The following is a 55,930-nucleotide window of genomic DNA, read 5'->3' as shown; positions in this document are numbered from 1 at the left end:
CTGATGGACACGAAGGCCCAGGGCGCCAACGGCATCTCAGGCGATGATCCGGCTGCCATCGAGCGCCGTTATGGCCCGGCTTTCGACGCGCGCCTGCAGCGCTTCAAGGCCATCCGACGGTTTGCCGTTCGTCCCACGTTCCAAGCCCTGGGCGATGTCGCCTATCGGGCCGACCGTGGCGTGCTGGAAGGATTCATCCCGATGCCTCAGGTGTCCGCGGCGGGACAAAGCGTCACCGGCAAGGGCTTTGTGCCGTGGGTTCACCGCACCTCCACGGGGGTGTCCAGCCCACCCAACGCCGGCCGCTTCCACCTGCTCATCCGAATGGGCGCCCAAGAGGCCGCCAACTTGGCGCGACAAGGTCGCAGCTACCGAGACGATCTGGTGATGTTCTCCGTCAACCGGGTCTGGGTGGAGGGCACGGTGCCGAAGATGGACGTGACGATAGAGAGGGTTCGGCTCGGATACCGCGACGAAACCATCGACGTTGATTTAACCCATACGCAAGGAGCTCCGGCATGAAAGCAACCCTCGTTTCCCTCGCCCTGATCACCGCAGGGTTGGCCGCCTGCAGCAGCAAGGCGGATTTGCCCACCGTTGAACAAGTTGCCCAAGCTTACGAGGCGCATGCCAATGCCAACCTCTCTAGCGAAATGGGCCAACGAATCGAGGTTCGGGGTTGGAAGGACCTCACCGCGGAGTGCACGTCCAGTGGTCCCCAGCGGGCCACGTGCGTGACCGGTGGAACGCTGGACGTGGTCGGGTTCCAGGGAGGGCAGCAGTTGAAGCCCGATCCCGTCCCCGTGCCGTCGGCTTACGACTTCATCTTTGAGAAGCAACCCACAGGCTGGGTGCCGGTCGGAGCCCAGAAGAAAGGCTGACCTTGCCAACGCGCGGAATCGCGCTATGCATTGAGGAACACCAGTTCAAGGAGGCCCCATGTCTTACAACGCTCACCACACCCCGGCCGGTCACATGCAGTGGGGCTTGCTGGCACCGGCCACCGTCATCCTTGGGGGCGCGGGCCTGCTGTTTCTTGCGGGGGCCCAAGAGATCGGCCAGAACGTGGGCTACGGCTGGCAGGCCGGGTTGGCTGCTGCTGGTGGGGCGGCCGTGCTGCTCCTGTTGTCCATGCTTTACGTGTTGAACTGGCGAGCGGCCCGTGTGCGCGCGGCTAGGGCCAGCGGGCTCCCGGTTTCGCCGCGCAAAGGTGGCTTTGGAAAGGGCGCCCTGGTGGGCTTGCTCTTCGTCGTTGCCCTGCAGCTGGTCAGCGTTGCCGTGGGCCTGCTCTACCCGGGCCTGGAAGAGGGCGAGCGAAACTTCTTCACCTCCGTGCCCCCGATGGCTCTGACGGCGCTCATGCCCGTGGCGCTGATCGTGGGTGGCATCGCAGGCAAGCTCTGGCGCTCCACCAGCCTGTAAGATCAGTCCATGTCCTTTGGGGCCCCCGCGAGGGGGCCTTTTTTTGTGCCAGGAAAAGCCCACTGCCACCGCCGTCGCTTCGCGCCGGCTTCTGTAAAAGCGGTGGTGGGAAAAGAGCGGATGACGCCTTCGGCGCGAGAAGTGATGTTAGGAATAACTGCGGCCTTAGTTCCGCAGTTTTTGCTTTTAGTCAAGATTCTGTCCACCGAAACCGTGGACAAATTTTCATGGTGATCTACCTTGGATACATGGGAAGGCAATCGTGCCAACCGACAAACAAGGACCTCGCCATGAACCACACGATGCTTATCACAAACGACACCATCACCGTCAAGGAAGCCCACGAAGCTGCGCATGCCGCTGCCAGCACTTTGTTTGACCAGTTGTCTGGGTATACCTATTCGACCGGCGCGGCGGGCTATCCCGCGTTCCAGTCTTCCGCTGAGGACGCATTGCTGGCTTTCCTGCTGAACCGCAATTCGGCAGAGCTGGGATGCGAAGACGACGAGCTGTTGGCTGACCAAACCGTCTCCGTCAACGTGGAGCGCCAAGAGGACGGGCAGCTCCTTTATGAGGTGGTGTTCGACATGGAAGGGTCGGATTACGGCACCAATTGCAAGGTCAAGGACCTGGCGACGCTGGACGAATGGTTCGATGAAGAATGGATCGGCGTGGAGTGCGCGGAGTAAGGCGTGCTGACAAAAACTGATCGCGTAAGAACAATTCATGTCCTTTGAGGCCCCGCGAGGGGCCTTTTTGTGCAAAAAACCAACCGCCGGTCGCTTCGCGCAGGTTTCTGGAAAGCGGCGATGGAAGAATGGTATGTGACGCCTTCGGCTCGAGAAGTGATGTTAGGAATAACTGCGGCTTTAGTCCCGCAGTTTTTACTTTTAGCCAAGATTTTGTCCGCTACAGCCGTGGACAAATTTACAGGGCGATCTACCTTGAATTTGTGGATAGGCAATCGCGCCTTCCGAAGACCATCAAGGAAATCGACATGAAAATTCATCACCTCGTCAGCGACGGAAACCAAGCGGTCGCCATCACGCAATCGGCATCGAGTGGCGGTGGCTACGCGCACCCGGTGAAGCTCTCCGCCATTCGCTTCAACGTGAAAGACGCCGAAGCGGTGCTCCAAGAACTCAACAAGTCTGGCCATCGCAGCGAGAAGTCGTTTGAAGTGATCGAGCGCTGGGACGCTGACGCTCGCAACCAGGGACCAAAGTCGAAGTTCGGTCGAACCCTTGCCGCCCTTGTGGACGAAGCGAGGGATCACCTGGAGGGGCAGGTGATCTACGAAGCCAAAGGCATGGAAGAGGGCACCGTGCGTGCGATCAACGCCGCGGCGAAGCAAGCCAGGCTTTCGCAGGTCCTTCCTGCCGCAGGCGGTCCGAGCATGGTCATCGGTGGGCAGGTCTGGAACCCACGGCAAGAGGCGCAGAGCCAAGCTCCAGCTCCGGCGGCTGACCTAGAGGCTCCCCGTCAGCGCGTGCGCCTGTAACCGCCGATCACCCACCAGTCAAAACCAGGAGATTCGACATGAACGTTCAAATTGCGGAAGCCATGAACAATGCCAAAGACGACGCGGACCGCTACGGAATCCTTGCAGGGTTCGCCTCCTGCAACCGGGCCCTGCTTGAGAAGGGGGCCGCGCAAGAACTGGTGGACGCCCTGTATTTCGCTGGCGCTGCGATCAACCGTTGGCGTGCCATCGCGGTGGTCCGAGAGGCGGCCGCCAAGCCGTTGGACGCGGCGTCCTAAGCCGGAGCGCGACGTGCTTCAACCTGTCCCTTCCCCAAAACTTGTCACCCTTCCGTCCTCCCGGGGCTACTCCCGTGATTTGGAGCGCTTGCAGGCGGCCGCCGCGCGCGCGCAGGTCACCCGAAACGAAGCCGTGCGCCAAGTGCTCGCCATGTATGCCGCCCACCCTTACGCACTGAGCAAGCGTCGGCTGGGTGGGGAGAGGGACGTGCGCCTGGCCTACCTTCCGCTGCAGCGCAGCGTCTTGGAGGCGGTGGAGCAGGGCGCGGTGAACGCGGGGATTTCCACCGCAGAAGCGGTGCGCCAGATCATCCGGGACTACGTCCAAGGACATCTGCTTCGGAACCAGGTTCGGGGCAGCCGCCATGGGTGACCGCCGCCCACCACCGCCAGGAAGTCCGAGCGCTGAGCTGATTCACGCGTGCGTCGATGGAAGTCTTTTCCGCGCTCTACAGGCCCTGCGGCAGGGCGCCAACCCCAACGCGTGGCGCCTCAACGAAGGTCCTGCGCTCCATTCCGCACTTGCCTGGCCCCGCATCGTCGAAGCCCTCCTGCAAGCTGGTGCGCACCCTCAAGAGAGGAACCACTGGTGCGAGCGCCCGCTGGAAAAGCTGGCGGCGGACTACCAGTTGAGCGACGACGCCGACGAGCGCAGCCGACTTGAGCAGACGGCGTTGCTGCTGTTGCGGCTGGGCGGCAACCCTCACCGGGGCAGTCCGTTCTGGAACACGCCATCGCTGAAGGCGGCGATGCCGCACGTGGTGGCCACGGTGGAAGCCGAACAACGCGCGGTCCACCTGGAGCAGGCATGGGCAGCCCGGGGAAGTGTCAGTGCAAAGCGGGCAAGGCTGTAGAGCCAACCGCTCAACGCCGCCACCGGTCGCTTCGCGCCGGTTTCTGTAGAAGCGGCGGTGGAAAAGAGTAGGTGACGCCTTCGGCGCGATAAGTGATGTTAGGAAAGACTGCGGCCTTGACACCGCAGTTTTTACTTTTAGTCAATATTTTGTCCACTACAACCGTGGACAAATTTCCATGGTGATCTACCTTGGGATCAGGAAGAATGCAACGCTCTTCCCACCGACTGGAACCGCCGACATGACCCTTTCTCTTCTCGCCATCGCTGCCCCCATCGCCCTTCCTTTCAGCCTTTGGTTGGCCCAGCGCCTTGAACGCTGCATCGATCGTGCCCTTTGGGCGCACTGAGGGAAACGCCATGACCACGCGTGCCGCCCGCCACCGCTATTACGCATACGAGCGCCGCGATGGTTCTGTGTGTTACCTGCCAAAACTGTTGCACGAGGGGATTCAGCGCTACCCGCGAACGATCGCGCACTACCACCTGGTGCAGTGGTTGGGGGTGTCCAAGTTGCTCAGCAAAGACGAATACAAGCAAATGGCGTGGCTGGGTTCACAGCGGGGCACGCTCTGGCGTGGCTGGGTTCACAGCGAAGTACGCTCCGAAACACCCATGATTCAACGCGTGCTGGTCTCACCGGCTGACACCCTGGCAGGGCAAAATGGTTTCATGACCCACGCTGCCGCTCCATCCACCCTTCAAGCCCCGGCCTACGGCCTGCTGCTCGCTCAGACCGAGTGCCATTTCTGCCACGCTCCGACCCCCACCGCCGCGGTCTGGGTTCCGACGTTCGAGGAGCACGACGACGAGGGCGTAGTGGACCAGGGGGACGGTGCCTTGTTGCGCTACATCGAGCGTTTGGACGAGAACACTGCCGCTTTCGTGGCGGGCCACGCGCCCTGGCTTCGCTTCGCCACTACTCGAACGTCAGGGCAAACCTACTTGGCCCACCATTGCACCACCTGCGGGGCCCTTCAAGGGGACCACTTCGTGTTTTCGCCGGATGGTCCCTACTGGCCCCAAGACGATGTCCAACTTGCGTCTCTTCGCTTCATCCGAGGTTTGGGCCCGCTCACCGCTCAAGCATCGGCAGGACAGAGCGCGTGGATGGACCGGGTCCCTGTGACCTGCACCCAGGCCTGACGGCATTCCCAAGTTCAACCCTGAATCGGTGTGCCGAACGCGGCACGCTCTCAAAGCTTTGTGCGCTGCGCGCGGCCCCATCGCCCAGCTTCTCCGGTCAAGGGACATTCCAGGGCCCGTGTCCTCGCTGCGCTGCGGGCCGTGCCAGCCCTTCCATTTCCTCCCTTGACCGTGCCTGTCGGTGGGGCAGTGGGTTCCCCATTCCAGGACATCCCGACCGGATGCCCTGGGCGGGCCATCACTGACAAGAGGAACTGCGCATGTTCGAACCTTCTGATCTCATCCATTCCTACACCCGGGCTCAGGCAATCGAGGACGGCGTCCTGGTGGACGTGTCCGACGTGGCCAAAGAAGCCGGTTTCAAGTTGCCCGTGGCCATCATCCGGAAGGGGCTCCAGGAGCAAGGCGTGCTGGACAGAGAGGAATTCACCTTCCGCTCGATCGTGAAAGGGCAGTGGGAGGACCTGACGCTCTCACGCCGCGACCGTGTGATGTTCACGGCGACCAACAACGACTTGGGTGTCATCAACGGCACCGAGGGCACGGTGGAGAGCATTCGGAAGGACAAGTCCGGTGGCTACGACCTGGTGGTGCGCATCGACTCCTCGAACCCGAAAGAGGACGGGCGCATTTTGGAGTTCAACACCAGCGAGCACAACGCCTTGGCCCACCGGTATGCAATGACCGTCCACAAGGCGCAAGGGCAGGGGAAATCCGAGGTTTACCACTTGGCCACGAACATGGGCATGCTCGACCAGCAGTCGGCCTTGGTGGCGTTCACCCGCCTCACCAAGGGCAGCTACCGCATGTATACGACGGACGACGTGATGGAGCGCATGGCCGAACGCTTGGGCACCGAGCGACACAAAGAAATGGCGCTGAGCGTCGGCTTGTCCGAGACCCAGGCTGCTCCGGTGCGCAACCTGGTCCAGGACGTGGAAGAGCTGTTGGCAGGATTGAAACCGCAAACCCAGGTGCCAGTGGAGAAGCAACGAGGCGCGATGCTCACTCGGTGATGCAGCGGACCAGCAGCAACGCGCTGTCAGTTTCCTATGTCATGCAGGTGGTCAATCAGTTCGCCGTTCGATCCTCGAGTGTAGAAAGAGAAATCTCCATCAAAGAGCTTCACGATGGACTTTAGGCAAGACTTCATGTGGGCGTTAGACATGGTGGGCCGCCCGCCATTATCTTCCTTGGCGTCCATCTCCTTGAATGCCAAGTGGTAGAAGGATGCCCATATGGCGGCGGCATCGGTCATGAGTATTTTATTGCGTGGGCCAAGCAGCGATAGCACTCCCTCGTTTCCAACTAACACTTCCGCCGAAAGGTCATGAACAACTTCGCAAGAGGACATAAAGAGTCTGGTGTTAGACGGGACTCCATCCAGAAGTGTCGCTAGTCGCACGTATGAGACACGATCCCTGTTGGTAGTTACGATCCCCTTTTTGCTCCCATGGGCAGAAATGTGTAGGTAGCGGCATTTAGAAGCCCTGAATTGCTTAATCGCGTCTTTGAATCCGGATGCTGTTCGGACGTAACTGTATTCAGGACTCCTTCCATAGAGACGAAGGACATGGGATAGAAATGCCCCCTCCATCCTGCCCATGCCTTCGTCTTCAGGGTGAAGCGTTTCGATGATGTAAACGTTTGGGACCGTGGCCATGTGAAATCATAAGATGGTTTACACCTTTTTCCCTGATCAGTCTCGCGTATGTCAATAGGCGTTTTGATCGCTAGACCATCGCGCATCGAGCCAAGCCCATACCAAGCGCCCCTACCGCGATCCACGGCCACCACCCCATGCGTTCGGAGGGGGCTTTCACCGGTGTTCCCAGCTGCCACCGCCGTTGGTGGGCCAGCCATCGCACGTGCGGCGTTGCCCGCCGGTGCGGGTTGACCACGATCCCCGGTGGCTTGGCGTAGATGCGCCACCCCTCTCGGGAGGCCTTCACCCGCCACGCCTGCTCATACGCTTCGGCTTCCGCCCTGGTGGCGGTCACCACTTCCAGCGCATGGAACCGGAAGGGACGGTGCCAGCCGCCTTTGGGGGAGCGGTGCTGCTTCTCCCGCTGCTGCGGGTTCGAGCTTTGGCCGACGTAGCATCCCCCGTCGTCGAACAACAGGGCGTAAAGGGTGCGGGGCAGGGCGTGATACTTCTCGCTGCGTCCCAGGTTGTGGCGATGGCTCATGGTCTCTCCGTGAGTAAAACGACCCACTCACGAATAGATCAGAATTTGAAGTTGGCAAGCCTGCTGCGAAGGGCGTGAGAGGCCACACGTCGCTTGCGTGTAATCTCTTCGCAGTTCATGGCGAGCATGGGGCGGGCGAGTGACCTTTAAGTTCCCGGTTGGACCTTCCAAGGGGCGTTGCAACATATGCGGGCAGGAAACCGACCTGACCGAAAACCACGTGCCGCCCAAGGCGTGGGCTCAAGGCATCGCTCTGAGGGTGTCTAGCGTCGCCGATGCAATCAGTGGAGAGAAGAAGCCGCGGTCCCACAAGATGCCCAATGGTGTTTGCTTCAGGAGCATCTGCAGGACCTGCAACGGCTCGGTGCTTTCTCGATACGACAAGGCGCTTGTATCGATGAGCCGGCAGGTGACGGAGATCTTGCGTGATCGAAGCAAGGTCACCTACTACCAGAGCATCCGCATCCAGCCGCAGCTTGTGGCAAGGGGAGTTCTGGGCCACATGTCATCGGTGGGCTTGAATCGCTACGACGAACGCCACAGCCAGCACCTGTTCGATGACCGGTCAGATCTTCTACGCCAGGTTCGGCTTCACTACTGGGTGTATCCCTACAGCGGTCGAACGGTTCTTCGCGACTTCGGGCTGGGCATCTTGGGCGGGAAAGGCAGTTCGGCGATCTATGTCCTGAAGGCCTATCCGCTGGCCTTTGCAATGGTCTGGAACAGGGACTTTCAGTTCGAGGACTGGCAGCCGCAGAGCTTTGACCCGTTCGCCGCGTTCGAGCCAGACCAAGAGGCGAACCTCCCGCTGGAGTTCGTGGGCCTGCCAGGACAGGTTTGGCCAGAGCACGTCCAGGGGAACACGTTCGCGCTCCTTCATTCCGATGGTGCGTTCTTGGCAACGGAGAAAGGACGGGGCTAGGTTTGGCCGGTTTCGGCTCTTCCGGAGCGGATGGGCTGGGGATAGCAGCAGCGTTCCAAAGAAAAAGCCCGGGCTGGGCCCGGGCTTTTCATATCGGTCAACGGGGAGCGTGGCTCAACGCGCGTTCACCGGGTGTGCGGTGGGCAGCTGGCTAGCCGCTACCGCAATGGTCGTCTGATACACCACTTCGTGTGCCACGCCGATAGCGACACCAAGCGGATGCTTCTTCAAGCGATAAATCGTGCTCTTAAAGCGTTCAATTGTCTTTCTTACAACATTCTTCTTTTTCATTTTTGGTTCCTTGTAATTGTTTTTATCAACACATTTGACTTCTTCCTTTGCCTTTAGGTTAACCACCCATCGTCTGAGGGCTTTCAGAGCGATGGCAAACGACGTTACGACCATTGCGACAACCCAGGACTCGCACCCGGAACTGTCCACAAATTCGGATGAGGCGATTATACGGCGAAAGAGGAAGCTTTTCAACGAAAACAATTGTATTTGAATTGTTTTTGTGCTTGGAGTTCGCGAACAAGGGCCCCGAAGGGCCCTTGCCGAGATACGATCACCTCCTTTCGCCGCTGACATTCTTTGATTCGTTACCAGCCAATGGCCCAGGCTGCGCCCACGGCCGTGTCCTGCCCGCTGCGGGAAACGCCGATCGAGAAAGCCGATGGGGATCCGCGTGGGGTGGTCACGTCACGGGTGTAGCCGATGGAAATGGCGGCTTGGCCGCTGCAGCCACCGACGCCCACGGCCAGGCGGTTTCGGTTCTCTCCGTGGATAGCTGACGTCGAGGTGGCCATCTGGGCGTTGGCTTGGGCCATGGCGCACACACCGCTCACCCGTTTGTCGAGCTGGCGGAAACGGCGGTCCGTCAGGTTCCAGCGGTCGTCTTGCTCCCGCTGGTAATCCCACAATTGGCCACCGTTGATCGCGTCCGTGGACCCTGGAGCGATCGCCCCTGCAGCCACCCCGGTTACCCGCTGGTTGCCGGCGTTGATCCCAGATCGGGTGACCGATGGGCCGCCTTGGACAGTGAAGCCGTCGCTGTTGTGGATGGCCTTGGCCACTTGGACCGAGCCCTGCTCGGAAAGCTCAATGGTGTCTTTCAAGGCAACGGTTTGGGTGCCGTCCCCGTTGTCCGTGACCTCGATGTTGGCCCCGGCCACCGCAGAGCTGCCACCGCCATCCTTGCCGTCCTCTCCATCTTGTCCAGCCGGACCTTGGGGGCCTGCTGGCCCTGGTGTTCCGCTTTGTCCGTCCGATCCTGCCGGGCCTGGCTCGCCTTTATCTCCCTTCAGCGACGCCAACCATTCGCGCTCATTGCCCTGGTAGCCATTGTTCACGGCCACTTGGTAGGCACTGGCACCATCGGAGCCTGCTGGACCTTGGCCGCCGCCGGGGTTGTTCTCAATGGTGTGAAGTCGTCCGTCGATGTCGTAGAGCGCGTCAGCAACCGTGTGGTAAGTGTTGCCGCTCTGCATAACATACGTCGGAGCGATGAATTGTCCATTGACGTAACGTGCACCGGCCCCCAGTGCACCAGCCATAGGATTTAATTGCCCGACTGTCGCAGCGTCTGTGTCGTAGAGGCCGTCGGCCACGTTGGACACACGGCGCTTAAGCGTAGCGTTACCCACGGAGACGGTGTTGGCTTCGCGGCCGCAGTCGCTGGTAGCGCCGAGGGCTACGCAGCCATCAGCGTCGGCGTTGGTGAAGGCTCCCAGCGCGGTTGTCGCGGTCTTGGCCCCCAAATGATTGGAATTGAGAGCTCGGCCGCCATCGCCCACTACCACAGTGCCTGCGCCAGTAGCTCGAATGTTCTTGCCCACGCCAACCCCTCCTTCATTGCTATTGGAGGGGTTGCCGTTGACTTGGCTGTTGCTGCCAATGATGGTTGCGTTGTCTCCGTTGCTGTTGTGGCCAACGACGACCGTGCCGCTCACCGCGCCAGCAGGCGCGAACGCGTCGTTTCCAATAACAATGACGCCGCCGGCGAGGGCTCGAACCCGAGTTCCGAAGCCAATCGAACCAGTTCCAACGACACTGTCCGCTCCCACTGCGATGCAGTCGCCGAATGCTGCATTGGGACTTCCAGCGAGGGAGCCCTTTCCCACTGCGACGCAATTGTTGTAGGCGGTCGAGTCGTCACCGACGGAGGTGCCTTCAGAGTCTGTGGCAGTGGCGTTGTTGCCAACTTGGGTTTGAGCATTTGCTAAACCCGCTACAAGGACTGCCAACCAAGCGCAGTGGATGAGGGAGCGTTTCATAGGGTGGCCTCCTGGCTCTGAATTGAGTGAGTGTGTGCACTCACGAATAGATCAGATCCTGGAATGCGCAAGCCCCCCCCCAACGAAACTTCCCGGCGCAACGGCAGGAGGACCGTTGAGCCGGGAAGCGGTGGGGCCGACTTTTCCCCACCCCTGTTCTTCTACGTCAGGGAAAAGATTCCGCAAGCCCCCTTGCGCGTTTTCGATTCTCCGCTTGCATGGATGTATCGCTCATGTGAGTAAGGAGGCCTACTCATGTTTCAACGCTTGTTGCTCGCGCTCGCATTGGTCAGCGCCCCCATCTTGGTCCACGCTCACGTGCCAGCCACCGATTCCGTTGAGGTCCACGGGAAGAAGCCAGGGTTTTTCAAACGCCTGTTCCACCGCCACAAGGACGCCCCGCAGTGGGACGGTGTCCAGCCCGAGCTTCGCTCTACACTGGAACGGATCGCTTTGCAAATGAAGGGCGAGGGCTACGACCTGCGCCTGATGGAGGGTTACCGCTCTGAACAGCGCCAGGCTGCGTTGCTCGCCAGCCAGAAGGGCGTGACCCAAGTAGGGCCTGGCAGCAGCTGCCACAACCACGGCTGGGCGGCGGATATGGTCATCTACAAGCGCGGGCGCCCTTCTTGGGACCTGAGGGACGAGCAGGTGCGGCAGGGCTACCAGCGCTTCGGTGAGCTGGCCCAGCAGGCGGGTTTGAGGTGGGGTGGCGCTTGGAAGAGATTCCAGGACATGCCCCACGTCGAGATGCGCAGCGAGTGCCTGGTGGCGATCCGGTCCTACCGCGCCGGCCAGCCCATGTTGGTGGCCGAGGTGGTGCCCGAACCGGTGGTCCCCTTGGCGCCGATGTGGCCCGGGCTGATGCCGCTGGCGATCACGCCGGCCACGCCCTGCGAGGGCTGGATGTGCGCCCGGCGGTGGGACTGGAGCCTGTCCGTGGCGAGCGCCCCGATGGGGGGATTGGTGGGCGTGCAAAGCACGCGGTCGGAAGCGTCGTTTCAGTGCCCGGCAAGCGACGTTTTTTGGCCGTCATAGCGCATGAGTGGCTTCCTCCGCTCATGGCTCCGAGGCTGCCGCAGTCGGCATTAGGGGCTGCGCAAAAAGTCTTTCAATAGGGGGTTGCGTAGGTCGCCAAAGGGTAGCCAAATCCACGAACGATCCGATGAGGCTCTGGCAATCTGTTGTAAATCAATAAATTGATTCTGCCAAAGAGTCGCACGCCGCTACTGCTTCATCAGCGGCGTGTGTTCGGCGGACTTGTCTTTGGACATGGGACTCGTGGATCAGGGGCGTCCGCTCGCGCCGGAGGGCTGCGGGGCGGAGCCGGTACAGGGTCGTCCATGGTAACGGCTAGGGACCCGGGGCGCCTCGATTCTCAGGGGGATTGGGGCGGTCCGTACGAACAAGTGCCGTGGCAGACGCGGCCCGTTGGCACGTCGGCGGCGGCGCGCAGGACCGTTGTGCGCATCGTTGTCGCGGCCGGCCTCAGGCCGGCAGCAGCGCAATGTCCGGGTGGCCGGCGAAGATGTCCATCACGGTCTGGAAGTAGGTCTGCCCATCGCCGCGTTGCAGGGCGTCCAGCTGGCGGCCGATGGCTTCGGCATTGAACGTATCCGGTTGCCGCAGCTTGTCCTGCAGCCACGCACGCGTGGCCTCCACTCCCAGTGCATCGCGGCTGCAGTCGATATCGCGCCAGACCACCGTGGCCGTTCTGTGCCCGGCGAGTGCGCCATAACCGCCGTACAGCAGATCGTCCAATGCATCGAGGCTGGGCCCGAGCTGCCAGTTTTCGCCAGCCATGAATACCCGGTTGATTTCCGCGTAGAAACTGGGGATATCAACGATGGCGGTGCCGTTGATCTGCAGGAATACGGTCATCTGCAGACTAAAGCGTTGCGCTGCCAGAGAACGCGCGGCTTATTCATCTGCGTGATGCATTTCCAGCCTGCCTTCATCGGAAAATGGGAGGAGAATAAGGAAGGGGCTCTGCTTGAACGCATTTATGTTAATGAGGCATTGTTTAAGTAAATGTACTTAAAGTTTCCCCGGGTCGTGCCGCCACCGATATAGGGCCACGATCAAGGGAATTGAGATGCTCGCCTTACGCAACCTCCGTGTGGGATCCCGGCTTTCTGCCGGCTTCGGTCTGCTGTTGCTGTTCATCCTGGCCATCGTCGGCCTGGTGTTGTACGGAAACCATCTGAAGTCCGCCCAGTTCGAGAAAGTGGTGGGCGTGAACATGGTCAAGATGCGGTTGTTGAACGACATGCTCGATACCAACAACGCGGTGCTGATGCATCGTCGCCTGATGGTGATCAAGCGTGGCGAGGAGTTCGACAAGGATTACCAGCGGGCGCAGGAACTGAGCCGCACCTACGACGGCATCTGGGACAAATACATCACGATTCCCCGCGATGCCACCGGCGATACGCTGGTGGCGCAGATCGCGGCGGCACGCAAGGCCACCGACGCCTCCACCCGGCAACTGCACGAGCGGATGAAGGCGGGCGACTATGACGGTGCGGCCACCGAGTTGCTGGCCGAGCACGGTCTGGCCACGGCCTGGAATGGAGCGATTTCCAGCCTGCTGCGGCACCAGGAAGCCCTGACCGAACGCAGCCGTGAGGAGTACCGCGCCACGGAAGCGTGGACGGGAACACTGTGCATTGCGTTCGGTGTGCTCAGCCTGATTCTCGGTGCACTGGCCGCGTGGGCGATCACCCGCAGCCTGACCCGGCCCCTGGCCGGCGCGGTGAAGCTGGCCGATGGCATCGCCAACGGTCGCCTGGACAATGTCATCGATGCCTCGGGCAATGATGAGGTAACCCAGTTGCTGAAATCCATGCAGCGCATGCAGGGGCAGTTGCAGGCGGTGATGGCGGCGCAGGGCGAGATGGCGCGGCAGCATGATGACGGCAGCCTGAGTTACCGCATGGATGAGAGCACCTTCCCCGGCGACTACGGGCGGATGGTGCATGACACCAACGCACTGGTGGGTTCGCACGTGCAGGTGCAGAACCGCCTGATCGAAGTGATGAAGCACTACGCACGCGGCGACCTGTCGGTGGACATGGATCGCCTGCCGGGCGAGAAGGCGGCCATCACCCAGGCCATGGATGAGACCAAGTCCAGCCTGTCGGCCATCAACGGCGAGATCCGCCGGCTGGCGACAGCCGCTGCCGCCGGCGACTTCAGCCTGCGTGGCGACGAAGCCCGCTTCGAGCACGATTTCGGCGAGATGGTGACCGGCTTGAACCGGTTGATGCAGACCACCGATGAGAACCTGGTGCAGGTATCAAGCCTGCTGCAGGCGATCTCGCGCGGCGATCTGACCGTACGCATGCAGGGCGATTTCCACGGTGTGTTCGCCCGCATGCGCGACGACTGCAATGCCACCGTCGAGCAGCTCACCCAGATCGTCGGCCGTATCCAGGCCAGTGCATCCAGCATCAATCTGGCGGCGGGGGAGATTGCTTCCGGCAATACCGATCTGTCGCGGCGTACCGAGCAGCAGGCGGCCAACCTGGAAGAGACCGCAGCGTCGATGGAGGAGCTGACCTCGACGGTGAAGCAGAACGCCGAACATGCGCGCCAAGCCAACCAGTTGGCCATCGGTGCACATGGGGTGGCCTCGCAGGGTGGCGAGGTGGTTGGCCAGGTGGTGACCACCATGAGTGCCATCGAGGCTTCGTCGAAGAAGATCGCCGAGATCATCAGCGTGATTGATGGCATCGCTTTCCAGACCAACATCCTGGCGCTCAACGCCGCCGTGGAAGCGGCGCGTGCGGGCGAGCAGGGCAGGGGCTTCGCCGTGGTGGCCAGCGAGGTACGCACGCTGGCGCAGCGCTCGGCTGGTGCAGCCAAGGAGATCAAGGGCCTGATCGAAGAGTCCGTGGGCAAGGTGTCCGACGGCTCGGCGCTGGTGCGTCAGGCCGGCACCACGATGGGCGAGATCGTCGCCTCGGTGCAGCGGGTGACCGACATCATGGCCGAGATCTCGGCGGCCTCGCAGGAGCAGAGCTCTGGCATCGAGCAGGTCAACCAGACCGTGATGCAGATGGACGAAGCCACCCAGCAGAATGCTGCGCTGGTGGAAGAGGCCAGCGCGGCTGCGCGGTCCATGGAGGAGCAGGCCAACCTGTTGGCCGAGGCGGTGTCGGTGTTCCGCACCGGGGCTTCGGTGGCGGCGGCGGCGGTCCGGCCGATGCTGGCAGCGGTGGCCGCAAGCGTGCCGCCGGTGCGGCGCGTGACCGGCGTGCCGCCGCGGATCGCACCCTCGCTCGCGGCCAACACGGGTGGGTGGGAAGAGTTCTAAGCCGGGTGGGAGACGGCGCCCATCGCGATGCTGGTCGCGATGGGCGCATTTTTGTTTCCTGAACCGATGATGGCCGCTCAGCCCCCGGATACCTGGATTTCACCTGCAGTTGCCACCCGCAGGCAGACACTTGCGCCATACCGGAGCACAGGAGATGGCCATGAAGACCTCGACCCGATTGATGGTGCTGGGCACCCTGCTGGCAGCCTCGTCCGTTGCTGGCGCACAGAATTACGGCCCGCGCGATGAAGGGCGCAAGTTCAACGATGGCAGCCGCGTGGTCTGCAAGAACGTGGAAGTGCAGCGCAATACCCGCGATCCCAACCGCATCACCGGTACCGCCACCGGCGCCGTGGTGGGTGGTCTGCTGGGCAACCAGGTAGGCGGCGGCAACGGCAAGAAGCTGGCAACGGTTGCCGGCGCCGTAGCGGGCGGTGCAGCCGGCCGACAGATCCAGGGCAACCATCAGCAGAAGACTGGTGATCGCGTGGTCGAGCGCCGTTGTGAGCGCGTCTACCGCTGATCCATCCATGACCGCTGATCCATCCATGCGATAGCCCCTTCCACACTGCTGTACCCCGAACGCCGGTCCTGTGCCGGCGTTCTTCGTTTCCGGTCCCGTTCCGCGGAGCAGGGCGCATGCCTATACTGCGCCGACCTCCAGGGATGAATCGCCAGTGAACGAGTCGAGTGCTGTAGACGGTCGGGAGCCGTCCGTTGTTGCCGGTGCAATGCCTCGCACTACAGCCAGCTACTCCCGCGTGCGCGACCGCACCGACGAGCTGGAGCTGTTCATTTCCGGCCTGCTCGCCTTCGCACTGCTGGCCGTGCCGGGCTACCTGTTCGATGCGTGGGCGCGCAGCAGCCTGCATACCGAAGGAGTCTATTTCCAGGCGCTGTGGTTCGCCTTCAGCATCGGCGTCGGCATGTGCTACGTGCTGGCGGTGGCCTTGATCATCCACCTGGCGGTGCGTGGCTACTGGATCGGCCTGATCGGCCTGAAATCGCACTTCCCCAACGGCATCGACTGGGATCGGCTGACGATGCTGGGGCCGTTGTCGCGCGCGTTCCTGCAGCAGCGCGATGGCGGGTTCGACGGCACCATCGAACGTGCAGACCGGCTTGCCACGATGCTGTTCTCGACCACGCTGCTGTGCGTGCAGACCCTGGCCGGCACCCTGGTGGTGGCGATCGTCTCGCTCGGTGTGGCGATGGCCATCGGTGCCGCCTTAGGCGATGTCGATCGCATCACGCTGGGAATCGTCGCGGTGCTGATGGTCTGCCTGCTCGGTCTGGCGATGGTGCCGATGCTGCTGGAGAAGTCGATCGCGCGGCGTCGCACGCGGGGGCTGGATACTGCACGGCAGGAGAAGCGGTTGCAGTCGGTGCTGGCCGGCCTGCAGCGGGTGCCGATGCTGCGCCTGCTGCAGACCATGCAGTGGACGCTGCAGAGCAACCTGCGCGGTCGCTCGTTCACCGTGATCTACCTGTCGGCCGTGATGCTGGCGATGGTGCTCGCCGCCCTGCAGGTCTACGGTTCGATGAAGTTCTCCCTGTTCAACCGCTACAGCGTGCTGACCGACGAAGCGGTGGACCACGGCATGCTGGGCGCGCACTACGAATCGTTGCGCTCGGCGCACGACCAGCTGCTGCCTTATCCGATGATTCCGGCCGATACCATCAGTGCATCGCGGTTGCGGCTGTTCATCCCGCACCGTCCGCAGCGTGACAATCCGGTGGCACGGCAGCGCTGTGCCGGTGGTGCCCGCAACGAAGCGCAGGGTGCACAGGCGGCGACAGCAGCGGTGAACTGCATGGCGCTGCTGTGGACGGTTCAGCTCGATGGCGGCAAGGTCGACCTGCACGATTTCGTGCCGATGGAGCGTCGCGACCTGGACATGCGCGGGCTGGTGGGCTACTTGCCGGTGGCGGACCTGACACCGGGCCGGCATGACCTGCGACTGGTCTGGAACCCCGAGGGCGGCGAACGTGGGCCCAGCCGCCGCCGCGAATACAGCATCCCGTTCTGGTACGCACCAGAGCCGAAATAAGGGACGGAGGGGATCAAGTCGCTCTCTTCCCCTCCGTCCCTTTTTTGCTGTGCAGGCGCCAGAGGGCGAGGGCGCTGTACAGCACCAGCAGGGCGGTCAGGGTGATCAGCTCGCGGCTGACCTCGGCCAGGCTGGCGTCCATCTGGTTCAGGCGCACCATCAGGTTGATGCCGGAGGTGGTTGGCAGCAGCTGCGCCAGCCACACCAGTGGGCGCGGGGTCATCACCGCTGGCCAGGACAGGCTGGCCAGGAAGAACAGCGGGATGGAGGTGGCGATGATGTACTGGAAGGCGCGTTCGCGGGTGCGGAAGAAGCTGCCGACGAACAGGCCGAACGCTACCGTGGCAGCGATGAACAGCGTACCGCCCAGCAGTTGCCCGAGCGGGTTGCCACCACGCGGATAGTCCTGCACCCAAGCGGTGAAGCCGGCATACCAGAACAGCCCGAACAGCCCGATCAGGCCGAAGCCGAGCGCCATGCCGGTCAGGGTGGGCAGGTCGAACTGCAGGCGCCGGCCCAGCACCAGGCGGCGACCGCCTAGCAGCACGCCGATGCCCATCAGCAGCGTCTGGTGCACGATCAGTTCGGCCACGCCGGGCACGATCGCGCTGCCGTAGCCTTCCTGCGTGTTGAACAGCGGCCGCTGCACGAGGGTGACCGGTGGTGCCTGAGGCGCGCCCATGAACGCGGCCTGGGTGATCGCTGCTTCGCGGCCGAACGCACCCAGTGCATCTGCCACGCTGCCCAGCACCCAGCTTGCGCGGCCGAGATAGGCGCCGTTGCCGAGCAGTACCAGCTTGGCCGGATGGCCACGCAGGATGTCGCGTTCCAGGTTGGCCGGGATCAGCACGATGCCTTCGGCATGGCCGGCTTCCAGCTGTGCACGCGCTTGCTGCAGGTCGGCCGGTTGCCCGACCACATGGGCCACGCGCAGCGAATCGAGCTTGCGCAGCAGTTCGCGGCTGGTCGCGCTGTGGTCTTCATCGACCACCAGCACGGGCAGGTTGCCGGCCACCTGGTGGCGATAGGCGGCCGGGTAGAAGAACGAGTACAGAATCACCGCGCCGACCATCACCACGATCGCATAGCGGTCACAGAGCACGGCCAGCAGGGTCTGCCGCAGGCTGTGCCAGATCCTGCTCATGCGCCGGCCCCGGCGGGTTGCGCTGCCTGCGGCGTGCGTGCGAACGCCAGCAGGCGCCAGCCGCCGATGCCGCCGGCGACCAGGATCATCAGCAGCAGCGTGGCCAGCGGCCACAGCGACACCGCCAGTGGCGAGCCGATGAACTGCTGCTGGGTCTGCAGCTTGATGTAGGCGCTGAGTGGCAGCAGCAGATGCCAGACGCGGGTGAACAACGGCGCGTCGATCACCGGGAATGTAGCGCTGGAAAAGGCCAGCGCGGTGCCGATGCTCAGGCCCACTGCGGACAGGGCCGTGCCCATGTCGCGGGTGACGCCGACGAAGAACAGTGCATAGGCCGCGGTGGCCAGGTAGAACAGCGGCTGTGCGAGCAGCAGCAGAACCACACTGCCGGCGATGCCGTCGCCGCGCAGCCAGGCCAGGTAGGCCGCGCCCAGCGCGCCGTACAACGAGAACAGCAGGACGTAGGGCAGCACCTTGCCGGCAATGGCCGACCACGGCGCGTGGCCCAGCCAGGCGGGCAGGGTGCCGTCGCGGATCTCACGGCCGAGGCTGCCGGCCACCGCCAGCGCCAGTACCAGCGACAGTACCGCCGGGAAGATCAGCGGCAGCAGGAACAGCTCGTAGCTGCGCGCCGGATTGAACAGGATGTCCGACTGCACCGCGATGGGCGCGGCACGCAGCTTGCCGGGCCCGACCTGCAGGCCGATGCGTTCGCGCAGCAGGCGCGCGTTCCATGCCGACACCGCATCGCCGATATCACGCGCGGCGGACTGGCCGGTGGTCATGTAGGTGGCGTTGTAATAGGAAAACACCGTGCCTTGCTGGCCCCGCAACGCCTGGCGGGTCACATCGCGCGGCACCAGCACCACCGCGAATACTTCCAGCCGGCGCAGCTGCCCACGTGCCTCCTCCATGCCTGCCGGTTGGCTGGCGACGCGCACACCGGGGCTGGCATCCAGCATGCGCAGCAGCAGGCGGCTGTCGCTGCTGTGGTCCAGGTCGACCACGGCAATCGGCACATCGCGCATCACCGATGCGGAGAACATCCAGGCCATCACCACCAGCATCAACAGTGGCAGCACGGTCACCAGTGCGAGGTCTGCGCGGTTGCTGCGCAACCGGCGCAGTTCGCGCTGCCATGAGCCGCCGAAGCTGCTGCGGCTGGTGTTCAGTGCTGCGGCCATGCGAACAGCACGCTCATGCCGGGGCGGAAGCCCTCGATGCGCCGTACCGGGCGCACCCGCACTTCAAAGCTGCGCACGTCATAGCCCGATGACTGACGGGTGGTGCGCCAGGTAGCGTAGTCGCCCGCGGGATTGATGAAATAGACCTCGAACTCGTCGTCCTTGCCGAGCGCCGGCACGCTGCCACGCACCTTGCTGCCGACCTTCAGGCCCTGCATCTGCGATTCGCGCAGGTTCATCGACACCCACATGCGGTCGATGTCCACCAGGGTGAACACCGGGAAGCCGGCCGGGACCAGTTCGCCCGGGTCGGCCATGCGCTTGTTGATCTCACCGGCCACCGGCGCGCGACCTTCCACTTCAACACGCGCGGCGTTGACTTCCGCCACCGCGCCCTGCGCCTGCTGCACCTGGCCCTGTGCGGCACGCTTGTCCTGCTCGCGCGCACCGGCCAACGCCATGTCGTACTGGGCGCGGGCGGCGCGGGCCAGTTCGCGTGAGCTGGTGGCCTGGGCAGCGGCTTCGTCGCGCTTCTGCCGGGTCATCACTCCTTCGTTGAACAGGTTCTGCACGCGCCGGTAGGTGGCTTCGGCGAGGGTGGCGCCGGCTTCGGCGCGCTTCCAGTTGGCTTCGGCCGCGCGGATGTCTTCGCTGCGTGCGCCGTCGTTGGCCTTGTCGGCCACCGCCTGCGCCGCGGCCAGCGCGCCGTGCGCCTGCTGTTCCTTGGCTGCGACTTCGGGGCTGTCGAGCAGGAACAGCACCTGCCCAGCCTGTACGCGATCGCCCTCGCGCACCTTCAGTTCGGCCACGCGCGCAGTGATCTTGGCCGACACGTTGAGGGTGTCGGCGTCGGCCATGCCCTGGATCTGGTCGGCGGGGCTGCGCCAGGCCAGCCACAGGCCCAGCACCACCGCCACCAGCAGCACCACCAGCAGAATCGGCCCCAGCCGGCGCTTGCCCGGGGGCGTCGTTGCTTCGTCGTGCAACACATCACTCATGATCGATCACCTCGTCTGCACGCCGCCGATGGTCTTCGAAGCGGTCCATCTGTCCACTCACCTCAAGCAACTGGGCCAAGGCGATATCGTATTGGTAGGCCGCCTGCGCACGTTCGACGCGGGCGCCGCCGAGGCCGAGCCGCGCATCGATCACGTCCAGTGAGGTGGCCTGGCCCTCGCGGAAGGCCAGCTCCTGCAGGCGCAGGTTCTCATCGGCCTGGGCGATGCTGCTGTCCAGCAGCACGAACTGCTGGCGCGCGGTTTCCAGCTCGTTCCAGGCCTTGCGCACACCCAGTGCCACCTGGTTCTCGGCCTCGCGCAGGCCGGCCTCGGCCTGCTCCTGCTGCGCGCGTGCGGCGCTGATCTGTGCCGGCCGCGAGTTCGGCGACAGGAAGGTGTACTTCAGGCCGATGCCGAACGCCCAGTCCGGATCGGTCAGCATTTCGTCGCGGCGCCGGAAGTCGTACTGGCCGAACAGGAATATCGTCGGCTTGAGCTTGGCCTGCTGCACGCGCACGCCCTGTTCTGCCTGCGCGACGATCGCCCGCAGGCGCGCGATCTGCGGTTGCCGCGCCTGTGCAGTGCGCTCGAAGTTGGCGACCGGTTCCAGCGGGGTGCGCTGCACGAACAGCGGTGACAACGGCTGCACGTCACCGCCACTGCGCAGCAGGGTGGCCAGCGCAGCCTTCAGCGTGGCCAGATCATTGAGGGTCTTCTGGTATTCGCGCTCGGCCTTGTCGCGGGCGACGGTGGCCTGCAGACGCTGCGCGCGGGTGGCGAAGCCTTCGCGTTCCAGTTTCTCCGCATCGGACAGGTGCCGGTTCAAACCATCGCGCACATCGCGGCGCACGACTACGGCCTGTTCGGCCAGGCGCTGGCCGAAATATGCCTGGGCCAGCTGCACGGTCAGTGACTGTCGCTGCGCTTCGCGCTCGGCGCTGGCCTGTTCGCTGGCCGCGCCGGCAGCACGCTGCGCGGCGGGAATCAGGCCGCCGGTGTACAGCGGCAGCACGGCGGTGACCACCGGCCGCGTGCGCCAATCACGTTCGGTGAACGACAGCGGCGAGTCGATGCCATAGGCCTCGGCCACCGGTGCCAGTGAGCCCAGCGGCAGGGTCAGGGTCTTCTGGAACTGCAGCCGGCGCACCTCGCCGGTGATCTCCGGCAGGCGCAGCAGGCGGGTGGCTTCCTGCAGTTCTTCCTTGTTGCGCACGCCGGCATCAGCAGCGGCCAGTGCGTCGGAGACCTGTTCCAGCCGCTGCCGCGCCTGTTCCCATTCCAGTGCGGGAGGCGCGCTGGTCTGTGCCGCTGCGGCCAGCGGCAGGCTTGCCAGCAAGGCCAGGCCGGCAGCGCCGAGCGCGCGGTGCATCCTTGTCCGTGGGCAGCTCAGGTGCATGCCGTTCCTGTAGTGAAGAAGTGGGCAAACGGTAGTGGTCCGCGCGTGAAGCCGGGGTCTGCGGTGGTCGGGATCATGTTCTTTTCAACGTAGGGTATTGCCAGCGACGGTGCGCAGCGCCTGGGTGATGTGCTGCAGCGTGCTCGAGCGCACGGCGGCATGCTGCCAGAACAAGGGTACGTCGAGCCAGCGACGAGGTTCCAGCACCACCACCTGCCCGGCCTGTACCGCTGGCGTGACCAGCACCTCCGGCGCCAGGCACCAGCCGAGTCCACGCGCGGCAGCATCGACGAAGCCGGTGGAGGAGGGCAGGTAGTGGACGGGCGGTTGCAGGCGTGCGCGGGTCAGCCTGCGCAGGAAGCGCCATTGCAGTTCATCCTTGCGGTTGAACACGATCATCGGCGCCGACGCCAATGCGTCGGCCTGCAAGCCCTTGCTGAAGTGGCGCCGCGCAAAGGCCGGTGAGGCGATGGCGTGGTAGCGCATCGCCCCCAGCGGATGCACGTTGCAGCCCTTCAGGGGTTTGCGTTCGGCGGTGACCGCGCCCAGCACGCTGCCGTTGCGCAGCAGTTCCAGGGTGTGGTCCTGGTCGTCCATGCGCAGGTCGAACAGGTAGCCGTGGCGCTGGTGCAGCTCTGCGATGGCGGCGACGAACCAGGTATCCAGCGAATCGTCGTTGACCGCCAGCGGAATCGGCGTACGAGTGGCATCGCTGCCGCGCTCCGGCAGCAGTTCGGCCAGCGCTTCGGCCTGCAGCGCCTGCATCGGCCGTACCCGCCGCAGCAACGCTTCGCCGGCAGCGGTAGGCCGGCATGGTGCCTGCCGTACCACCAGCACCTGGCCCAGCCGGTCCTCAAGCGCCTTGATCCGTTGCGACAACGCCGACGGACTGATCGACAGGCGGCGTGCGGCGGCCTCGAAGCTGCCTTCTTCGAGCACCGCGGTGAAGGCGCTCAACTGCGGATGTACCAGGTCCACGAGAAGCCTCTTCAGTTTTTCTGCACAGGATAAAGAAAAACCAGCTGGCCTTAACAGGTCACTTGGTCGCACCCTGCGCCTCCTTTCAGGGTGGAGAGCGTCGGATGTGGATTGCTGCGACCTTGGCCGGCCTGTTTGCGGGTGCTGGCCTGATCATCGCCATCGGCGCGCAGAACGCCTTCGTGCTGCGGCAGGGGCTGCAGCGTCGCTACGTGGGCATGGTGGTGCTGGCCTGCATGGGCGCGGACATCGCGCTGATCCTGGCTGGCGTGGGCGGCATGGGAGCGCTGGTGCTGCAATGGCCGCTGCTGTTGCAGGTGCTGCGCTTCGGCGGGGCCGCCTTCCTGCTGTGCTATGGCCTGCAGGCCGGGCTGCGCGCATGGCGCGGTGGCAGCGCGCTGGCCGCGGCCGATGCCAGTGGTGGCAGCCGGCGGCAGGTTCTGCTGGCCTGCCTGGCCTTCACCCTGCTCAACCCGCACGTCTACCTGGATACGATGGTGCTGCTGGGCAGCCTGTCCACGCGCTATCCGGGTGAGCTGCGCTGGGCGTTCGCGGGGGGCGCCTGCGTGGCCAGCGTGGCCTGGTTCTGCACGCTGGGCTATGGCGCGCGTCTGTTGCAGCCTGTATTCCGCAGGCCAGACGCCTGGCGGGTGCTGGATGCTGGCGTGGCGGTCTTCATGTTCTGCCTCGCCACGCTGCTGCTGTTGCGTCCGTTATCGCCATGAGTGCGTGACGCATGCCGCTGTTGCGTGTGCGATCCACCGATGCGTCTCACGCGGCCGGGTACAGCACGCATATGCCAATCACAGCGAGAGTTCCCATTGCAGGCGAAGACTGGGGACAGAACGTCGGGTGTTACGAAGCACCTGCGATCCGCCTTCGTCGAAACGCCACTGGCCGGTCTCGATGTCCTGTGCCAACAGATTCGAGGCGGTCAAGCGCAGCTTGCCGCGCCTTTCGGTTGCGTACTGTGCCCAGGCCTCAAGTTCGCGTCGGTAGGACGTGATGTCCAGCTCGCTGAGGCTGTAGCGTATTCTGCCTCCGCTGCGATGAGTGTATGCCAAGCCACTGCTCCACCGCGATGAAATGCGGTAATCGAGCGATGCACTGGCGGTGAATGGCACTTGGTCTTCTATCCGATTGTCAGCCCCGGGAAGACCCCTGACCCGGGAGTGGTTCCAGGTGGCGTTGCCGCGCAGCTCGATATCCGGCCCTCTGCGGAACAGACGTGCCAGCGGCATCCTGCCATCCATTTCGATGCCCCAGGCAACGGCGCGGGTACCATTGACCGGCGTCGATACCCAGCGCCCGTCACGTAGTACCGTTTCATTGCGGATCGGTGCGTCGATGCGGCGCAAGTAGCCGCCGACGCTCCCTTGTGTACCTTCACGGCCGTGGATTTCCCAGGCCGCATCCAGACCCCACGCCAGTTCCGGACGCAGTGCTGGATTGCCGATCTCGTCGGGGTTCAGTGGGCGGTTGTTGGTGGATGTGTACGGGCGCGGGACCAGTGAGCGCAGCGCCGGCGCGCGGAAGCTGCGGCTCAATGAGACCCGCAGCTGGTCCTTGCCCTTCGCACGCTTCCACAGGCCCTGCAGGACGGGCGTGAACACGCTGGTGCTGTGGCGCATCGTGGCGAAGTTGCGACCTTCGCTGCGGGTCTGCAGTTGTTCCCAGCGGCCGCCGATGTAGAGGGCACTGTGCGCTCCCAACGGAAACTCATCCTGCGCGTACAGCGCCAGGCGCTGCAGGCGCGCATCGAACGAAAGGTCGCTGACCGTTGATGGTTCGCTGGGGGAAGAGTGCAGCTGCTGTACTCGGGATTCGCGGCGTGAGTCCATGCTGCTTTCGGCACCGACCTGCAGCGTATGGCGGCCGCGCGCCGGGAGGGTCCACTGCACGCGGGTGGTGCCGCCCAGCACGTGCAGCTGCGCATCGGTGCGATCGAAAAGATTGTCCTGCTGTGCCTTGTCCTGCCCTTGTTCGCGAAAGCGGTAGTCTTCCCGGTTTCCGTCCACGGCCAGACGCAGGTTCAGGCTGCCTCCATCCTGCAGTTTCTTCTCCCACTCTGCGCTGACCTGACCCTGGTCAAGGCGCAGGCGCGTGCGCTGCCGATAATGCGGAGTGCGTAGCGCCGGGCCCAGCAGCGTGTCCCAATCGATGTACATGTCACGACGAAAGTCGGAAGCATCCACCAAGGCCTGCAGCGAAAGGGTCGTGTCATCGCTGGCTCTGAACGTCAGTGAAGGCGAGAGCGAGACGCTGTCGCGTCGGCCGGTGGCACGCAGGCGCGATTGTCGATGCAGCAACGGCGCATCAACGCCATCCCAAGCGTCTTCGCTGCCGTGTTCCTCGACCAGGAATGCGCGGGCGGTCGCCGTAGCGGTCAGCGAAAAATCGCGATCGAGGTTGGCACGGCTCTGCCGCCAGCTTGCTGACGGGGTCATGCGCCCTTGGGTATCGGCCCATGAAACCGTCAGCCGTTGAGTGTCCTTTGCAACCGGTGCGCGGGTGACGATGTTGAGTGTGCCGGCGATGGCACCCATGCCCTGATCAACGGAGGGCGCGCGCAGGATTTCGACGCGCTCGATCAGATCGGTGGCCAGTGAGTCCAGGCTGAAACCGGCGGGTGCGCGTTGGCCGTTCAACAGGATCTGCGTGTAGCCCGGGCCCAGGCCGCGCAGTGACACGGTGCCTGGGCGGCCCGGCGCGCCGCCTGAAACGCTGACACCGGGCAATCGCTTGAGTGCCTCCAGCAGGTCGGTGTCGCCGTGTCGCTGCAACGTATCGCGGTCCACCACAATGCGGCTGGCGGTGTCGTCACGGCGAGCGTCGTAGCGCTCGGCCTGGACCTGCACTGCATCCAGATCGGCCGTGATCGGAGGTGCGGGTGTCAGAGGCGGAGCGGCTGCAGCGGTCGTTGATCCTGTCAGGCAGCCGATGGTGAACCATACGCTGGCGCGGGCGCGTACCGTTGTCGGGGAGGACGAAGATCGTTGCATTGTCGTGCAGTTCCTTTGTCGTGGTGCGAAAGCCGGTCGCAGCAGGCCCTCCCGCGGCCAGGTATCGAAACGATGCGTAGAGGGGGCGGCCGGGAGAGCCGCCGGTCATTGCCTTACTGCAGCCAGTCCTGTGGGTCCACGCGTGTTCCGTTGCGCAGCAGCTCCATGTGCAGGTGTGGACCGGTGGTACGCCCGGTGTTGCCGCTGCGGGCGATGGGATCGCCCCTGCGCACGCGCTGGCCTGGCTGCACCGCGAAGTCCTGCAGGTGTGCAAACAGCGATTGCCAGCCAGCGCCATGATCAATCACGACAACCGTGCCGTAGTTGGCGCCATCGGGATAGGCGTGCGTGGCGGCGATCACGGTGCCGTCGGCGGGGGCGAGCACGGCGGTGCCACGGCGCGCGGCGAAGTCGGTGCCGTGATGGGCGTTCTGGCGGAAGTCGGAGACGTGACCGAACACGCTGGTTACCCGCGCATTGGACAGTGGCATGAAGAATGACGGGGGTAGCGGCGTGGCTTCCACCAGGGTTACCGACGCGATGGGGAGTGGCAGCGTCAGTGACGTCGGTCCTGCCACCGCGGCGGCCTGTACGGTGGCCAGGCCGACTGTGCAGGCAGAGCCCAGTGCGAACATCAACAGGATGCTGATGATGCCTGGGCGGCGACCGCCATCACCCTGCAGCATGTGCTGCAAGCGCACCTGATGGCCGCCGAAATCGCGATGGGTGAGGGCGCTGGCCGGCTGCACTGCCGTCGCGCAGCGAAGTGTCTGGACATAAGCGTGGGCCAACAGGCGGCCGTCGTTGGCAGCACCACCTTCGGCCAGTGCACGTGCATCGCATTGCAGCTCGGCGGCCAGCTGCATGCGCGCGGCAATGCGTCGAACGAAGGGATTGAACCAGTACAGCGCACCAACAAGCCGCATCAGCGCTGCGCGCTGGGGATCACGGCGCTGCAGGTGGGCCGCCTCATGGCCGATGACCAGGCGAAGCGTACGATCCGGCAGGGTCAGGCTGGCCGTGGGCAGGATGATCTGCGGCCGCGGCATGCACAGGGCGAACGGCGTACCGCTACCTTTTACAGTACGCACCGCGATGCCTTCCTGCCGCAGCCCCTCCACGGCGTAGCGCGATTGCGGGCCAGGCAACTGCACTGTCTGCAGCGCGTGGCTGCCGCGCAGCAGGACCCACAACCGGCGGCTGGCCAACGCCCAGCGAACGAGGGCCAGCATGGCCCCTGCGATATAGACGGTCAGCAGCAGTGGCGTCAGCCAGGCCATCAAGGATTCGGTCGCCGCGAGTGCAGGCAGTTGCACGGGGAGCAGTACGCCGGTGCCGCTGTCCAGCGCAACAGGCAATGCGCTGGCCAGCTCCTGCAACGGTGTCGCCTTCACCGGCAGCAACAGTGCAAGCAAGGGGGGCAGCACAGCACACAACCATGCCCCCAGCCAAAAGCGCGCCGACGCGTGTGAAAGCCTGAGCAGTCGCTGCAAAAACTGCGCGCCGTACCAGACCAGGCCAGCCCCCAGCAGGCTCGCAGCGAGGCTGATCATCCACGGGGCGGTTGATGACAGGCTCATGGCTGGTCCTCGTCATCCTCGAGCAGCAGCGCCTCCAGTTGCTCGATTTCCTTGTCGCTCAGCAGGCGGCTTTCGGCGAACGCCTGGGTCGGCAGCGGCCCGTCGATCTCCAGCACGCGGCGGGCGAAGTCGGCACTGAGTGCGGCCAGCGTGGCTACCTTGCCGGCGCTTGCGGTGTATACATTCAGACCGTGCTGGCTGCCTTCTTTCACCAGGCCCTTGTCGACCATCCGTTCCAGCGTCTTGCGCGTGGACGAATACGACCAATCCAGCGTGGCCGCCGCCGCGTTGTGCAGTTCGCGTGCGCTGCAGGGGCCGTCGCGCCACAGGCACTTCAACAACTCCAGTTCGGCGTTGGAAGGTGTCGGAATGCGGGGCATGGCCAGACCTGTGCATTTGAACGATGTCGCAAGTGTGCGACATGTGTCGCATGTCGTGCAAGAGGGGGGTATCGAGGCAGCGCGCAAGCGCTGAAGTCAGTCGGTCACCATCCGGTCGATGGCGCACAACGGTGTTTCATCGGGGCGCAGGGTCAGTACACGCACACCGCTGCGGGTCACGGCCACGGTGTGCTCGAACTGCGCCGACAGCTTGCCGTCGCGCGTGTACACCGGCCATTCGTCGGGCTGTTGGCGGATCGCCGGCTTGCCCTGGTTGAGCATCGGCTCGATGGTGAACACCATGCCTTCCTGCAGTTCCATGCCGGTGCCGGCATGGCCGTAATGCAGGATCTGCGGTTCCTCGTGCATCTCCTGGCCGATACCGTGGCCGCAGTATTCCTTGACCACGCTGTAGCCGTGACTGCGGGCATGGCGGGCGATGGCGTGGCCGATATCGCCCAGGCGCGCGCCAGGCCGCACAGCGGCGATGCCCTTCCACATGGCCTGGTAGGTCACCTGCACCAGCTTGCGTGCGGCGTAGTCGACTTCACCCACCAGATACGTGGTGCTGGAATCGGCGATGTAGCCGTTCTTCTCCAGCGTGATGTCGAGGTTGACGATCTGGCCGTTGCGCAGCACGTCATCGGCCGACGGCATGCCGTGGCAGATGACGTTGTCGATCGAGGCATTGAGCACGTACGGGAACCCGTACTGCCCTTTGCTGGCGGGCCGTGCCTGCAGGTCGTCGACGATCATGCGTTCGACGATGTCGTTGATCTCCAGCGTGCTGCGGCCCTGCAGAGGTAGTGCGTCGAGCATCGCGAAGACCTGCGCCAGCAGTTGCCCGGACTCGGCCAGGCGATCGATCTCATCGGGGCGCTTGATCATGGCCATCGGCTCAGGCCCGCCCGGGCGCAAGCAGCTGCGGCTGCACGCCGGCGGCGCGCAGTTCGCTGGCGACAACGTCCTGGAAGCTCAGGGTCGGGTTCATCTCGCACAGCATGCCGACCCGGATCCAGAACGTGGCCTGGGCGTTGATCGAGCGGTTGGAGACGGTGCAGGCACGGCGCAGCTGGTCGTGCAGGGTGTCATCGATGTTGACGATGCCCATGGGAGTTCTCGGCAGGGTATATATGGATCGTATACGAAACGTATATTCCCGCTCAAGCGCGTGGCATTCAGCCTGCGTGCGTGGCGAAGCGCAGGCGGTTGCCGTCCGGATCGACGATCAGCATTTCGCGGCTTCCCCAATCGGTATCGTGTGGCGGCTGCTCGATGGGCACCCCCGCAGCGCTGAACGCGCGGTGCAGGGCATCGACGTCGGCGACGATGAAATACACCGCACCGCCTACTTCGCAGTCACCGGTGTGTTCGGTCAGAAAGATCGTCTGGCCCTCGCGGGTGAGCTGGGCGAACAGCGGAAAGCCGGGTTCGAAGCGGTGCTCCCAGTCGACGAGGAAGCCCAGGCCCTGCACATAGAACGGCAGGCTGGTATCGGCATGGCGCATGCGCAGCTGCGGGATGACGGTCTGGGGCATGACGGTGGCTCCGGTAGCGGGAACCCAGTGTAGTGCCGAGCCATGCTCGGCTATCGCCTTTTGTAGAGTCGAGCCATGCTCGACTCAGGGGACCGCGAACAGCAGCCGAGCATGGCTCGGCTCTACCCGGCTCTGGTAGTTGCCAACCTTGGTTGGCATTGCCGGCCAGCGGCCGGCGCCAGCGCTCAGCAGGCAGTCGGCACTGCGGCCATCGCCGCCAGCAGTTCGCGGTTCACCTGCTGGTGCTGCTGCTGCCAGGCCGGCAGATCGCTTGCAGTGATGTCCGGTTGCCCATCCAGCGACGACAGCCAGCGCTTGAAACGGCTCTGGTAGCTGGGCAGTGACACTTCGCCGGTGATATCGCTGCCCACCAGTCCACCGGTGCGCAGGGCCTCGATCACCATCAGTGCGTGTTCAAGCTGGAAGCGGCCTTGGTCCCAGTTGCTGCGCGCTACCTCCTCGGCGAACACGTCCTTGTCGATCGACAGATAGGTGGGCTGCGGCGCCTGCGCCTGTTCGGCGGCGAACGCGGCAACCAGTGCTTCGGGATGTTCGAAGCGGCGGAAGGCGCCCGCCATGCCCATGCGGCTGGCCCAGCCTACATCCACGTCCATGCACCAGTAGGTCAGCCGTCGCCCCAGCAAGGGCCGCCAGTGGTTCTCCCACGCGTGGCCCAGGCCGATATCGGTGGAGGTGATGCCCAGCACGTGCACATGCGATACCTGCGGCAACGCAGCGGCGGCATTCACCCAGGAACCGCAGTGCATGCCGAAGGGAAAACGCATGTTGTCCGGGTGGTTGTCCAGCACCACCAGCTGGAACGGGGCGCGCGCGTGCAGGCGCTGCAGCAGTGGCAGGCTGAGATGGTGGAAGTCGCCGCTGCCGAGCATCACCGTGCCGAGTTGTGCCGGCAGCGGCAACAGAACGTCATTGGCGAAGCGTGACAGCGTGGCGTTGCGGCAGGCAAAACGCAGCGGGTCATGCCAGTGCTGCAGTGCGAGCGTGCGCGCCTGCGGCAAGGGCAGTACGCCACCATCGAGGTCGAGGATCAGCGGGGGACGCAGTTGCATCGGTCAGCCCCCTCCATCCGGCTCACCCTGCAGATGCGGGGCCAGTCTGCGCAGGGCGGCGCGCAGCAAGGGCGAACGCGTATGCACCGCATGCACGGTGGAAGTGAAGCGGGCACCCAGTTCGGCCTTGATGCGTGAATCGGTCCAGCCGGCGACGTAGTGGCTGAGGCCGTGCTGCAAGGCGTACTCCAGGTTGCGCATCCAGCTGACCGAGTACAGGTTGTGGTCGCGCGACTGCGGATAGGACAGGCCGATGTACTTGTCCACCAGCTTGCCGGCGTGCACGTAACACAGGTTCCAGCCGATCAGCTCGCCGTTGTGGCGGTAGAGGAACAAGCGCCCCTGGCCCTGCGTGTCTGCCAGCAGGTGTTGGAAGAAGGCCAGGTCGAGCTGGTCGAAATGCACGGCGCTTTGTGCATACACCTGCAGGTACAGCGCGTGCAGTTCGGCCTGCAGCCGTGGCTCGGCAAGGGTGGGGTCGCCGGTAGCGATGCAGTCGATCTGCAGGTGGGCACGCGAGCGCAGTTTGCGCCGGATGTTCTTGCGCCGCGCCGTGGACAGGCGTGCCAGGTAGGTATCGATGCAGTCGAAATCGATCGCCACCCATGCCAGTGGCATGCCTTCCAGCTGGATGAAGCCGCGTTCCAGCAGCGCCTGCAGGAACGCTTGGCTGTGCGCGTTGGCGGCATCGTCCAGCAAGGGGGAATCGATCGCCAGATCCTTGACCACCAGCAGCCGGCTGTCACCGACGCCGTGACGCAGCACGTCGTCGGCCAGTGCTGCCGCCGACACATGTGCCGGCAGCGGTGTGTACTCGGTGCTGGTGGCGCCGATGAACCGCGTCTGCCAGGTCAGCCACGGCTGCCACAAGCGCGACAGCGGCAACCCCAGCAGGCGCGAGCGCAGTGCATCGTCCAGGGTCGTGGTCAGATCCAGCGGCGCACGGAAGCTGGGCAGGCCACTGGGCAGGCGGCTGGCATCGAAGCCCAGGGGTGGGTGGGCCAGGAAGCCCTCCAGTAGCGCGGCCGGTTCCAGCGCGGTGCTGGATACACGCGGAATCATGTCCATGCGGGGCACGGGAACCGGCAGCGCATTGCCCTCAGCCCTTGGCCTTGGTCAGCAGCTGGTCCAACAGGGTGATCGCCAGATCGATCTCTTCGTAGGTGATGTTCAACGAAGGCGCGAAGGTGATCACGTTCTTGTACCAGCCACCGACATCGAGCACGAGGCCCATGCGCTTGCCGTCGTGCAGCAGGTCGCCGGCCAGGCCGATGTCGACCATGCGGTCCAGCAGCTCACGGTTCGGGGTGAAGCCATCGGCGGCGCAGATTTCCGCACGCAGGGCCAGGCCGAGGCCATCGACATCGCCGATTTCCGGATGGCGCTTCTGCAGGCCGCGCAGGCCGTCGAGGAAGTAGGCGCCCTTTTCCGGCACGGTGCGCTCGTAGTCCATCTCCTTGCCCAGCTTCAGCACTTCAAGGCCCAGGCGCGTACCCAGCGGATTGGAGTTGAAGGTGGAGTGGGTGGAGCCCGGCGGGAACACGGTCGGGTTGATCAGCTCTTCGCGTGCCCACAGGCCCGACAACGGGTTGAGGCCGTTGGTCAGCGCCTTGCCGAACACCAGCACGTCCGGGGTGACATCGAAGTGTTCGATGGCCCACAGCTTGCCGGTGCGCCAGAAGCCCATCTGGATCTCATCGACGACCATCAGGATGCCGTACTTGTCCAGCACGCGCTTGAGGCCCTTGAAGAAGTTGCGCGGCGGAATGACATAGCCGCCGGTGCCCTGGATCGGCTCGACGTAGAACGCGGCGTACTCGGCCTGGCCGACCTTGGGATCCCACACGCCGTTGTACTCGCTTTCGAACAGACGCTCGAACTGGTGCACGCAGTGGTCGGAGTATTCGTCCGGGGTCATGCCCTTCGGGCGACGGAACGGATACGGGAACGGGATGAACATCGCGCGTTCGCCGAAGTGGCCGTAACGACGGCGGTAGCGGTAGCTGGAGGTGATCGACGAGGCGCCGAGGGTGCGGCCGTGGTAGCCGCCTTCAAACGCGAACATCAGGCTCTTGCCGTTGCGCGCGTTGCGGACGATCTTCAGCGAATCCTCGACCGCCTGCGCACCACCGACGTTGAAGTGCACGCGGCCATCGAGGCCGAACTTCTCGTGCATGTCCACCGCGATGGTCTTGGCCAGCTGCACGCGCGTGGGGTGCAGATACTGGCTGGCGACCTGCGGCAGGGTGTCGATCTGGTCCTTCAGCGCATTGTTCAGGCGCTGGTTGGCGTAACCGAAGTTGCAGGCCGAGTACCACATCTGCAGATCGAGGTACGGGGTGCCGGCGGCGTCGAACATGTAGCTGCCTTCGCAGCGCTGGAAGATCTTCGGCGGATCGACGTAGTGCACGGTGTCGCCGAAGGAGCTGTAGCGGGCTTCGTCTGCCAGCAGCTGCGCATCGGTGATGGCGGCATCGGCGTTCTTGTCAAAAATATTCATCGGTTCGGTTCCGGAGAGGGCATTCAAAGGAAGCAACGGGCGGAGCGATCAGGCGGTGGCGAGCAGCCGCGGAAGCGAGGGCTGAAGCAGGCTGCCGTCGAGCAGGCGCGGCAGCAGCGCAGTAGCGTCGTGGAAGGTGTCGATGGCGGCGTGGGGAATGCCGGCGTTGGTGCAATGGGAGATCAGGCGACGCTTGGCGAATACGAAATCGGCGTGTTCGGACACGCAGAAATCCGAGGCGCCATCACCGATCATCAGCACGCGGGGCGCTTCGTCAGCACGCGCCTGCGCCGCGCAGGTGCACTTGCAGGTACCGCTGCGGCAGCCTTCGGCCTGGTAGGGAGATTCCAGCCGCCAATGGCCGTCACACCAGCGCAGGTGGTTGGCCACTACAGGTAGCGGCGGCAAGCCGTGGTTGGCGAGGATGCGATGGATCGCGTAGTCCAGGCCGTCGCTGACGATGCGCAGCGGCAGGCCCAACGCGTGTGCGCGATTGACGAAGGCAGCGAAGCCCGGATCGATCCGTACCTGGTCCAGGTGAGCATCGAGGGTGGCCGGATCCAGCTTCAGCAGGCGGACCTGGCCCTGCATGCATTCACGCGAGCCGATCTCACCCGACCGCCACTGATCTTCCAGCTGCTGCCAACCGGGCTGGCCGAACTTTTCCAACAGTGAATCGATGACGTCCTCGAGGCTGATGGTGCCGTCGAAGTCACACAGGATGCTCCATTGCATGGGCAGCTCCGTCGATGAAGAGAGGCCTTGGCACGATGCCGGCGACGGGGCCAATGTAGGCAGGCCGTCTTTCTCGTTCCTTTCCGGCTGAAAGCTTGAACGGAGGCACTCGGGAAGCGTTCAGCCATTGACGTGAGCAGGCCTCGCCGGGCTTCAGCGACTACTGGCGCGCCAGTACCTTCACGATCTCGCGGGCGTCTTCATGGGTCAGCCAAGGGCTGTTGCCTACGGTCAGGCAGCGGGCGGCGAAGTCGCGGGCATTGGGTACATCCGCGTCTGCGACGATGCCGCGCAGATAGGCGTAGTCCGGCAGGGCATGGATGAACATGCGGCTGACACCCAGGCCGCGCTGCCACAGCGCGGACAGCGCTTTGTCACGCGCACGTTCGCTCGGCAGCAGCAGCATCAGCATCGGCCAGGTACCAAGGGTGCCAGGCATTCCGTCCACCACTTCAACGGCAGGCAGCGACTCCAGCTGCACGCGCAGCTGCAGCGCACGCAGGCGGGCCGCCTGCAGGAAGGCGGGCAGGCGCTGTGCTGCGCGTGCACCGACGTTCTGCCGCCAACGGCTGACGCGATGCTGCGGAATGTCCAACGGAAACACATCACCCACCGCAGCTTCCAGGTCGCCGCTGCGCAGGGCACGCCGCAGCGGGTTTCCATACACCAACGACAGCAGGGAAGGGCGGTAGCATGCCGCCAGGCCCAGCAGCTGCAGGCTGCGGGTCAGCTCCCAGCGCAGGCTGAAGGGCGTGCTTCCTGCGGCCTGCTCGATCAATGCCGCACGCAGTGCTTCGTCATGCGTCAGCAGCAGGCCGCCCTCAAGCAGGCTCAGGCCCTTGCCAGCGGCCAGGCTGAAGAAACCGATATCGCCGCGCAGGCCCACGCTGTTGCCGGCCACGCGTGCACCCAATGCCTGCGCAGCGTCCTCGATCACCCACGCGCCGACGCGGTGCGCGATCGCACATGCGCGATCGACATCGGCGATGCGCCCGCCCAGATGCGTGGGAATGATCGCCAGGGTGCGAGCATCGGCTGCGGCGTGCAGTGCTATCGGGTCGAAATCGAAATGGTCGCGGCGGGTATCGCACAACTGTATGCGCAGGCCGAGGCTGTGCACGGCAATCGGCACCAGTGGACAGGTGTAGGCCGGCAGGATCACCGTATCGCGTTGCGGCGCGCGCCTGCGCAGGCTGCGCAGGGCGATCAGCAGGGCGTGGGTGCCCGAGCAGGTCAGCTGCAGCGGCGGCGTGCCCAGCTGCTCGGCGAGAATCGCGCACAGGTCACCGCCACCGGGAAGGAAATCGCCGGCCTGCAGCGGCAGGCCGGCGGTGGGCGGCAACTCGCGCGACAGCAGGCTCACGGGGCTGCTTCGGCAGCGTGCGGATCATCCGCCTCGGCGCGGCCGAGGCAGATGATGCCGGCCACGATCAGCACCGCACCGATCAGGTGATGCAGCGTCAACGGTTCGTGCAGCAGCCACGCCGACAGCAGCAGCACGCTGATCACTTCCAGATGAGAAGCGGCGAATGCAGGGCCGATCGGCGCATGCCGCAGCAGACTCATCCAGGTGAAGAACGCGCCGACGTAACCGAGCATCGCGCCGTACACCCAGGGCTGTGACAGCACGCGCAACAGCCACGCGGTGTTGGCCTCGACCGGCAGCGCGGCGTCGCCTGCATACTTGAAGCACAGCTGGGCCAGGGTGTCGAAGGCCATCAGCAGCGGGAAACCGACCAGGTACAGCCGCCTCATGTTCCGGCTCCAACCACGGCAACGCCGGCGCTGACCAGCAGCATGCCGGTCACCCGCAACGGCGTCAGCCGCTCGCGGAACAGGAGGCGGCCGGCAACCATCAACGCGACGATGTTGATCGAGCCGAGCAGTACGCCCTGCGACAACGGGACCAGCGACAGGAACGCGATCCAGGCGACGAATTCAAGCACGTAGCAGGCGATGCCCAGCCACAGCCAGGGACGGCCGAACATGTGTTTCCAGCGCCGCAGGCCTTCGCCGTCCTGCGGGTCGCTGGCGGCGGCCTTGAAGGCCAACTGGCCGCCGGTGTCGAGCACCACGTTGACCAGCCACAGCAGGGTGGCAAGCGATCCCATCTCAGGCGACCGCCTGCAGCACGCCCGCACGTTCGCCGATGTCGCTGAAGAAGCGCGCGCTGCGGCGGATCACCTCGCGCCGTTCGCGATCGATGGTGATCATGTGGTAGCTGTCTTCCAGCACCACCAGCTCGGTCGGGCCGCTGACGCGCGAGATCACCAGCTCGGCATTGCCGATGCTGGCCACGTCGTCCTCGCGGGCGTGCATCACCAGACACGGTGCCGTGACCTGGTGCAGGTGACGGCGTGTCCAGGTGCTCAGTGCACGCATCTCGGCCAACGCATGCCACGGATTGCCCGGCAGGCCGGCGGCGGCACTGTCACCGGACAGCATGGCGGCGCTTACCTGCGTGCGCAGGCGCTCGTCGCGCAGGCCATACGGCGGCTCTTCCATGAACATGCGGTCGCGGCCAATGCCCAGGCGTTTGAACCACGGCAGCAGGAACGAGAAGCGCGCAACCGCCGGAATGTTCCAGCCGTCGTAGCGGAAGGTGGCGCCGTACACGCCCACGCCGGAGACCCAGTCCGGCCGGCGCGCGGCCAGTGCCAGCGCCAGCACCGCACCCATCGACAGCCCGCCGACGAACAACTGGTCGACTTTGCCGCGCAGGTTCGCCGCCGCATCTTCCACGCCCTGGTACCACTGCTCCCAGCGGGTCTGCAGCAGGTCCTCGACGCTGCCGCAGTGGCCCGGCAACTGCACGCCGTGCACGCTGAAGCCGGCGTTGTTCAGGCCTTTGCCCAGCATGCGCATCTCGGCCGGCGTGCCGGTCAGGCCATGGATCAGCAGGACGCCCTGCGGGCCACCGGGAAGAAAGAACTCATGGGATGCAGGCACCAGTCGGCTCCAGCGCGGCAGTCGGGAAGGTCAGCATCGCAAGCGCGATTTTCGGCAACCTTTCAACGGCCCGGCTGGATCAAGGGCCCTTCAGCAACGGTATGGTGATGGAGACCTTCAGGCCGCCACCGGGACGGTTGAGGTAACCCAGGCGCCCGCCCAGATGCTCAACGGCCTCATGAGCGATGGCCAGGCCCAGGCCGGTGCCGCTGGCGGCAGTGCCGGGTGCGCGGAAGAAGCGTTCCCCCAGCCGCGACATCACGTCCTCGGGTACGCCCGGGCCGTTGTCTTCGACGTACAGCTCGACATCGTTGTCGTCCAGCGCCTGCACGCCCACCGTGACGGTCGCATCCACGCCGGCGTAGCGCAGGGCGTTGTCGATCAGATTGTCCAGCGCCTCGTGCAGCAGGGCGCCGTTGCCCAGTATCCGCACCGGCTGCTGCGGACCCAGGTAGCCCAGGTCGATGCCATCGCGGATCGCTTCGGGCACGCGCATGCCCACCCATTGCGGCACCAGTTCGGACAGGTCCAGCGCCTCCACCGTCTCCGGCACGGTCTGGGCACGGCTCAACGCCAGCAGCTGGGTGCTGACGCGGGCAGTTCGCTGGTTGAGCCGGCGGATGTTCTGCAGCGCTTCGCGCACGGTCTCCGGATCGCCGTGGGCCAGTGCCTGGTCCACGTGCAGTGCCATCCCCGCCAGCGGCGAGCGCAACTGGTGCGCGGCATCGGCAATGAAGCGGTTCTGCAGCGTGATCATTTCCGCCTGCCGCGCGAACAGGCCGTCGATGGTGCTGATCAGGGGTTGGATCTCCTCGGGCACGTCGGCATCGGAAATCGGTGCCAGCTCGCCGCGGCGCTGGGCCAATCGCGAGGTCAGCGGAGTCAGGATACGCAGGCCGTGGGTCACGCCGAACCAGACCAGCGCCGCCATTCCCAGGGCCAGCATGGCCATCAGGGGAATGACGATCATCAGGATCTCGCGTGCGCGCTGGCGGCGGTCGGCCATGCTTTCGGCCACGGTCACCGCCAGCTGGTCCTGCGGATCGTTCATCGCCTGGGTGCAGACCGTCGACATGCGCACCTGCTGGCCGTTCAATTCACCTTCGTACAGCGCCGGGTGCGTGCCGCTGCAGTCCTGCGACGGTGCGTATGCACTGAAATCGGCGTTGCCGGCGATGGTGCCCAGGCGGCTGCTGTCGACGTTGAAGTAGCGATGACCGTCGGGGTCGTACTCGATGAGGAAACGTGCCTGCGGGGACAGGTCGCTGCTGACCGGCATGGTGCTGAGCATCTGTGCGAACGATACGGTGTCGTCGGTCAGGTTGCGGTCGTGAATGCGGTTGGAGTAGTCCAGCGCTACGTAGTACGCCAGCAGCGTGTTGAAGGTCAGCAGGCCCAGCATCGGCAGCGCCAGGAAGGCGAGCAGACGCCGTCGCAGGCTGGGCGGTCCGCTGATCACGCGCCGGCATCTTCCAGCATGTAGCCCAGCCCGCGCACCGTGCGGATGCCCATGCCGCCCGGCTGCAGCTTGCGGCGCAGGCGATGCAGGGCGATGTCCAGGCCATTGTCGGTCAGGTCCTGGCCCCAGTCGCACAGGGCCTCCACCAGCTGCGCACGGGAGACGATGCGCTCGGCACGCACCGCCAGGGCGGACAGCAGGCCGAATTCGCGCGCGGTCAGCTCCAGCGTCTGCTCGTCGATCCACACCCGGTGCCCGGTCAGGTCCAGGCGCAGCCGGCCGATGCGCAGGTCGGGGTTGCCGTTGCTGGTGACCCGGCGCAGCTGCGCGCGCACGCGTGCTTCGAATTCGTCCAGCGCAAAGGGTTTGACCAGGTAGTCGTCGGCCCCCAGGTCGAGCACGCGCACGCGCTCGGCCAGGCCATCGCGTGCGGTGACCACCAGCACGGCCAGGCCATCGCCACGCTGGCGCAGCCGCTGCAGCACATCGCGGCCATCCAGCTGGGGCAGGCCAAGATCCAGCACCAGCAGGGCGTACTGGGTGGAATTCAGAGCGGCATCGGCGTGCGCGCCGTTGTCCACGTGGTCGACCACGTGGCCCTGCCGGCGCATCGAGGCGCACAGGCCGGAGGCGATGTCGGGGTCGTCTTCTGCGATGAGAACGCGCATGCGCGGGGCTCCTGGGGGCGGATGGGCCGCCCGCTGGACAGGGCGGGCCTCTCGGCTGCCGAGGGTAGCGGCAAACCGGGTGCAGGTGGCGGACGTGGAGTGCCTGGGCCGGCCCGGCGCTGGCCCTTTGTTCAGTCCTGCAGGCCGGGCTCGCCCTTGGCCAGTGGCACCCGCGAACCGTCCAGCAGGCCGCGACTGAGCTTGCCGTCCTCGATGAACAGCAGTTCGCCGTTCTCGCCGTTCTTGATGCTGCTGTCGATGGCGATCACGCGGTCGTCGTGGACGCTGCTGACGTGTGGCATGGACGTGTGGCCGACCACGATGCGCTTGAGCTGGAGGCGGTCGAGCACCGCCTGCACACCCGGGGTGTCCAGGCGTCCGTCGAAGTAGCCGCGGTACCAGATCGGGCTGGTCTTGCCGTCGTACAGCGGTGCAGTGGCGGGGTCTGCCTTCACCTCGGCCCTGGGAATGCCCAGCGAGGCCTGGTAGGCAGCGTTGGTGTGGGCCGGGTCCAATGCCATCTGCACGGCATCGGGCGAGATGCCGCCGTGCAGGAACAGGGTATCGCCGATCTGCAGCAGCACCGGGCGCGTGCGCAGCCACTGGCCGATCACCGAGTCGGCACCATACAGCTGTGGATAGCTGCGGCCGAGCAGCTGCGCGCTGCGCAGGTACTTCGGGTTGACGTAGCGCAGGTCGTCGTAGAGCACCATGGTCTCGTGGTTGCCGAGCACGAAATGCACCGCGCCACCGGCCGCCGCCGCCTGCTGCTGCAGGCCGTACAGCATCCAGAACGCTTCGGTCACCTGTGGGCCGCGATCGAACACGTCGCCCGCGATCACCAGCGTGTCCGTACCCAGTGCCCAGCGGTCCTGCGCGTCGATCACCCGGTTGGCGCGCAGCAGACGGACCAGCAGGTCGTACTGGCCGTGAATGTCGGACACCGCGACGATGCGCGGCACCGCCGGCAGCACGGATACCGACGGCGCATTCGGCGGCAGCACATGTACCGCGTGCGGGTAGCCGCAGTGCGCGGCAACGTCCGCGCCCTCGCTGCCGGCGTGCACGGTATGGGTTTCCACCTGGTCCTGGCAGATCCACTGCGCTTTCAGCTGTGCGCCTTCACGGAACACGTAAGGACCATCGCTGTCGACGTGTTCTGCGGGTGCTGCGACGTCGCGGGCCGAGGCCAGTGGTGCGGCCAGCAGCAAGGCCAGCGGCAGCAGGATCGAAACGGTTCGGGCGTAGTTCGGCATCGGCGGCATTCAGCGGCAGGAGACCCGCGATGCTAACTGCCCGGGGACGTCGACGGTGTGCGTGAACGGGCGGATCAGGCCCGGCCGCCTTCTTCCTTGAGCTTGCGTACGTGGGTATCGGCGGCATGCAGCGGCTGGCCATCGCGTCCGTGGGGTTGCATGTAGGGCAGCGGCCGGCGGCTGCTGCATTCGATCAGCTGCGAGTGTGCCTCGCCTGCAGCGAAGCGATGCCGTTCTCCCCATTGGCGCAGGGCGACCAGCAGCGGGAACAGGTCCTGGCCGGCCGCGGTCAGCACATAGTCCTGGTACGCGCTGCCATCGGCGGCAGGCTGCTGCACCAGCAGCCCCGCCTCGACCAGTCGCCGCAGGCGGTCGCTGAGGATGTTGCGCGCCGCGCCCAGGCTGCGCTGGAAATCGCCGAAGCGGCTGATGCCGTCGAAGGCATCGCGGATGATCAGCAACGCCCAGCGGTCGCCAAGCAGATCGGCGCTGCGGGCCACGGGGCAGGGGCTGTTGGCGTGCATGGGGAATGTCCTCGATTGTGGTTGCAGTTTAAAACCAGTGGCGCTACCGTGCACGCAGTTTCAAATTGCAACCACACTGATGATGCCTTCGCTGTCACGCCCGTTGTTGGGCCTTCTCGCCATTGCTGCCGGTGCCAGCGTGGCCAACGTCTATTTCGCGCAGCCGCTGCTGGAGCGCCTGGCCCACGATTTCGCCCTGGACGCTGCGGTGGCTGGCGCGCTGCTGGCTGCCACCCAGGCCGGCAGCGTGCTGGCCCTGCTCGGGTTGCTGCCGCTGGCCGACCGTGGCGACCGTCGCCGACTGCTGCGGGGGCAATTGCTGGCGCTGGTGGTGGCGCTGCTATGGCTGGCCGCCGCCCGCAGCGCCGCATGGTTGCTGTCGGGCATGCTGCTGGCGGGGCTGCTCGGAACCGCGCTCACCCAAGGATTGATCGCCTACGCCGCCAACCTCGCTGCACCGGAGCAACGCGGGCGGGTGGTTGGCATGGTCCAGGGCGGTGTGTTCATCGGCCTGCTGTCGGCACGCGTGGTGTCCGGGGCGGTCGCCGCCGTGGCGGGATGGCGTGCGGTGTACCTGCTGTCGGCACTGTTGATGGCAGCGCTGGCGTTGCTGCTGTGGCGGCGGCTGCCGCACGTGCCGGTGCCTGCAATGGCGCCGGCGTGGCGCGAGCTGCTGCGCTCCATGGTCCAGATGCTGATGCAGGATCGGGCACTGCGAGAGCGCGGGCCATTGGCACTGCTGTTGTTTGCCGGTCTCAATGTGTTCTGGGCCGCGGTGCCACTGCCGTTGTCGGCGCCGCCCCTGAGCTGGTCGACCGCTGGCATCGGCGCGCTGGGCCTGGCTGGCATCATCGGCGCGCTGCTGGCGGCGCGGGTCGGGCACTGGATGGATCGTGGTTTTGCCCACCGGGTGAGCCTGGGCGCGCTGCTGTTGATGCTGGTCGCCTGGGCGCCGCTGCTCGGCCTGCCGCACTCGCTGGCGCTGTTGCTGCTGGGCGTAGTGGTGCTGGACCTGGGCGGGCAGGCGTTGCATGTGTCCAACCAGGCGCTGCTGCTGCGCGCACCGGCCGAACAGCATGGGCGCCTGGTGGCGCTGTACATGCTGTTCTATGCGGTGGGCAGCGGTGTGGGCGCTGCCGCAGGCACCTGGATGCAGGCGCGCTACGGGTGGCCGGCGGTGTGCGCGCTGGGAGCGGGAATCGCCCTGCTGGGCTTGGCGTGGTGGGCGACGTGGCGTATTTCGCGTAAGGCCGCCCGGTAGCGCCGACGCTGTTCGATGCCCTACCGCGCGCGCTGCAGGCTCAACGTTGCAGCGCGCGTCGCCCGGGTGCCTCGGGCAGTGCTTCGTCGGCCACCACCACACGGTTGCGGCCTTGTCGCTTGGCGGCATACATCGCCGCGTCGGCGCGCGCCATCAGCCGCTCGTAATCGGGATGCCCATCGTGTCCGGCCACGCCGATGCTGGCGGTCAGCCCCAACGTCTGTCCATTCGGGAGGGAGATCGGCGATTGTGCGATCTGCCGACGCAGGCTTTCGGCGATCACCTCCGCCTGCGACTCGCTCGCCGCCACCAGCACCACCACGAACTCCTCGCCGCCGTAGCGGAACAGGTAGTCGCTGCCACGGGTCTGCTGGCCGAGCAGGGCGGCAACGTGCTGCAGCGCGCGGTCGCCAGCGTCGTGGCCGTGGCCATCGTTGATCGCCTTGAAGTGATCGAGGTCCAGCAACAGCAGCGAGAACGGCGTGTGGTTGCGCGTGGACAATTCGATCTCACGGCGCAGCACGGTCGGCAGGAAGCGCCGGTTGAGCAGGTTGGTCAGCGCATCGCTGCCCGCATCCAGTTCGCCGATGCGTTCGAACAGCAGGGTCATCAGGTTGCGGATGGTGGCCAGGTCTTCACGGATTGCCGGCAGGGCGGCCAGACGCCGTGCCGGATCTTCATCGGTGGCGCGCTGCAGGCTGCTGTCGATGCGTGCCATCAGCTGGCCGACCTGCTGTGTCTCGCTGCTTTCGCCGAAGCTGGGAATGCCCTTGTGGGTGAACCACAGGCCGAACTCAGAGGTCGCCAGACTGGCGTTGTCGGCGCCTGTCGCATGGCCGGCGAGGGTGTACAGCAGGCTGTTTTCCCAATCCAGCAGCAGGGCGCGCTGCCGCTCGCGCTCGGTGCTGACGTTCTGCACCAGCGAGAACAGCCGGTACGCTGCGTCGGTGCGCGACGAGCGCTCGCGGGCAAGCGTATAGGCCAGGGTCATGCCCTCCATGGCGATGTCCATGATCGCGCTGAGACAATCGATGGCGGCGAAGGCGGTGTCGCTGTCATCGGCGTCGGCGCGCAGGCGCACGAACAGTTCGTGCTTGAGCACGCGTGCACCACGTGTCACCAGGTCAACCGGAATGCCGACCCGTGCATGCACATCGCCGATCACCCGCTGTGCGGCGACCGTAGCGGCAATTCCATCCGCATCGGTGGTCAGCAGCTGCGCCAGCCAACGCTGCATCGCCGGTTGCAGGCGTTGCTTGACCTGTTCATGGGACAGGAAGCGGCGTGCGCGCGTGTCCTGCAGCAGCACCTCGTAGAAGCGCTGCGCCAGCATTGGCGGTGCGTCGGCGGCCACGGCATGCAGCAGTGCGGCGGCGGCGGGGCCAGCCTGCAGCAGGCAGTGCTGCCAGGCCTGAGCCAGAGGTTGGCTGGCTTCGTCCAGTTGGGGTGTATCCACGTCGATCTCTAGCGGCGCACAACAGACCACGGTATCGGCCGCAGCTGTCGACGGTTGATGGCAGGTAAGCCGGTCAGTTTAAGCGCCATGCAGGCCGAAAAACCCGGGCAGAGCACATGCTGGCCGACGCCGCAATGCGTTGACGCATTTGAGAATCACTCGCATTTGTGAAAAAATGACGGCAGGAACCGACCTGCGGGCATCCCGCAGTGATCCGTCCGCCTCCCCCGTCGCCGCCTCGTGCCCTATGCCAGAGGCTTCCGCTGCCCTGCCAGAAGGTCCAGAACATGCCTGCAAACACTCTTTCACCGCGCCCGCTGGCGCTTGCCGTCGCCGCGCTGCTGGCCGGCGCCGCGGTTACCGCACATGCGAAAACCGATGCCACCGATATCGATACCGTGCATGTCACCGCCTCGCAGATCGCGCGGCAGGCGCTGGGCACCTCCACCATCACCGCTGAAGACATCGCCAAGCGACCGCCGGTCAACGACATCGCCGAGCTGCTGCGTACGATGCCCGGCGTCAATCTGACCGGCAACAGCGCGTCGGGACAGTACGGCAACAACCGGCAGATCGATCTGCGCGGCATGGGGCCGGAAAATACCCTGATCCTGATCGACGGCAAGCGCGTGGGTGCACGCGACGCGGTGCGCATGGGCCGCAGTGGCGAGCGCAACACGCGTGGCGATACCAACTGGGTGCCGGCGGAAATGATCGAACGCATCGAAGTGCTGCGCGGCCCGGCGGCGGCGCGCTATGGCTCGGGTGCCTCCGGTGGCGTGGTCAACATCATCACCAAGCGCCCGACCGGCGACCTGACCGGCGCGGTTGACCTGTACGGCCTGGTGCCCGAACACAGTGCCGAAGGTGGCAGCGAGCGCGTCGGCCTGCAGCTGAGCGGGCCGATGACCGACACGCTGTCGTTCCGGCTGTACGGCAACCTCAACAAGACCGATGCCGATTCGCTGGATCTCAACCGCAACTTCGCCACCGGCGCCAATGCGGTACCGCCGGCGGGCCGCGAGGGCGTCAAGAACCGCGATGTCAACGCGCTGCTGCGTTGGGACGTGACCGCCAACCAGGTGGTCGAATTCGAGGCCGGCACCAGCCGCCAAGGCAACATCTATGCCGGCGACCGTGCGGTCAGCACCACCGGAACCTCTACCGGCGTCGACCTGGCCGCGCTGGCCGAGCAGCAGGCCGAGACCAACCGCATGTACCGCAGCACCGGCGCGATCACCCATCGCGGACGCTGGGGCGATGTCAGCTCGCGGCTGACGGCAGCGGTGGAAGGGGTCAACAATTCGCGCATCAACGAAGGCCTGGCCGGTGGCCCGGAAGGCAGCTTCAACGGCGCTGACTGGTCGACCTCGCGCCTGCGCAACTACCAGTTGGACGGCGAGGTCAGCTTTCCGACCACCCTCGGCGGCGCCGGGAACGTGTGGACGCTGGGCTTCGAATACCTCGACAGCCGGCTGACCGATCCGTATTCCATGAGCCAGTCCAGCAGCAGCGGTGGTGGCATTCCGGGCCTTTCGGCCGACCGCGCACGCGGCAAGTCCGATGCGCAGACCACCGCTGTCTACGTGGAAGACAATATCTACCTGGGGGAGCGCTGGATCGTGACCCCGGGCCTGCGCTTCGACCATCACAGCCAGTTCGGCAACAACACCAGCCCGAGCCTCAACGCGCAGTTCCGGCTCAACAGTGACTGGGTGGTGAAGGGCGGCATCGCGCGCGCGTTCAAGGCGCCGAACCTGTACCAGGCCAACCCGGACTATCTGTATTACACCCGTGGCAATGGCTGCCCGAACGCATTGCCGAGCCTGGGTGCCGGTTGCTACATGCAGGGCAATGCGGATCTCAAGGCAGAGACCAGCCTGAACAAGGAACTGGGCGTGGAGTGGGCACCGCAGAGCGGCTGGCAGGCCTCGTTGACCTACTTCCACAACGACTACAAGGACAAGATCCAGGCCGGCTACACCCAGATCGGCCTGACGGCCGACAGCAAGGGCCGCATCTTCCGCTGGGAGAACGCGCCCAAGGCCATCGTGCAGGGGCTTGAGGGCAACCTGGTGATTCCGCTGCTGGGCGAGCAGGGCGACCGCCTGAAGTGGAGCAACAACTTCACCTACATGGTGGAGAACGAAAACAAGAGCACCGGCCAGCCGCTGTCGGTGATTCCCAAGTACACCGTCAACACCATGCTGGACTGGCAGGCCACCGAGCAGCTGTCGCTGCTGCTGACCGGCACCTTCTACGGCAAGCAGGAACCGGCCACGGCCAACATCAACAACGATCCGCGCTGCACGGCCAACTGCGATGCGTCCACGGTGCTGCAGACCCGCGGCGCGTACAACGTCTGGGGCGTGAGCGCGCGCTACAAGGTGACCGACACGGTCAGCGTGGGCTTCGGCGTCAACAACCTGGCCGACAAGCGCCTGTTCCGCGAGGCCAACAGCAGCGATGCCGGTGCGGCGACCTACAACGAACCCGGCCGCGCGTACTGGGCCAGCCTGCGTTTCGGGTTCTGATCCGCTGCTGCGCACGCCTGCAATGTTATAAACACCGTGATAGTTTCCCAACGCCCGTCGGCGTAGCCTGCCTCCATCGCAAAGGAGCTGTTGCCATGGGTCACGACCACGATCACCTGCCTTCCGAGATCCGCCACGAGAAACCCTTGTGGTGGGCGCTCGGCCTGACCTCCACCTTCCTCGTGGTGGAGGTGGTCGGTGCGTTCTGGACCAACAGTCTGGCGCTGCTGTCCGATGCCGCGCACATGGCCACCGACACCCTGGCGCTGATGATTGCGCTGGTGGCCGTGCGGCTGAGCCGGCGTCCGCCGGATGCGCGCCGCACCTACGGCTATGCACGCCTTGAGGCACTGGGTGCGATGATCAACGGCGCCATGCTGTTCGTGGTCGCCGGCTACATCCTGTGGGAGGCCATCGGTCGCTTCCGCCAGCCGCAGGAGATCGCCTCCACCGGCATGCTGGTGATCGCCGCGGCCGGGTTGGTGATCAACATGATCTCCATGCGCCTGCTGCAGGCCGGCAGCGGCGAGAGCCTGAACGTGAAGGGGGCCTACCTGGAAGTGTGGGCCGACATGCTCGGCTCGGTGGCGGTGATCGCCGGCGCGCTGCTGATCCAATGGACCGGCTGGAAGCCGATCGACCCGATCCTGGCCGTGCTGATTGGTCTGTGGGTGCTGCCACGTACGTATGTGCTGATGCGCGAAGCGGTCAATGTCCTGCTGGAAGGGGTGCCCAAGGGCATGGACGTGGCCAAGGTGCGCGACCGCCTGTCCGACCACGACGCGGTGCTGGACGTGCATGATCTGCACGTATGGGCGCTGGCGTCCAGCACGCCGGCACTGACCGCGCACATCGTGATGCGCGAAGGCGACGACGCCGACCGCCTTCGTCGCGAACTCGGTGATCGCCTGCACGATGATTTCGGCATCGAGCACGTGACCCTGCAGATCGAGGCCGACCACTGCGGCGAAGCCTGTGGCCAGCCGTCAGCAGCGAAGGACGACGATCACACCGGGCACGATCATGCAGCGACCGATGCGCAGGGCCATCGCGGTCACGTGCATCGCTGAGCGGGTGTGCCGGGCTGTGCCTGGCGTCACTGCTATTCGTCGCGCCGCGAGGCCAGCCGATCCGCGAGCCGGGTCGGCTCCGGCAGGCGATAGCCGCGCAGCGTGCGCTGCACCCAGGCCAGCGCGGTATCGGCGCTGACCCGATGTCCGCCGGCGACGAACAGCGGCTTGCAGCGCAGCTTGCTGCGCAGCACCCAGCCGAGCTGCTCGTTGCCGTCCATCAACGGCGTATGCGCGCCTGCCTCGGCGCCCGGCTCGATGAAGCGGCCAACCAGCTTCGATTTGGCCACGCCGATGCTTGGCAGGTCGGTCACCACGCCCAGGTGTGCGGCAATGCCCAGGCGGCGCGGATGGCTGATGCCGTGGCCATCGACGAACACCAGATCCGGCGTTCGCGGCAGCAGCGCCAATGCCGCCAGCAGCGCCGGCAGTTCGCGGAAGCTGAGCAGGCCCGGGATGTAGGGCATGACGGTGGGGATGCGGGCGATTTCCTGCGCCACCGGCTGCAGAGTCTCCGCGTCGAGCAGTACCGCCGCAGCGCGGGTGATCGCGCCGTCTTCCTCGAAGCCGACATCCAGCCCGGCCAGCCAGCGCACGGTGTCGGGCAGCCGGTCCTGGCGCTGCACGCGGCTGGCCAGCTGTTTCTGCTGCTCGCGGGCGGCGCTGACGCTGCCTTCCCAGCGCCCGGGGTCGATCACGGTATTCATCGGCCACAGGATGACATCCGCACCGCCACGGCGCGGTGAGCGGGCGCCGGGGCTACAATGGCCGCCTGCCTTTCCTCGCGTTGGAGACCCTGCAGTGACCCGTAAACTCGTACTGTTGCGCCATGGCCAGAGCCAGTGGAACCTGGACAACCGCTTCACCGGCTGGGTGGATGTCGACCTGACCGAGCAGGGGCGCCGGGAAGCGGCCGCCGCCGGTCGCCTGATGCGCGAGGAAGGCCTGCAGTTCGACGTCGCCCACACCTCGGTGCTCAAGCGCGCCATCCACACCCTGCAGGGTGCGCTGGCCGAGCTTGATCAGGATTGGCTGCCGGTGAGCAAGTCCTGGCGCCTCAACGAGCGCCACTACGGTGGCCTGCAGGGCCTGGACAAGGCCGAGACTGCCGCCAAGCACGGCGAAGACCAGGTCAAGGTGTGGCGCCGTTCGTACGACATCCCGCCGCCGGCGATGGACCTGGAAGATCCGGGCCACCCGATCCATGACCGTCGCTACGCCGGCCTGGACCGCAACGCGCTGCCGGGTACCGAATCGCTGGCCACCACCCTGGACCGCGTGCTGCCGTACTGGCACGACGCGATCGCGCCGCAGCTGAAGGACGGCAAGACCGTGCTGGTCACCGCCCACGGCAACTCGCTGCGCGCGTTGTACAAGTACCTCAACAACGTCTCGCGCGAGGAAATCCTCGAGCTGAACATCCCGACCGGCATCCCGCTGCTGTTCGAGTTGAATGACGACCTCACCGTGAAGTCGTTCCGCTACCTGGGTGACCCGGAAGCGGCACGCAAGGCCGCTGAAGCCGTGGCCAACCAGGGCAAGGCGCGGTAAATACCCACCGTTGGTGGGTATTGCGCTGCCGGGTGTGTGCGGACCAACGGTCCGCACCTACCCGATCGCTACCACGGGCGTTCCCCCTGTGACCTTTGGCCGGTCCCCACCATCGCTGCAGCGGCTACGCTGGACGATTCGCCGTTGGAGACTCGCCATGAATGTCCGCAATCTGGTCCCGCTGGGCCTGACCATCGCCATCGCCGCCTCGCTCGCCGCCTGTGGCAAGAACGAGACCGCGCCCGCTGCCGACGCCGCCAAGCCGGCGTTCGACCAGTCGCAGATCAAGACCGCGCTGATCTCGCTCAACAGCGCCGACCTGGATCCGTCCATCGCCGCATGCGCCGACCTCAACGGCTTCGTCAACAGCAAGTGGCTGAAGGCCAACCCGGTGCCGGGCGACCAGACCACCTGGGGCAGCTTCGAGATCCTGCGCGAGCGCTCGCTGGAAGTGCAGCACGCGCTGGTGCAGCAGGCCGCCGCCAGCCAGGCCAAGGCCGGATCGGTGGAAGCCAAGATCGGCGACATCTGGAAGACCGGCAACGACGAAGCGAAGATCGAAGCCGCCGGCCTGGCGCCGCTGCAGCCGACGCTGGACAAGATCACGGCGCTGAACGACACCGCCGCCATCACCCAGTACCTGCGCGACAGCCAGGCGCAGGGCCAGGGCGCGCTGTTCTCGCTGTTCGCCAACGCCGACTACAAGGATTCGGCCAACGTCATCGCCTACGTCGGCCAGGGCGGCCTCGGCCTGCCGGAGAAGGGCTATTACTTCGACGAGTCGCAGGCCAAGATCCGCGACGCCTACGTTGCCTATATCGCGCAGGTGCTGACGCTGTCCGGCGTTGACGCCGCGCAGGCTGCCGAACAGGCCAAGGCGGTGATGGCGTTCGAGACCCGCCTGGCCAAGGCCTCGATGTCGCGCATCGAGATGCGTGACCCGGCCAAGCGCTACAACCCGCTCAGCGCCGCCGACGCGGACAAGCTGACCCCGAACTTCAGCTGGACCGCGCTGTTCGACACCCTGAAGGTGCCGGCCGCGCAGAAGTTCTCGCTGGCCCAGCCGGGCTTCTTCAGCGAAATGGACAAGATGCTGGCCGACGTGCCGGCCGCCACCTGGCAGTCCTACCTGCGCTTCCACACCATCGACGATGCCTCGCCGTACCTGAGCAGCCAGTTCGAGAAGGCCAATTTCGAGTTCTATGGCAAGACCCTGCGCGGCCAGCAGGAAATGCAGCCGCGCTGGAAGCGCGTGCTGGAGTCGGTCAACGGCGGCATGGGTGAAGCCCTCGGCCAGCTGTATGTCGACGCCGTGTTCCCGGCCGAATCCAAGGTGGCGATGCAGCACCTGGTGGAAAACCTCTCGGTGGCGCTGAAGGCTCGTCTCGAACAGCTGCCGTGGATGGGCGAGGAAACCAAGAAGAAGGCGCTGGAGAAGTGGGCCAGCTTCACCCCGAAGATCGGTTACCCGGACAAGTGGCGCGAGTGGACGGGCCTGCAGACCAACGGTGACAGCTACCTGGGCAACATGCAGGCCGCGCGCGCGTTCAACTACCGCTACATGCTGGACAAGGTCGGCAAGCCGGTGGACAAGACCGAGTGGGGCATGACCCCGCAGACCGTCAACGCCTACTACAACGCCACCAAGAACGAGATCGTGTTCCCGGCGGCGATCCTGCAGGCGCCGTTCTTCGACGCCAAGGCCGATCCGGCGCTGAACTATGGCGGCATCGGTGCGGTCATCGGCCACGAGATGATGCACGGCTACGATGACTCGGGCAGCCAGTTCGCCGCCAACGGCAACTTCGACAACTGGTGGACCGACAGCGACCGCAAGGCCTTCACCGAGCGCACCGATCAGCTGGTCGCACAGTTCGACGGCTACGAGTCGGTGCCGGGCGTATTCGTGAAGGGCAAGCTGACGCTGGGCGAGAACATCGGCGATCTGGGTGGCCTGACCGTTGCCTACGATGCGCTGCAGATGGCGCTGAAGGAGAACCCGAAGGCGAACGTCGAAGTCGACGGCCACAGCCAGGACCAGCGCTTCTTCATGAACTGGGCCACCGTGTGGCGTCGCAACTTCACCGACGGTGAGCTGCGCGTGCGCCTGAACACCGATCCGCACGCACCGGCGAACTTCCGTGCCAACGGTGCGCCGTCGAACATGCCGTCCTATGCCGCTGCGTTCCAGTGCAAGTCCGGCGATGCGATGGTGCGCGCCGACGACAAGCGCGTGGTGATCTGGTAACCGATCACATGTTGCAGTAATGCAGAAGGCCCGGCGAACGCCGGGCCTTCTGTCATCCGAGGCATGCCACGGCATGCAGTCCTTCAGAGACTCTCCGTGGTTTGATGTAGTACTTCTTCAACGGATTGTCTTTTCTCGGGATTCCTCTCAAGAAAACAATGAAGATACGCTGTGATCGCATGCTGTCCCTTATGCTCGCGCAATAGTTGCGCGTAGTGTTGACGATATGGGCGGGCATTCATGATCCGGTACGTAATCACGTCAAGCCAGGCTTGTGCTTGAGTTGTGAGTTGAGCGTTTGCATCCAGTACGGCCTGAATGTAGTCATGAAGATCATAGGATTCCGCAAGCCCGATAAGATCCTTCATCAGGTCAGCGTCCTCTGAGTCGTCATCGAGCGTCTGAAGGATTCGCAGGAGGTAGTCGGCATCCTTCCTTGTCGCAGCTTCTTGAAAAAGGGCAAGCAATGGGCGGGCACCGGTTCCGCTGGTCTGCATCGTGGAAACCTCGTGAGAAGGGGCCTGATTTCGATCATGGCTTGAGGGCCGGTTTGATTCAATCGAATCCAATTCAGTTCAATTCAATTTAGCTGCATCGTGCAGCGAATCTCGCCAGTTCCGTCTCCTGCGGCAGCATGCGATGAAAGCGCTGCAGCACATAAGGATCGACCAGGCCACCGGCCTGCTCATCGAGGATGCGCAGGACCTTCTCATGCTCCATCGCCGCGCGATAGGGGCGCGCACTGGTCATCGCATCGTACGCGTCGACGATGGTGACGATGCGTGCGCCCAGCGGGATGTTCTCGCCCTGCAGGCCATCAGGGTAGCCGCTGCCGTCGAACGCTTCATGGTGCGCGCGGATCAGGCGAGCGACCGGCGTCGCATCGCTGCGACCGGTGGCCAGGAAGATATGTTCGCCACGTACCGGATGCTCGCGCATGATCGCGCGCTCTTCATCACTGTGCCTGCGCGGGCTCAGCAGTACATCGTCGGGAATGCCGATCTTGCCGATATCGTGGAAGCGCGCGGCCAGAGCGACCTGCGCGCAGGCTTCCTCATCCAGGTCGCAATGCAGGGCAAGGTGCTGCGCAAGCAGGCCCACGCGGTCGCAGTGGTGGCGGGTATAGGCATCACGCATCTGCAGCGACATCGACAGGGCGTCGATCAGGCAGGCCTGCGCGTGCAGGAGGTCGGGAGGTATGGGCAGGGGCATCGGAACTGGCGGCGCGGCAAGGCCGCGCAGGAAACGGAAAGGCCCGCAAGAGCGGGCCGGGGCGGCGCATAGGGTACCCGCATCGGTGTTGCGCGGGGCGCATTCACGGTATCGCGTGGGGCCGTGCGTTCAGTCGTGCAGCGTGTCGTCGCCCCGGCCGCATCGGCAACCGGGGCGGCGTGGCTCAGCCGGTGGTCTGCAGGTGGATGCGATGGGCTTTTGCGAAGGCGTCCTGCGCGTCGCTCAGGGTCTGCATGTCTTCGTCCATCTTGGTCACGGCCTCATCCAGCGTCTGCAGCAGCGGGGTGACCTGTTCTTCGCTGTAGCCATCGGGCAGGGCAGCCAGCTGTTCCATCACCGCGAACATCTGTTCGGTGCTCTTCAGGGAATCGAGCAGGTTCTGGTGCAGTGCATCGGCGTCCTTGCCATGGGTGAACTGTTGGACGAAAACCAGCCGGTCGGCGATTTCCTTGTGCGCGTTCTTCAGGCCGAAGCGATGCTGCTGCATGCTCTTGCCATCCTGCAGCGACGCATGGAAGGACTCGCCGTTCGGACCGTTGGTCCATTGCTCGACCATGCTGACCGTGCCGTTCCAGCTGGCGACATTTTCGTGCAGGTAATCACGGTTGCTCATGCCGCTGTGGCAGGCGGCCAGCAGGCCCAGGCTGGTGGCGAGCAGAAGGGGGGCGAAACGATTCATGGCAACACTCCTTGTCGCGGGCGCAGTGAATGGAAAGGGTGCCGGTCTGCCGCCCGCGGCGGACCGGAACCTTGGATATCGATCAACGCAGCGCCAGGGTCAGCAGCAGTGCACGTGCGGCATTGAAGCGGTCTTCGGGCAGCGGCAGCGGATGCTTGACGCGCAGCTTGTCCGGACCGTCCATGGCATAGAGGTTCGGTTGTTTCTGGATCAGCTGGATCACCGCCATCGGGTCGATGTTCGGCTTGGATTCGAACACGATGCGGCCACCGTTCTCGCCCAGGTCCAGTTTGCGGATGCCCAGCGTGCTGGCCTGCAGTTTCAGCTCGGCGATGGCGAACAGGTTCTTGGCCGCATCCGGCAGCAGGCCGAAACGATCGATCATCTCCACCTGCAGCTCGCGCAGCGCATCGCTGTCGCGCGCGCTGGAAATGCGCTTGTACAGCGTCAGGCGGGTGTGCACGTCCGGCAGGTAGTCGTCCGGAATCAGCGCCGGCACATGCAGTTCGACCTCGGCGCCACGCGCTTCTTCGCCGGCATCGATGTCGGGCAGATGGCCCTGCTTGATGCTGCGCACGGCGCGTTCCAGCAGCTCGGTGTACAGGCTGAAGCCCACCTCGGCCATCTGCCCGCTCTGGTCCTCGCCGAGCAGTTCACCGGCACCGCGGATTTCCAGATCGTGCGTGGCCAGGGTGAAGCCGGCGCCCAGTTCGTCCATCGATGCGATTGCTTCCAGGCGCTTTTCCGCATCCGGCGTGATCGAACGACGGTCGGGTACAACCAGGTAGGCATAGGCGCGGTGGTGCGAACGACCGACGCGGCCACGCAGCTGGTGCAGCTGGGCCAGGCCGAAGCGGTCGGCACGGTTGATGATGATGGTGTTGGCGTTGGGGATGTCGATGCCCGATTCGATGATCGTGGTCGACAGCAGCACGTTGAAGCGCTGCTTCTGGAAGTCCAGCATCACCTTTTCCAGCTCGCGTTCGGGCATCTGCCCATGGGCGATGCCGATGCGCGCTTCGGGCACCAGCTCGGACAGCTCGCGCTGCATGCGGCCGATGCTTTCCACGTCGTTGTGCAGGAAATACAGCTGGCCACCGCGTGCCAGCTCGCGCTGGAAGGCTTCGCGCAGCAGCGCGTTGTCCCACTGGGTGATGAAGGTCTGCACCGCCAGCCGGTTCGGCGGCGGGGTGGCGATGATCGACAGATCGCGCAGGCCGGCCATGGCCATGTTCAGCGTGCGCGGGATCGGCGTGGCCGTCAGCGTCAGCAGGTGCACGTTGGCACGCAGTGCCTTCAGCGCCTCCTTCTGGCGCACACCGAAGCGCTGCTCCTCGTCGACGACGACCATGCCCAGGTCCTTGAACTTCACGTCCGGCTGCAGCAGGCGATGGGTGCCGACGATGACGTCGATGGTACCGGCGGCGACCTTCTCCAGCTCGGCCTTGATCTCCTTGGTGCTCTTGAAGCGCGACAGCACCTCGACCTTCATCGGATAGTCGGCGAAGCGGTCGCGGAAATTGCGGTAATGCTGTTCGGCCAGCAGCGTGGTCGGCACCAGCACCGCCACCTGCTTGCCGGCGCTGGCGGCGGCGAATGCGGCGCGCACCGCGACTTCGGTCTTGCCGAAGCCCACGTCGCCACAGACCACGCGGTCCATCGGCTGGCTGCTGGCCAGGTCACGCAGGGTGGCGTCGATGGCGGCCAGCTGGTCCGGGGTTTCCTCGAACGGGAAGCCGGCGGCGAACGGCTCGTACATCGCGCGGTCGACCTGCAGCGCCAGTCCGGCACGCGCCTGGCGGCGGGCCTGGATCTCCAGCAGCTCGGCGGCCACGTCGCGCACCTTCTCGGCAGCCTTGCGCTTGGCCTTGCTCCACTGCTCGCCACCCAGCGAATGCAGGGGTGCGGTCTCGGCCGAGGCGCCGGAATAGCGGCTGATCAGGTGCAGCTGCGCGACGGGTACATACAGCCGGTCGCCCTTGGCGTATTCGATTTCCAGGAATTCGCCGGGCATGCCGCCGACGTCCATTGCGATCAGTCCGCGATAGCGGCCGACACCATGGTCCTCGTGCACGATCGGCGCGCCTTCGGTCAGCTCGCCGAGATCGCGGATGATCGCTTCCGGCTCACGTCCGGCGCGGCGCGTACGGCGCGTGCTGCCCGCGCGCTCGGGGAACAGCTGGCGTTCGGTCAGTACCGCGATGTGCGGTGTGTCCAATGCGAAGCCGTCTTCCAGCGGCGCCACGGCAATGGCGAAGCGCTCGTCGCTGGCCAGGAAGGACAGCAGGTCGGCCACCACCGGCGGCTTCAGCTCGGCGGCCTGCAGCACTTCCAGCAGGGCCTCGCGGCGGCCTGGCGAATCAGCGGCAATCAGCACCCGGCCGGGGTAATGGCCGAGGAAGGATTTCAGTGCGTCACCGGCCGGCGCCTCGCGCGCGGCCACCGGCAGCGGCGGCAACGGCTGGTCACCCAGCGCATGCGCCTCGGCGATGCGCGCATGATCGGCAGCCCATACCTCGATGCGCGGCGCGTCGTTCAGACGCTCGCGCAGCAGGTCCGGCGACAGGTACAGCGCAGATGGTGGCAGCAGCGGCCGTTCCACATCATGCCGGCGCTGCTCGTAGCGCTCGCCGGTCTGCGTCCAGAAGGTTTCTGCCGCTTCAGCGGCGCCGACGCAGACCACCGGCAGGCTGCCGGCAGGCAGGTAGTCGAACAGGGTGGCGGTGCGCTCGAAGAACAGCGGCAGGTAGTACTCGATGCCGGCCGGGGCCAGGCCCGATTTCAGGTCCTGGTACAGCGAACTGCGGCGGGTATCGACGTCGAAGCGCTCGCGCAGGGTGGCCAGCACCCGGGCGATGCTGGCGTCGTCCATCGGCACTTCGCGGCCGGGCAGCATGTGCACCGCCTCGACCTTGTCCAGCGAGCGCTGGCTTTCCGGATCGAACGCACGGATCGAATCGATGTCCTCGTCCAGCAGCTCCACCCGCAGCGGCTCGTCGGCGCCCATCGGGTAGACGTCAAGCAGGCCGCCACGCACGGCGAAGTCACCCGGGTCCATCACCTGCGGCACGTTGCGGTAACCGGCGCTTTCGAGGCGACGCTTCTCCGCTTCCAGGTCGAGGCGCTGGCCGACTTCAAGATTGAAGCTGCCGCCGATGACGTAGCTGCGGGGTGCCAGCTGCTGCAGCAGAGTCTGCACCGGTACCACCACCAGGCCACGCTTCAGCGTGGGCAGGCGGTGCAGGGCCGACAGGCGCTGCGAAATGATGTCCGGGTGCGGGCTGAAGCGGTCGTAGGGCAGCGTTTCCCAGTCCGGGAACGCCACCACCGGCAGGCTCGGGTCGCCTCCCAGCAGGGTATGCAGATCCGCTTCGATCTGGTTGGCACCGTGGTTGTCACGGGCCACCACCAGTACCGGGGCATCATGCGTGCGCGCTGCCTGGGCCAGATACCAGGCCAGGGCAGTGGGCGAGGCGGGGGCGCGCCACCAGGCGCGGAGCTGGCCGGCACCGGTCTTTTTTAACCATCTGACGCTGCCGCCGAGGGTGGAGGGGGGGTGAGTGCGTCGGGGGCGGGTCGACATCGAAAGAAAAAGCGAGGGT

Annotated in this window: 55 protein-coding genes and 1 pseudogene (1 of these 56 cut by a window edge); 22 read left to right on the top strand and 34 right to left on the bottom strand. The window is 65.2% G+C overall.

Annotation, left to right across the window (positions count from 1 at the left end; all coding sequences use genetic code 11):
- The 11 genes and pseudogenes from GIW57_RS03230 to GIW57_RS23765 all read left to right on the top strand — a co-directional run.
- A protein-coding gene (locus tag GIW57_RS03230) for a hypothetical protein (RefSeq protein WP_236509148.1) crosses the window boundary here: on the top strand, positions 1-522 show its 3' portion. Its footprint begins 78 nt before the window's first position; the window shows 522 of its 600 coding nt (coding positions 79-600); its start codon lies beyond the left edge, outside the window; it ends in the stop codon at positions 520-522.
- Positions 519-881: a hypothetical protein gene (locus GIW57_RS03225; RefSeq protein ID WP_180854973.1), complete on the top strand. Its 363-nt coding sequence runs from the start codon at positions 519-521 to the stop codon at positions 879-881. Before GIW57_RS03230 ends, GIW57_RS03225 begins: the two co-directional genes overlap by 4 nt.
- A gap of 58 nt (positions 882-939) precedes the next feature.
- The gene (locus tag GIW57_RS03220; RefSeq protein WP_180854974.1) at positions 940-1,422 is read left to right on the top strand and encodes an ABC transporter permease; all 483 of its coding nucleotides are present in this window, start codon (positions 940-942) and stop codon (positions 1,420-1,422) included.
- Between the two features lie 290 nt (positions 1,423-1,712).
- Complete coding sequence (locus GIW57_RS03215) at positions 1,713-2,111, top strand: hypothetical protein (protein WP_100551923.1); 399 nt, start codon at positions 1,713-1,715, stop codon at positions 2,109-2,111.
- A 308-nt stretch (positions 2,112-2,419) separates the two neighbouring features.
- Entirely contained in the window at positions 2,420-2,923 is a 504-nt protein-coding gene (locus tag GIW57_RS03210) for a hypothetical protein (RefSeq protein ID WP_100551924.1), read from the top strand.
- A 38-nt stretch (positions 2,924-2,961) separates the two neighbouring features.
- Positions 2,962-3,183 carry a hypothetical protein gene (locus tag GIW57_RS03205; RefSeq protein WP_100551925.1) on the top strand — a complete coding sequence of 74 codons (222 nt, stop codon included), beginning with the start codon at positions 2,962-2,964 and terminating at the stop codon, positions 3,181-3,183.
- 13 nt (positions 3,184-3,196) lie between these two features.
- A complete protein-coding gene (locus GIW57_RS03200; RefSeq protein WP_133120053.1) occupies positions 3,197-3,556 on the top strand; it encodes a hypothetical protein in 360 nt (119 codons plus the stop codon).
- Positions 3,549-4,037 carry a hypothetical protein gene (locus GIW57_RS03195; protein ID WP_180854975.1) on the top strand — a complete coding sequence of 163 codons (489 nt, stop codon included), beginning with the start codon at positions 3,549-3,551 and terminating at the stop codon, positions 4,035-4,037. The genes GIW57_RS03200 and GIW57_RS03195 overlap by 8 nt, the downstream gene beginning before the upstream one ends.
- Before the next feature lie 178 nt (positions 4,038-4,215).
- Positions 4,216-4,386: a hypothetical protein gene (locus tag GIW57_RS03190; RefSeq protein WP_158229708.1), complete on the top strand. Its 171-nt coding sequence runs from the start codon at positions 4,216-4,218 to the stop codon at positions 4,384-4,386.
- 10 nt (positions 4,387-4,396) lie between these two features.
- Positions 4,397-5,182, top strand: a complete 786-nt coding sequence (locus tag GIW57_RS03185; protein WP_236509147.1) for a hypothetical protein — start codon at positions 4,397-4,399, stop codon at positions 5,180-5,182.
- Between the two features lie 260 nt (positions 5,183-5,442).
- Positions 5,443-5,568, top strand: a pseudogene (locus tag GIW57_RS23765) (DUF6573 family protein); the annotation flags it as partial.
- A 656-nt stretch (positions 5,569-6,224) separates the two neighbouring features.
- On the opposite strand, the gene GIW57_RS03175 reads toward GIW57_RS23765, so the two are convergent.
- Entirely contained in the window at positions 6,225-6,845 is a 621-nt protein-coding gene (locus tag GIW57_RS03175) for a hypothetical protein (protein WP_236509146.1), read from the bottom strand.
- Positions 6,846-6,915: 70 nt separating this feature from the next.
- Positions 6,916-7,371 carry a GIY-YIG nuclease family protein gene (locus GIW57_RS03170; protein ID WP_236509145.1) on the bottom strand — a complete coding sequence of 152 codons (456 nt, stop codon included), beginning with the start codon at positions 7,369-7,371 and terminating at the stop codon, positions 6,916-6,918.
- A gap of 139 nt (positions 7,372-7,510) precedes the next feature.
- Between GIW57_RS03170 and GIW57_RS03165 the strand changes: the two genes are divergently transcribed.
- Positions 7,511-8,293, top strand: coding sequence for a hypothetical protein (locus GIW57_RS03165; protein ID WP_236509144.1), 783 nt, complete (start codon positions 7,511-7,513; stop codon positions 8,291-8,293).
- Between the two features lie 114 nt (positions 8,294-8,407).
- On the opposite strand, the gene GIW57_RS03160 is transcribed toward GIW57_RS03165, so the two are convergent.
- Both GIW57_RS03160 and GIW57_RS03155 read right to left on the bottom strand, forming a co-directional pair.
- Positions 8,408-8,584, bottom strand: coding sequence for a hypothetical protein (locus GIW57_RS03160; protein ID WP_005410152.1), 177 nt, complete (start codon positions 8,582-8,584; stop codon positions 8,408-8,410).
- A 308-nt stretch (positions 8,585-8,892) separates the two neighbouring features.
- Complete coding sequence (locus GIW57_RS03155; RefSeq protein ID WP_236509143.1) at positions 8,893-10,566, bottom strand: adhesin; 1,674 nt, start codon at positions 10,564-10,566, stop codon at positions 8,893-8,895.
- Positions 10,567-10,821: 255 nt separating this feature from the next.
- On the opposite strand from GIW57_RS03155, the gene GIW57_RS03150 reads away from it, so the two are divergent.
- The gene (locus tag GIW57_RS03150) at positions 10,822-11,604 is read left to right on the top strand and encodes a M15 family metallopeptidase (protein ID WP_024958507.1); all 783 of its coding nucleotides are present in this window, start codon (positions 10,822-10,824) and stop codon (positions 11,602-11,604) included.
- 450 nt (positions 11,605-12,054) lie between these two features.
- Here GIW57_RS03150 and GIW57_RS03145 read toward each other — a convergent pair whose 3' ends face one another.
- Positions 12,055-12,447 (bottom strand): barstar family protein, encoded by a 393-nt coding sequence (locus GIW57_RS03145; RefSeq protein WP_100464033.1) that lies wholly within the window; start codon positions 12,445-12,447, stop codon positions 12,055-12,057.
- 214 nt (positions 12,448-12,661) lie between these two features.
- On the opposite strand from GIW57_RS03145, the gene GIW57_RS03140 reads away from it, so the two are divergent.
- From GIW57_RS03140 to GIW57_RS03130, 3 genes are all read left to right on the top strand, one after another.
- The gene (locus tag GIW57_RS03140; RefSeq protein WP_236509142.1) at positions 12,662-14,884 is read left to right on the top strand and encodes a methyl-accepting chemotaxis protein; all 2,223 of its coding nucleotides are present in this window, start codon (positions 12,662-12,664) and stop codon (positions 14,882-14,884) included.
- A gap of 154 nt (positions 14,885-15,038) precedes the next feature.
- On the top strand, positions 15,039-15,407 hold the full coding sequence (locus GIW57_RS03135) for a glycine zipper 2TM domain-containing protein (protein ID WP_025873797.1): 369 nt from the start codon (positions 15,039-15,041) through the stop codon (positions 15,405-15,407).
- Between the two features lie 208 nt (positions 15,408-15,615).
- A complete protein-coding gene (locus GIW57_RS03130) occupies positions 15,616-16,935 on the top strand; it encodes a hypothetical protein (RefSeq protein ID WP_236509141.1) in 1,320 nt (439 codons plus the stop codon).
- A 13-nt stretch (positions 16,936-16,948) separates the two neighbouring features.
- Here GIW57_RS03130 and GIW57_RS03125 read toward each other — a convergent pair whose 3' ends face one another.
- The 5 genes from GIW57_RS03125 to GIW57_RS03105 form a co-directional block, all read right to left on the bottom strand.
- The gene (locus GIW57_RS03125) at positions 16,949-18,079 is read right to left on the bottom strand and encodes an ABC transporter permease (RefSeq protein ID WP_236509140.1); all 1,131 of its coding nucleotides are present in this window, start codon (positions 18,077-18,079) and stop codon (positions 16,949-16,951) included.
- Positions 18,076-19,263, bottom strand: coding sequence for an ABC transporter permease (locus GIW57_RS03120; protein ID WP_236509139.1), 1,188 nt, complete (start codon positions 19,261-19,263; stop codon positions 18,076-18,078). Before GIW57_RS03120 ends, GIW57_RS03125 begins: the two co-directional genes overlap by 4 nt.
- Positions 19,248-20,261, bottom strand: a complete 1,014-nt coding sequence (locus GIW57_RS03115) for an efflux RND transporter periplasmic adaptor subunit (RefSeq protein ID WP_100464046.1) — start codon at positions 20,259-20,261, stop codon at positions 19,248-19,250. Before GIW57_RS03115 ends, GIW57_RS03120 begins: the two co-directional genes overlap by 16 nt.
- Positions 20,254-21,630: a TolC family protein gene (locus tag GIW57_RS03110; protein WP_202908261.1), complete on the bottom strand. Its 1,377-nt coding sequence runs from the start codon at positions 21,628-21,630 to the stop codon at positions 20,254-20,256. Before GIW57_RS03110 ends, GIW57_RS03115 begins: the two co-directional genes overlap by 8 nt.
- A gap of 111 nt (positions 21,631-21,741) precedes the next feature.
- A complete protein-coding gene (locus tag GIW57_RS03105) occupies positions 21,742-22,635 on the bottom strand; it encodes a LysR family transcriptional regulator ArgP (RefSeq protein WP_100464053.1) in 894 nt (297 codons plus the stop codon).
- A gap of 104 nt (positions 22,636-22,739) precedes the next feature.
- Here GIW57_RS03105 and GIW57_RS03100 point away from each other — a divergent pair, with 104 nt between their 5' ends.
- Positions 22,740-23,360, top strand: a complete 621-nt coding sequence (locus GIW57_RS03100) for a LysE/ArgO family amino acid transporter (RefSeq protein WP_100464056.1) — start codon at positions 22,740-22,742, stop codon at positions 23,358-23,360.
- Positions 23,361-23,438: 78 nt separating this feature from the next.
- Here the strand turns inward: GIW57_RS03100 and GIW57_RS03095 are convergent, their stop codons facing one another.
- The 18 genes from GIW57_RS03095 to GIW57_RS03010 all read right to left on the bottom strand — a co-directional run bounded on the left by GIW57_RS03095 (position 23,439) and on the right by GIW57_RS03010 (position 40,296).
- A complete protein-coding gene (locus GIW57_RS03095) occupies positions 23,439-25,493 on the bottom strand; it encodes a TonB-dependent receptor (protein ID WP_236509138.1) in 2,055 nt (684 codons plus the stop codon).
- A gap of 257 nt (positions 25,494-25,750) precedes the next feature.
- Entirely contained in the window at positions 25,751-27,217 is a 1,467-nt protein-coding gene (locus tag GIW57_RS03090) for a M23/M56 family metallopeptidase (protein ID WP_236509137.1), read from the bottom strand.
- Positions 27,214-27,597, bottom strand: a complete 384-nt coding sequence (locus tag GIW57_RS03085; RefSeq protein ID WP_236509136.1) for a BlaI/MecI/CopY family transcriptional regulator — start codon at positions 27,595-27,597, stop codon at positions 27,214-27,216. The genes GIW57_RS03090 and GIW57_RS03085 overlap by 4 nt, the downstream gene beginning before the upstream one ends.
- Positions 27,598-27,693: 96 nt before the next feature.
- On the bottom strand, positions 27,694-28,485 hold the full coding sequence (map, locus tag GIW57_RS03080) for a type I methionyl aminopeptidase (RefSeq protein WP_100465703.1): 792 nt from the start codon (positions 28,483-28,485) through the stop codon (positions 27,694-27,696).
- A gap of 10 nt (positions 28,486-28,495) precedes the next feature.
- Positions 28,496-28,708 carry a ParD-like family protein gene (locus GIW57_RS03075; RefSeq protein WP_025873788.1) on the bottom strand — a complete coding sequence of 71 codons (213 nt, stop codon included), beginning with the start codon at positions 28,706-28,708 and terminating at the stop codon, positions 28,496-28,498.
- 67 nt (positions 28,709-28,775) lie between these two features.
- Positions 28,776-29,135, bottom strand: a complete 360-nt coding sequence (locus tag GIW57_RS03070; protein ID WP_100464066.1) for a VOC family protein — start codon at positions 29,133-29,135, stop codon at positions 28,776-28,778.
- A gap of 185 nt (positions 29,136-29,320) precedes the next feature.
- A complete protein-coding gene (locus GIW57_RS03065) occupies positions 29,321-30,205 on the bottom strand; it encodes an arginase family protein (protein ID WP_236509135.1) in 885 nt (294 codons plus the stop codon).
- Positions 30,206-30,208: 3 nt separating this feature from the next.
- Positions 30,209-31,273 carry a GNAT family N-acetyltransferase gene (locus tag GIW57_RS03060; RefSeq protein ID WP_236509134.1) on the bottom strand — a complete coding sequence of 355 codons (1,065 nt, stop codon included), beginning with the start codon at positions 31,271-31,273 and terminating at the stop codon, positions 30,209-30,211.
- A gap of 31 nt (positions 31,274-31,304) precedes the next feature.
- Positions 31,305-32,705 (bottom strand): aminotransferase class III-fold pyridoxal phosphate-dependent enzyme, encoded by a 1,401-nt coding sequence (locus GIW57_RS03055; protein ID WP_089239694.1) that lies wholly within the window; start codon positions 32,703-32,705, stop codon positions 31,305-31,307.
- A gap of 48 nt (positions 32,706-32,753) precedes the next feature.
- Entirely contained in the window at positions 32,754-33,440 is a 687-nt protein-coding gene (locus GIW57_RS03050; RefSeq protein ID WP_236509133.1) for an MtnX-like HAD-IB family phosphatase, read from the bottom strand.
- Positions 33,441-33,600: 160 nt separating this feature from the next.
- The gene (locus GIW57_RS03045) at positions 33,601-34,803 is read right to left on the bottom strand and encodes a DegT/DnrJ/EryC1/StrS family aminotransferase (protein ID WP_236509132.1); all 1,203 of its coding nucleotides are present in this window, start codon (positions 34,801-34,803) and stop codon (positions 33,601-33,603) included.
- The gene (locus GIW57_RS03040; RefSeq protein WP_236509131.1) at positions 34,800-35,195 is read right to left on the bottom strand and encodes a DMT family transporter; all 396 of its coding nucleotides are present in this window, start codon (positions 35,193-35,195) and stop codon (positions 34,800-34,802) included. The genes GIW57_RS03045 and GIW57_RS03040 overlap by 4 nt, the downstream gene beginning before the upstream one ends.
- On the bottom strand, positions 35,192-35,551 hold the full coding sequence (locus tag GIW57_RS03035) for an EamA family transporter (protein WP_236509130.1): 360 nt from the start codon (positions 35,549-35,551) through the stop codon (positions 35,192-35,194). Before GIW57_RS03035 ends, GIW57_RS03040 begins: the two co-directional genes overlap by 4 nt.
- A gap of 1 nt (position 35,552) precedes the next feature.
- Positions 35,553-36,389 (bottom strand): alpha/beta fold hydrolase, encoded by an 837-nt coding sequence (locus tag GIW57_RS03030; RefSeq protein ID WP_236509129.1) that lies wholly within the window; start codon positions 36,387-36,389, stop codon positions 35,553-35,555.
- A gap of 79 nt (positions 36,390-36,468) precedes the next feature.
- Positions 36,469-37,848 carry a sensor histidine kinase gene (locus GIW57_RS03025; protein ID WP_099821096.1) on the bottom strand — a complete coding sequence of 460 codons (1,380 nt, stop codon included), beginning with the start codon at positions 37,846-37,848 and terminating at the stop codon, positions 36,469-36,471.
- On the bottom strand, positions 37,845-38,516 hold the full coding sequence (locus tag GIW57_RS03020; protein ID WP_100464099.1) for a response regulator: 672 nt from the start codon (positions 38,514-38,516) through the stop codon (positions 37,845-37,847). Before GIW57_RS03020 ends, GIW57_RS03025 begins: the two co-directional genes overlap by 4 nt.
- A 131-nt stretch (positions 38,517-38,647) precedes the next feature.
- Complete coding sequence (locus GIW57_RS03015; protein WP_236509128.1) at positions 38,648-39,781, bottom strand: metallophosphoesterase; 1,134 nt, start codon at positions 39,779-39,781, stop codon at positions 38,648-38,650.
- A gap of 65 nt (positions 39,782-39,846) precedes the next feature.
- Complete coding sequence (locus GIW57_RS03010) at positions 39,847-40,296, bottom strand: helix-turn-helix domain-containing protein (RefSeq protein ID WP_236509127.1); 450 nt, start codon at positions 40,294-40,296, stop codon at positions 39,847-39,849.
- A gap of 79 nt (positions 40,297-40,375) precedes the next feature.
- Between GIW57_RS03010 and GIW57_RS03005 the strand changes: the two genes are divergently transcribed.
- The gene (locus tag GIW57_RS03005; RefSeq protein WP_100464108.1) at positions 40,376-41,557 is read left to right on the top strand and encodes an MFS transporter; all 1,182 of its coding nucleotides are present in this window, start codon (positions 40,376-40,378) and stop codon (positions 41,555-41,557) included.
- A 40-nt stretch (positions 41,558-41,597) separates the two neighbouring features.
- Here the strand turns inward: GIW57_RS03005 and GIW57_RS03000 are convergent, their stop codons facing one another.
- Positions 41,598-43,013: a GGDEF domain-containing protein gene (locus GIW57_RS03000; RefSeq protein WP_236509126.1), complete on the bottom strand. Its 1,416-nt coding sequence runs from the start codon at positions 43,011-43,013 to the stop codon at positions 41,598-41,600.
- A 287-nt stretch (positions 43,014-43,300) separates the two neighbouring features.
- On the opposite strand from GIW57_RS03000, the gene GIW57_RS02995 reads away from it, so the two are divergent.
- Positions 43,301-45,547 carry a TonB-dependent siderophore receptor gene (locus GIW57_RS02995; RefSeq protein ID WP_236509125.1) on the top strand — a complete coding sequence of 749 codons (2,247 nt, stop codon included), beginning with the start codon at positions 43,301-43,303 and terminating at the stop codon, positions 45,545-45,547.
- Between the two features lie 95 nt (positions 45,548-45,642).
- Positions 45,643-46,617, top strand: a complete 975-nt coding sequence (locus tag GIW57_RS02990) for a cation diffusion facilitator family transporter (protein WP_236509124.1) — start codon at positions 45,643-45,645, stop codon at positions 46,615-46,617.
- Between the two features lie 32 nt (positions 46,618-46,649).
- Here GIW57_RS02990 and nfi read toward each other — a convergent pair whose 3' ends face one another.
- Complete coding sequence (gene nfi, locus GIW57_RS02985) at positions 46,650-47,324, bottom strand: deoxyribonuclease V (protein ID WP_236509123.1); 675 nt, start codon at positions 47,322-47,324, stop codon at positions 46,650-46,652.
- A gap of 94 nt (positions 47,325-47,418) precedes the next feature.
- Between nfi and gpmA the strand changes: the two genes are divergently transcribed.
- A complete protein-coding gene (gene gpmA, locus GIW57_RS02980; protein WP_088100450.1) occupies positions 47,419-48,168 on the top strand; it encodes a 2,3-diphosphoglycerate-dependent phosphoglycerate mutase in 750 nt (249 codons plus the stop codon).
- A 157-nt stretch (positions 48,169-48,325) separates the two neighbouring features.
- The gene (locus GIW57_RS02975; RefSeq protein WP_236509122.1) at positions 48,326-50,416 is read left to right on the top strand and encodes a M13 family metallopeptidase; all 2,091 of its coding nucleotides are present in this window, start codon (positions 48,326-48,328) and stop codon (positions 50,414-50,416) included.
- Between the two features lie 83 nt (positions 50,417-50,499).
- Here the strand turns inward: GIW57_RS02975 and GIW57_RS02970 are convergent, their stop codons facing one another.
- From GIW57_RS02970 to mfd, 4 genes are all read right to left on the bottom strand, one after another.
- Entirely contained in the window at positions 50,500-50,913 is a 414-nt protein-coding gene (locus tag GIW57_RS02970) for an Imm30 family immunity protein (protein WP_100464129.1), read from the bottom strand.
- 88 nt (positions 50,914-51,001) lie between these two features.
- Positions 51,002-51,628, bottom strand: a complete 627-nt coding sequence (locus GIW57_RS02965) for an HD domain-containing phosphohydrolase (RefSeq protein WP_100464133.1) — start codon at positions 51,626-51,628, stop codon at positions 51,002-51,004.
- A gap of 184 nt (positions 51,629-51,812) precedes the next feature.
- Positions 51,813-52,328, bottom strand: coding sequence for a hypothetical protein (locus GIW57_RS02960; RefSeq protein ID WP_089239729.1), 516 nt, complete (start codon positions 52,326-52,328; stop codon positions 51,813-51,815).
- 82 nt (positions 52,329-52,410) lie between these two features.
- Complete coding sequence (mfd, locus tag GIW57_RS02955; RefSeq protein WP_236509121.1) at positions 52,411-55,911, bottom strand: transcription-repair coupling factor; 3,501 nt, start codon at positions 55,909-55,911, stop codon at positions 52,411-52,413.
- Positions 55,912-55,930 lie beyond the last annotated feature (19 nt).

The sequence above is a fragment of the Stenotrophomonas sp. PA-6-5C genome (genome assembly GCF_021605635.1).
Lineage (GTDB): Bacteria > Pseudomonadota > Gammaproteobacteria > Xanthomonadales > Xanthomonadaceae > Stenotrophomonas > Stenotrophomonas lactitubi.
This window is presented reverse-complemented; position numbering and strand designations above follow the sequence as displayed.

Coding starts and splice junctions, on each gene's coding strand:
- GIW57_RS03225 (WP_180854973.1), top strand. CDS start 519: ATGAAAGCAACCCTCGTTTCCCTCGCCCTGATCACCGCAGGGTTGGCC.
- GIW57_RS03220 (WP_180854974.1), top strand. CDS start 940: ATGTCTTACAACGCTCACCACACCCCGGCCGGTCACATGCAGTGGGGC.
- GIW57_RS03215 (WP_100551923.1), top strand. CDS start 1,713: ATGAACCACACGATGCTTATCACAAACGACACCATCACCGTCAAGGAA.
- GIW57_RS03210 (WP_100551924.1), top strand. CDS start 2,420: ATGAAAATTCATCACCTCGTCAGCGACGGAAACCAAGCGGTCGCCATC.
- GIW57_RS03205 (WP_100551925.1), top strand. CDS start 2,962: ATGAACGTTCAAATTGCGGAAGCCATGAACAATGCCAAAGACGACGCG.
- GIW57_RS03195 (WP_180854975.1), top strand. CDS start 3,549: ATGGGTGACCGCCGCCCACCACCGCCAGGAAGTCCGAGCGCTGAGCTG.
- GIW57_RS03190 (WP_158229708.1), top strand. CDS start 4,216: ATGGTGATCTACCTTGGGATCAGGAAGAATGCAACGCTCTTCCCACCG.
- GIW57_RS03185 (WP_236509147.1), top strand. CDS start 4,397: ATGACCACGCGTGCCGCCCGCCACCGCTATTACGCATACGAGCGCCGC.
- GIW57_RS03175 (WP_236509146.1), bottom strand. CDS start 6,845: ATGGCCACGGTCCCAAACGTTTACATCATCGAAACGCTTCACCCTGAA.
- GIW57_RS03170 (WP_236509145.1), bottom strand. CDS start 7,371: ATGAGCCATCGCCACAACCTGGGACGCAGCGAGAAGTATCACGCCCTG.
- GIW57_RS03160 (WP_005410152.1), bottom strand. CDS start 8,584: ATGAAAAAGAAGAATGTTGTAAGAAAGACAATTGAACGCTTTAAGAGC.
- GIW57_RS03155 (WP_236509143.1), bottom strand. CDS start 10,566: ATGAAACGCTCCCTCATCCACTGCGCTTGGTTGGCAGTCCTTGTAGCG.
- GIW57_RS03150 (WP_024958507.1), top strand. CDS start 10,822: ATGTTTCAACGCTTGTTGCTCGCGCTCGCATTGGTCAGCGCCCCCATC.
- GIW57_RS03145 (WP_100464033.1), bottom strand. CDS start 12,447: ATGACCGTATTCCTGCAGATCAACGGCACCGCCATCGTTGATATCCCC.
- GIW57_RS03140 (WP_236509142.1), top strand. CDS start 12,662: ATGCTCGCCTTACGCAACCTCCGTGTGGGATCCCGGCTTTCTGCCGGC.
- GIW57_RS03135 (WP_025873797.1), top strand. CDS start 15,039: ATGGCCATGAAGACCTCGACCCGATTGATGGTGCTGGGCACCCTGCTG.
- GIW57_RS03130 (WP_236509141.1), top strand. CDS start 15,616: ATGCCTCGCACTACAGCCAGCTACTCCCGCGTGCGCGACCGCACCGAC.
- GIW57_RS03125 (WP_236509140.1), bottom strand. CDS start 18,079: ATGAGCAGGATCTGGCACAGCCTGCGGCAGACCCTGCTGGCCGTGCTC.
- GIW57_RS03120 (WP_236509139.1), bottom strand. CDS start 19,263: ATGGCCGCAGCACTGAACACCAGCCGCAGCAGCTTCGGCGGCTCATGG.
- GIW57_RS03115 (WP_100464046.1), bottom strand. CDS start 20,261: ATGAGTGATGTGTTGCACGACGAAGCAACGACGCCCCCGGGCAAGCGC.
- GIW57_RS03110 (WP_202908261.1), bottom strand. CDS start 21,630: ATGCACCGCGCGCTCGGCGCTGCCGGCCTGGCCTTGCTGGCAAGCCTG.
- GIW57_RS03100 (WP_100464056.1), top strand. CDS start 22,740: ATGTGGATTGCTGCGACCTTGGCCGGCCTGTTTGCGGGTGCTGGCCTG.
- GIW57_RS03090 (WP_236509137.1), bottom strand. CDS start 27,217: ATGAGCCTGTCATCAACCGCCCCGTGGATGATCAGCCTCGCTGCGAGC.
- GIW57_RS03085 (WP_236509136.1), bottom strand. CDS start 27,597: ATGCCCCGCATTCCGACACCTTCCAACGCCGAACTGGAGTTGTTGAAG.
- map (WP_100465703.1), bottom strand. CDS start 28,485: ATGATCAAGCGCCCCGATGAGATCGATCGCCTGGCCGAGTCCGGGCAA.
- GIW57_RS03075 (WP_025873788.1), bottom strand. CDS start 28,708: ATGGGCATCGTCAACATCGATGACACCCTGCACGACCAGCTGCGCCGT.
- GIW57_RS03070 (WP_100464066.1), bottom strand. CDS start 29,135: ATGCCCCAGACCGTCATCCCGCAGCTGCGCATGCGCCATGCCGATACC.
- GIW57_RS03065 (WP_236509135.1), bottom strand. CDS start 30,205: ATGCAACTGCGTCCCCCGCTGATCCTCGACCTCGATGGTGGCGTACTG.
- GIW57_RS03060 (WP_236509134.1), bottom strand. CDS start 31,273: ATGGACATGATTCCGCGTGTATCCAGCACCGCGCTGGAACCGGCCGCG.
- GIW57_RS03055 (WP_089239694.1), bottom strand. CDS start 32,705: ATGAATATTTTTGACAAGAACGCCGATGCCGCCATCACCGATGCGCAG.
- GIW57_RS03050 (WP_236509133.1), bottom strand. CDS start 33,440: ATGCAATGGAGCATCCTGTGTGACTTCGACGGCACCATCAGCCTCGAG.
- GIW57_RS03040 (WP_236509131.1), bottom strand. CDS start 35,195: ATGAGGCGGCTGTACCTGGTCGGTTTCCCGCTGCTGATGGCCTTCGAC.
- GIW57_RS03035 (WP_236509130.1), bottom strand. CDS start 35,551: ATGGGATCGCTTGCCACCCTGCTGTGGCTGGTCAACGTGGTGCTCGAC.
- GIW57_RS03020 (WP_100464099.1), bottom strand. CDS start 38,516: ATGCGCGTTCTCATCGCAGAAGACGACCCCGACATCGCCTCCGGCCTG.
- GIW57_RS03015 (WP_236509128.1), bottom strand. CDS start 39,781: ATGCCGCCGATGCCGAACTACGCCCGAACCGTTTCGATCCTGCTGCCG.
- GIW57_RS03010 (WP_236509127.1), bottom strand. CDS start 40,296: ATGCACGCCAACAGCCCCTGCCCCGTGGCCCGCAGCGCCGATCTGCTT.
- GIW57_RS03005 (WP_100464108.1), top strand. CDS start 40,376: ATGATGCCTTCGCTGTCACGCCCGTTGTTGGGCCTTCTCGCCATTGCT.
- GIW57_RS02995 (WP_236509125.1), top strand. CDS start 43,301: ATGCCTGCAAACACTCTTTCACCGCGCCCGCTGGCGCTTGCCGTCGCC.
- GIW57_RS02990 (WP_236509124.1), top strand. CDS start 45,643: ATGGGTCACGACCACGATCACCTGCCTTCCGAGATCCGCCACGAGAAA.
- nfi (WP_236509123.1), bottom strand. CDS start 47,324: ATGAATACCGTGATCGACCCCGGGCGCTGGGAAGGCAGCGTCAGCGCC.
- GIW57_RS02975 (WP_236509122.1), top strand. CDS start 48,326: ATGAATGTCCGCAATCTGGTCCCGCTGGGCCTGACCATCGCCATCGCC.
- GIW57_RS02970 (WP_100464129.1), bottom strand. CDS start 50,913: ATGCAGACCAGCGGAACCGGTGCCCGCCCATTGCTTGCCCTTTTTCAA.
- GIW57_RS02965 (WP_100464133.1), bottom strand. CDS start 51,628: ATGCCCCTGCCCATACCTCCCGACCTCCTGCACGCGCAGGCCTGCCTG.
- GIW57_RS02960 (WP_089239729.1), bottom strand. CDS start 52,328: ATGAATCGTTTCGCCCCCCTTCTGCTCGCCACCAGCCTGGGCCTGCTG.
- mfd (WP_236509121.1), bottom strand. CDS start 55,911: ATGTCGACCCGCCCCCGACGCACTCACCCCCCCTCCACCCTCGGCGGC.